The organism is Collinsella sp. HCP3S3_E11, assembly GCF_052067375.1.
Lineage (GTDB): Bacteria > Actinomycetota > Coriobacteriia > Coriobacteriales > Coriobacteriaceae > Collinsella.
Map to the genome: position 1 here is coordinate 1 of NZ_JBQHQI010000012.1, position 50,175 is coordinate 50,175.

A 50,175-nucleotide genomic window follows, 5' to 3' on the forward strand; every position below is an offset into this window, starting at 1 on the left:
CTCGAAGAGCCCGATCGCCGCCTTCCTGGCCTCGATGTCGTGCTTCACCCTCAAGTCGACTCGCATAAAAAGCCTCCCATTTCTCGTGTCCAAGAAATGGGAGGCAGTTCAGTGCGCAGCGGGGGTTCTTTCATGCCCGAGGACGCGTCGGAAAGGAAGGTCGAACTCGGGCCGAATATACAAGACAGCTTACGCGACGGTGTAAACCCAGTTGTGCTTATCCTCGACAGCACCAGACTGAATACCAGTCAGGGTCTCGCGAAGTTTCTTCATAACAGGGCCGATCTCGGTGCAGCCAGCCGGGAAGGTCACGTTCTCGTCGGCACCATAAACCTTGTTGTCAATCTCGCCGACCGGGGAGATAACAGCAGCGGTGCCGCACAGACCGCACTCGACAAAGGTGCCGGCCTTAACCTCGGCCCACTCGACGGGACGCTGATCAACGGTCATGCCCAGGTCCTGAGCGACCTGAACGAGCGAGCGACGGGTGATGGAGGGCAGGATCGAGTCGGTGTGCGACTGAGGAACAACGAGGGTGCCGTCCTCTTTCACGAACAGGACGTTGGCGCCACCGGTCTCCTCGACATAGGTGCGAGACTCGGAGTCAAGATACAGGTTCTCGGCATAGCCCTCGCGATGGGCCTCCATCGTGGGCTTAAGGGACATGGCGTAGTTCAGGCCGGCCTTGATGTTGCCGGTGCCATGCGGGGCTGCACGGTCGTACTCGGAAACGCGCAGCTTAACGGGCTTAAGGCCGCCCTTAAAGTACGGACCGACCGGAGTCACGAGAATGCGGAACGTGTACTCAGGAGCAGGAGCCACGCCAATCACGTCACCAGAGCCAATCATAAACGGACGCACGTACAGGGTCGCACCGGAGCCGAAAGGCGGAACCCAGGCGGCGTTGGCAGAAACGACCTGCTTGACGGCCTCAACGAACTTGTCCTTGGGGAACGGCGGCATCTCGAGGCGCTGGGCAGAGTTATACATGCGCTCAGCGTTCATGTCGGGACGGAAGCAGACGATGCTGCCATCCTCGGCGGTGTAGGCCTTCAGGCCCTCAAAGACCTCCTGGCAGTAATGGAAGATGCCGCCGCACTCGGAGACATGCATGGTGTGATCGGTGGTCAGGCCGCCCTCGTCCCACTCGCCATCCTTCCAATGAGCCTCGTAGCTGTAATCGGTCTTCATGTAGCCAAAGCCGAGGCTACCCCAATCGATATCCTTCTTCTCGACAGTCATATGTCGCTCCTTACATACACAGTTGCATACTCGCGAACCCGCACGCAAGGACCGAGGCCGACCGTGTCGCAACGTCGCACGCCCGGAGCGTAGAGCCGGACGGGACACGCGGGCAACATCGAAGCCGATGGCACGTCGATTCGCATGGACGAGATTGTACTCCCCGCGCGCGTCGGATAAAACGTTTTTCTTTAACTAAGTAAAGTATTTTCATTTGCTTCGGAATTCACCAGGGTAAATAGGCGTCCTCCAAGCCGCGGCGTCCGCTCGCCCCATGCGCCCCGCGACCGCCCTATCGATATACTCTAAGTCGAGACGATGATTGGAGCCCCCTTGGCAACTCAGAACAAACGCGAACACTTGACGGAAGACCTGCTCAAGCGGCTGTTGGCCAGTTCGAGCATCGACGCCTATCTGGACGAAGGCGAAACCGTCGACCAAACGCTTCCCTCGTACTTGCGCTGCCTCATCGACGAGCGCCGCATCAAGCGCTCGGACGTCGCACGCAACTCGGGCCTTAACCCGACCGTTGTGTACGACATCTTTGCCGGCAAAAGCCGCCCCGGCCGCGACCACGCCATCATGTTGGCACTCGGCATCGGCTGCACGCTTCGAGAGACGCAGCGCCTTCTGAGACTCGACAGCGTCGCCGAGCTTTGGTGCAAGGATCGCCGCGACGCCATCGTCATCTGGTGCATCGAACGCGGCATGAGCCGAGCGTGCACCGACGACGAGCTCTACCGCCTGGGTGAAAAAACGCTTCTGGGAACCAACCCACTCAAATAAACGCCCACGTCCGCGCGAGCCCCGCGGCTCTATCGTCTCCATACGCGATTCAGTTGCCAACTGAACAAACAGAACAATTGTTGGCATATTATTTTTGGGGCATTTGCCCAGCTACCATGAAGGGAGGACGGCTTGAACGACAACCAGCTCATGCATGCCATGAGCCTTGACGACACCTATCGCGTCGAGCAGGTGCTCGCACGCGGCGAAGACGGCATTACCGAACTCGTCACGATTGACGGAGCCGGTCCCTTCGTGCGAAAGAAGATTCGACAGGAGCTTGCCCGCCGCAATGTATGGTCGGCACTCACAGAATGCAGCTCGCCCCGCCTTCCCCGCGTCGAGGCGACCTACGAACTACCCGAGCACTTTGTTGTCGTCTACGACTTTGTGCCGGGTCGGTCGCTTTCCAAAGTTATCGAAGCCGATGGGCCGTTGACGCCGGAAGAGACGACATCGCTTGGCATCGAGCTTTGCGAGGCGGCCGAGGAGCTCCACAGACACGGCATCGTCCACCGTGACATTTCCCCCAACAATATCGTGGTTGCCGCGAACGGCGCGCACCTCATCGACCTCGGTATTGCCCGCATGCGCGTCGAAGGGGCAAGCAAGGACACGACTTCCCTCGGAACTTGGGGGTTCGCCTCGCCCGAACAATACGGCTTTGCCCAGACCGATGCGCGAAGTGATGTCTACTCCATCGGACGCGTTCTTGGCTTTGCGCTTACGGGTGTCCGTCCCGATGACGAGGCTTACGAGCAGATTCTTAAGAAGAATCTTGATAATGCACCCGCGACGCTCGTCCATGCCATCACGCGCGCCTGCTCGTTTGAGCCAAGCGCGCGATTTCAGTCTGCAGCAGAGATGGCAGGGGCGCTCGCCGGCTCGTCTCGACCGGGAAACGACAGGGCATCTTCTGGCACAGATGGGCAGGTCGACCATGCCCAAATGGCAGCGGGTACGCATGCGCCTAAGCGCAATCCAGGCAAAAGCAGGACGCGGACCTTTGGCGGCCTGTTGCTAAAACTGGCACTCGTCACCGCGATGCTTGCCGGGCTGATGGCAGTCGGCGCGATTGCCATCTCGACGTTCCACGCCGGCCGAGAAAGCAGCAACGGGCCCACGTCCTCATCGCAAGCCGGCCAGTCTGACGGCGTTTCGACATCCAAAAAAGCAAATACGGCAAGCAATGCCAACCGTTTATCCGCCGAGCTCTCGATCGCGGAATCAGGCTGGTCGGTTGATGGGCACGGGTACGTCCATTTTGGCATCGGCCTTAAAAACTCCGACGGCCCTGCCGCTATCGCATTTCCCACCATTAAGGTCTCCGGATACGATGCGGACGACAACCTGATCTTTACGGATGAGAAAACCTACAGCGCCATCGAGCCCGGCCAGACCGTCTACTTTGGCGATCAGACGGGAAATGGCACCGCTCCCGCGCGCGTTAAGTTCGAGGCAGTCACACCCAGCGGCGTTGCACTTGCCAGCGCCACCGAAGCACCGGTGTACGAAATTTTCGATAGTACCGAATCCGTTGGGACAGACGGCATGCAGTCATTCTTGGCAAAGCTCAAACTCCAAAGCGCCCCGAGCGGCTTTGATAAGACCCAGGTGTTCCTATCGGCCATCCTGCGCGACAAGCAGGGCAACATCGTTGCCGGCTATAACAACTTTTCCGACTGCCCCGCCGTCGGTTCCACGACCCCCGTTTCGGTCGATGTCCACAATCCGCCCCCGCACGCAAGCTGCGATATCTACGCCGCCCAATGGTAGGACCGGGGCGCCGTTCGCCGACAGCATATCCGATTCAGTTGGCAACTGAGGAATCACAGCTCTCGTAGCCACACAATAAAATGACCAGCGCTGCCAAATGATCGCCAAAAGCGGAACAGGGTCTCAAGGCGCCCCAACGCCCTAAGCCCTTTCGATTCTTCCGAGTCGTTTCCCTTCCTAAGCGTGAGTTATATCCGACGAGCTGGCGAACGCAACCATACGATTTTTATGGAAGGCAGATATGACTTTTTGCCCAAAATGCGGAAACGAGTTACGCCCTGGCCTGCATTTTTGTCCTAAATGCGGCTCAGAGATAAACATCGCCAAATGCACTCCAGAAACCCACCGAACCGGTCACGTCGAGCCCGTCTCCGACAATGCCACCTCTGACGAGGCAAGTAATATCCCTCCAGTCCCCCACAATCCTACGAACAATGCCGCCGCAGACGAGCTTTCTGACAGCCTAGCAACGGCCGCAGACGCGCTTGGCGGCCTAGCAGCAAAGGCCGGAGCCATCGCGGCCGGCGCCGTGGGCGAACTCGCTAGCCGCGCAAAAGACGCCCTTGATGACGCAACAGCAGGCGCCGCTGGCAAACAGGAAGTGAACTCTACGGCGAATGATTCTCCGTCCGAATGTCGGGATGCCTCCGAGCTCGACGAGTCCTTTAAGGCACGGCTACCAAAAACAGCTCACAACAAAGGCGTCTCGAAAGTTATTGATTCCATCTCCCGCGAATCCTCAGCCTTGGTATCACAAGCTCGGAAAAAGCTAAGGACAAACCATGCGCCCCGGCACCCTTGGCGAATCCTTGGAATAGCCGGCATCGGCGTAGCAATAGTTGCCATCGTTACAGTCGTAGCGATCGCGCTCGATGCAAATGGCTCAAAGAAAACCAGCGAACCCGTTCAAGACGCCCCAAGCTATCCAGTCCATCTTTCCGTAGATTGCAGCGAGAATCTCCTCTTCTCTCGCTACGACCTTGCCATCTACGTTGATTCAGAAAAAGTCGGGACCCTCGACCACGGAGCCGAAGATTCATGGGACCTCACGCTCGACAAGGGACAGCACACGCTTAGGGTCCAGAAAGCAGACGACTCAAGCATCGACGGAAGGAAAACGTTTAAGGTCGATCAAAACGAAAAAGTCAGCTGCACCGTATATGCAAAACATGACCAGATAGAGATTAGCCTAAAAGTAAAGGCATCAACCGATAGTGGCGACAGCACAAAGGAACCATCACGGACAACCGAAAAGAAGAAAGAGAAAAAGAAAACGGACAGTGAGCCGACCCAAAAGAAGGAGACCGAAGAAGCAGAAACGGAGGATACTGACTCTCCCGAGCAAAATGCCGAAGCCGCACAGCCCGCTTCCGAACAAGATGCCGTCCTAACAACGACCAATTGCCCCGATCTTGCGACGCTGCTCTCCTCCAGCGACATGGACGCGAGCTGGTTTGTGTCCAAGTACGCAGGCAAGACTATTGAGTTTGACGGCAATATCGCCTACCTCGCCCCGCACGCCAACTACACCACGCGCTGGGATGTTTTGATCAACGCCGGCAACTATGACCCCAACCATGCTCAAGGTCCCGAAATGCAGTACGAAAACGTCAATACCTTAGACATGGGATTTGATGACAGTCTCGATGAAATCCGAACCGGCACAAACGTACACATCAAGGCAATAGTTAAGGATTACAACGCATCGACGTGTCTGCTTCACCTGGATCCCGTCTCGATGTCGGCACGTTAAGGAGTTGATAATGGCCTACTGCCCAAACTGCGGGACAAAGCTCGTTAATGGCGATGTCTTTTGCGGAAACTGCGGAAAGCGCATCGAAGCAGCCGCGACACCTTGTGAACCCGTTTTCTCGCAAGCGCCCACCGAGGAGACTGAGTCCCCTACAAAAGAAGCGAAACCAAAATCCGGTATTACGCGCTGCCCCGCTTGCGGCGAGATTGTCGACAAGAATGCGGTCATCTGCCCCTCATGCGGCTTCGGAATCCGCGATGTGGCAGACGGCTCGATTGCGCTGCTTTCGCAGAAGCTCGACCTAATCGAGAGCAAGCGACCTCAAAAACGAAACAGCGATTCCCACACCACGACAGCAACTGACGAGCGCAAAATCAGCCTGATTCGAAGCTGGCCCATCCCCACCAATAAAGATGACCTTATCGAGTTCGCCGCCATGGCAAGCGGCAACTGCATCGCTCCCCCAAACGACTACATGTATCGCACTGCAGAAGACGCACTTGCCGATGCATGGCGTTCCAAATTCGATCAGGCATACGCGAAAGCGGAGCATCTCTTTGGTGATAGCGAGGACTTTGCGCTACTCGAAGAACTCAAAACTGACATTCAAAAGAGGGCCTTCATATCGAGGCTTCGTGCTTGGGGGCCTTTGATCGCGCTCGTATTGTTTAGTGTCGCCGGCATAGCTTTTTGCTGCATCATGTCCGCTTGTTCAGGGGAGTAAATCATGGCTAATCAAAATCGCGCCGGCATGATGGATGAAATCCGCTGTGATGAGAAGGACTATCTCATCTGGAAATGGCGACCCGCAAACAATGTGCGCCGTGAAAACGCAATCCGCTGGGGATCATCTCTCCGTGTGCGCGAGGGTTCTGTTGCCGTTTTCATCTGCCGTCGCAAGGGACAAGACGCGATCCAAGAATTCATCGAGGGACCTTTTGATGAGGCGATCAACACCTCCAACCTGCCCATCATTGCGAGCTTTGTCGCGGCGGCATATGGCGGTGGCACACCGTTTCAGGCAGAGGTTTACTTCATCAATCTTGCCAAGGTTGTGCAATCACGTTTTGCCGTGCGCTACTTCGATGTGTTTGACCAGCGGTTCCCCGATTTTGGAGTACCCGTTGCCGTGCGAGGGACACTTACTTTCCAAATCGCCGATTACCGTGAATTCATCGAGCTCCACCGTCTTGATGAATTCACGCTCGAAGACTTTCAAAGTCAAGTTCGCGATGCGGTCTCGCGCAGAGTTAAATCTCTTGTCGCCAATATGCCTTCAAAACTCGGGATCCCTCTTTTGCAGCTCGCTGGCCGCACCGACGACCTCTCGGAACTTGCCAACAACGACCTTTCTTCACAGCTGCGCAAGGTCTTTGGCATAGAGCTCTCGTCTTTAGACATCGCCGCCATCGACGTGGACGAGGAGAGCGACGGCTACACTCGGCTCATGGCGGTAACACGCGATGTGACCGAGGCCACCGTCCGAGCCCAAACCGAAGCCAACATCAAGAACATCCATGATATGCAGCGTGTTCAAATGGAAAACCTGCAGGAACGTCTGCGTATTGAGCGCGAGGAAGGACAATATCGCGTCCACAAGCAGACTCAGACTGCTAACTTCCCCGCCTATCAGGTGGAAGCGCAAACCACCGTTGGCGTCGCTGGCGCAGAGGCGCTCGGACATATGGGCGAAAATGGAGCTGCGGACATCAGCCTCGGCGGCGGTGGCAACGGCGGCATGGACATGGCTGGGATCGCCGCGGGCATGGCCATAGGCGGTTCCGTCGGTCGAAACATCGCCGGCGCGATGGACAACATGATGGGCAACACTCCGGTGGGAATCTCTGGCTCCCCCGTTCCCCCGCCCATTCCGCGGCAAGATCGTTTCCACGTTGCTGTCAACGGCGCGGCAACCGGACCGTTCGGCCTCATCACACTGAGTTCCATGGTTGCCTCAAAATCGCTTGCTCCCGAATCTCTCGTTTGGCAAGAAGGCATGGCAAACTGGATGCCCGCAAAAACAGTTCCCGCGATTGCGGCGCTCTTCAATAACGGCCCCACCCCACCGCCGATTCCAGTTGATTAAGTCGCTGCGCGACGCTTGCTGCCAAGCGCATCGCGCGCCCACCTCCCCTCAAACGCAAACGGGATCCGTCGACTTCAAGCGACGGATCCCGTTTTGTTTTGGATAATGCAGCGCAACTGTTACCGCGTAGGTTTTAGCGCACGGATACTATGCGGCGTTCTGTTTGCCCAGCTTAGCCTTAACCAGGCCGACTACAGTCGGGATGATCGACACGGCAACGATGCCAATGATCAGCAACTCAAAGTGCTCCTGCACAAAGGGGATGCCGCCAAAGAAGTAGCCCAGCAGTGTAAAGACCGTCGACCAGGTAATGCCGCCCAGCACGTTGTAGATGACAAAGTTGCGCCAGTGCATACCGCCCATGCCGGCAATGAAGGGCACAAAGGTGCGGATAAACGGGAAGAAGCGGCCGAGGAAGATGGCCAGGTGACCCCACTTGTCCAAGAAGTCCTCGGACTTTTTGATACGCTCGGGCGTCATGGCCTTGACCTTGCCCGAAGCGATGATCTTTTTGCCAAAGAAGTGACCGATCATAAAGTTGCACTGGTCTCCCAGGATGGCAGCGGCCCATGCTACGGCCAGCAGGGCCACGATGTTAAAGCCACCGTTATGGGCAAAGAAGCCCGAAGCAAACAGCAGTGAATCGCCGGGAAGGAACGGGAAGAACACCACGCCTGTCTCAACGAAGATAATGAGGAACACGCAGCCGTAGGCCATAAGCGGGCCGGCGGCGATCCAGCTGGCAATCGCGGTGCGCGGGTCTTTGAGTAGCTCGGCGATAAAATTGATGAAACCCATGAAGTAAAACCTCTCAGTTGTGGGCGCGGATACGTCCAAGTTGACCAGTATACGGTTGCGGTGCCCCCTCGTGCGCAACCCCACAAAAGCATGACTCCATTACCAGCAAGTTTGCATAACTGACACCTGTCATGCAAAGCCGCCAAGATTATTCTTCCTAATCCCTAGCGAATCGCTATACTTTATTGAATCGCATTGCCATGGCGCTAAGGGAGGGCGGCCGGTGAGCTTTATCAATACCATTCGCGAGGACATCAAGACCGTCCAGGCACAGGACCCCGCCGCGCAAAACGGTCTGGTCATCTTCCTTTCCTATCCTGGCCTGCACGCCAAGTGGAACCACGTGCCCGAGCACTGGCTGTGGGAGCACGGTCATCGCTCGCTCGCCCGTGTGCTCTCGCAAATCACCCGCCACATCACCGGGGTCGAGATTCATCCCGCTGCACAGATCGGCAAGCATTTCTTTATCGACCACGCCATGGGCGTCGTCATCGGCGAAACCACCATCGTGGGCGACAACTGCGTGCTCTACCAGGGCGTCACGCTCGGCGGTACCGGCAACGAGACCGGCAAGCGCCACCCCACCCTGGGCAACAACGTCACCGTGGGCACGGGCGCCAAGGTGCTCGGCAACATTCGCATCGGCAACAACGTCAAAATCGGCGGCAACTCGGTTGTCGTCAAGGACGTGCCCGACAACTGCACCGTCGTGGGCGTGCCGGGACGCATCATCAAGCGCAACGGCTGCCGCGTGTTCGAGGAGAGCTTCGACGCCAAGCAGCACCGCGAGTACATGCCTGACGATGCCGCCGAGCAGTCCGCCCTCAACCGTCAGGGCATCACCGAGAACGCCCGCCGCGTCAAAGAACTCGAGCAAGAGGTAGCCGAGCTCAAAGCCCTCGTTGCCAAACTTGTGGACGAACGCTAGACGCGGACGGCCAATGACAACATTCATGCCAGCGCAAAGGCGCGCCAGGGAATCTATCCCCGGCGCGCCTTATTTCCGATGCGACAAGGGGGCCGTCCCCATGTCGCATTATGCGAACTGGCTCAGATAGAGGTCGGCGTAGGCGCCTTCGGCAGCCAGCAACTCCTTATGCGTGCCCTGCTCGATAATGTTGCCGTGATCCATGACCAAGATCAGGTCGGCGTCCACGATCGTCGACAGGCGATGCGCGATCACAAAACTCGTGCGCCCGCGCATAAGCGCGTCCATGGCGCGACCGATGGCGAGCTCGGTACGCGTGTCCACGCTCGACGTCGCCTCGTCCAGGATGAGAATCGCCGGGTTGTTGAGCAGCACGCGTGCGATGGTCAGCAGTTGACGCTGCCCTTGGCTAATGCTCTCGGCATCGTTTGCCACCCGCGTGTCATAACCCTGCGGCATGGTGCGCACAAAGAAGTCGACCTGCGCGGCGCGCGCAGCCGCCACGATCTCGTCGCGCGTCGCCTCGGGACAGCCGTAAGCGATGTTTTCGGCAATCGTGCCATCGAATAGCCAGGCGTCCTGCAGCACCATGCCAAATTGCTGGCGCAGCTCGCCGCGGTCCATACAGCTCGTGTCCACGCCGTCGAGCGTAATGCGGCCGCCATCGATCTCATAAAAACGCATGAGCAGGTTGATGAGCGTGGTCTTGCCCGCGCCCGTGGTTCCCACCACGGCGATCTTCTGGCCCGGCTCGGCGGTAAACGACACGTCGCGCATAAGCGGCTTGTCGGGCGAATAACCAAAACGCACGTGCTCAAAGGAGACGCGGCCCTCAATGCGACCCGGCAGCCTGGCAGCCTCACCCGGCAGCGGATCGGCTTCCATCTCGGGCTCATCGAGCAGGTCGAACACGCGCTCCGCACTCGCCAGCGCGCTCTGCAGCGAGTTGAAAGTGAACGACAGCTGCGTCATGGGTTCGGACGCCCCGTAGATAAACTGGAAGAACGCCTGGAACACGCCGACGGTCATTTGGCCGGCGACCAGCATGCTGCAGCCCACCAGCGCGATCACGATCTGCGCCAAACGGCCGATAAAGCGAACCGCAGGGCCGACGGCATTGATCATAAAGTCGGCCTTGGTACTCACGCGCGCTAGCTCCCTCGAGGCCTCGTGCACCTCGGCAGAGCTCTGATGCTCGCGGTTGAATGCGCGAATCACCAAACGGCCCGAATAGCCTTCCTCGACCGCGCTCGTGATTTTGGACACCCACTCCTGACGCTCGCCCGTCACATCATGCGTACGGCGCGAAACCACCTTGGTCACCAGCAGCGATACCGCCGTAAAGCCCAAAAATACCAACGTGAGCTTGACGCTATAGACAAACATCATGATGATGGCACCCGTCACGGTACCGATCGATACCAGCAGCTGCAGCAATCCGCGCTGCATACTCTCGGACATCTTGTCCAAGTCGTTGGTCGCGCGGCTGACCACTTCGCCGGGTCGATGCGCGTCAAAGTAGGCGAGCGGCAGGCGGCTGAGCTTCTGCGCGATGCGGTTGCGCAGACGCAGGTTGAGTCGCTCGGCGACGCTCGACATCAAAAAACTCTGCAGCGCATAGAACGATCCGGCGGCCGTCCAGATCAAAAAGTAGACAAAGATGGTCTTACCGCACTGGTCCCAGGTGATGCTGAAGGTCGTTCCGCTGGCAAACGCCACCTGTATATGGCCCCACAACTCGTCGATAACATGAGCGCTATATGCCGGCGCGGCGGTGTTAAAGATGACGTAGAACACAATGCTCGCGAATACAATATAGAAGCGCCAATGGTCGCCGGCGGCCTCGCTCCACAAGCGGCGCACCGTCGCCCAGGTATCCCGGGGCGTCTCGTCCTCTTCTTCGTCGTCCACGTCGCGCATACGCTCTGCCTCGGCACGGGCGCGCTCGTCCTCGGCACGCTCGTTTTCCTCGTACAGCGCCTGGCGACGAGCCTCGCGCTCGGCCGCGGCCCTGGCGGCGGCATCCAGCTCGGTCGACGCGGCAGACTGCTCGACCGCTTCCTCGGCCGCGTCCACAACGACGGCATCGATAGCGTCGCTGCGCTTCTTGAGCTCCTCGGTCATGCTACTCACCTCCCTTCATCTGCGATTCCGCGATGGCGCGGTACACCTCGCAGGTTTCCATAAGTTCCTCGTGCGCGCCCAGGCCCACGACCTCGCCATCCTTGAGCACGACAATCTGGTCGGCATGCAAAATCGTCGAGATGCGCTGCGCGATGATGAGCACCGCGGCGTCGCGCGTCTCGTCCTGCAGCGCATGGCGCAAGGCCGCATCGGTTTTAAAGTCCAGGGCCGAAAAGCTGTCATCGAAGATATACAGATCGGCATGCTTCATGAGCGCACGGGCGATTGCCAGACGCTGGCGCTGGCCGCCCGAAAAGTTCGTACCGCCCTGGGCAACCGGAGTATCGAGCCCCTGCGGCTGATCGAGCACAAAGGTGCTCTGGGCAACCTGCAGCGCATGAAGCATGTCCGCCTCGGTCGCGTCCTCGTTGCCAAAGCGCAGATTGCTTGCCACGGTGCCCGAGAACAGCCACGCCTTCTGCGGCACATAGGCGATGCGCCCGCGAATCTCATCTTGCGAAAGCTCGCGCAGATCGATGCCGTCCAGGCGAATGGCGCCCTTGGTGGCATCGTGGAAGCGCAGCAGAAGCTTTGCCACCGTCGACTTGCCCGAGCCCGTCGAGCCCACAATCGCGGTCGTCTGACCGCGACGACAGGCAAAGCTCAGGTCGCACAGGGTGTCCTCGTCGGCGTCGTCAAAGCGAAACGACATGTGGTCGAACACGGCAACAGCATCCGCATCGTCCTCGGAGGCAGGCGTCCCGTCACCCAGCGTACGCTCGCCGTCCACGATGCTTGGCTCAATCTCCAACACCTGCTGCGCACGGTTCAGGCACGCGGCAGCACGCGGAAGCGTCAGCACCACCATCTGGGCCATCATCACAAAGAACAGGATCAGAATTGCATACTCCAGCACCGCCGAGATACTCGCGATCTGCATGGCATGGGCGCCCACCCGGTTACCGCCCACCCACAGCACCGCTACCTCGGCGATGTTGATCAAAAAGAAGGTGGAGCTGTCAAGGCCCACAAACAGGTGGTTGACCTTGATGGCGTTGGCCGCGTAATCGCTGAACACCTCGTCCAGGCGCTGTTCCTCACGACGCTCCTTGTTAAACGCACGGATGACGCGCACGCCCACGATGTTCTCGCGCAGCACCACGTTCATGCGGTCGATAAAACCCTGCAGTCGCATAAAAATCGGCGCCGCATTGGCAACCGTAAAGACCGCCGCAACCAGCACGATTGCAACCACGACGCCCAGAAGCATGCCCATGGCCGGATCGATGAGCCAAGCGAAGATGATGCCCGCCACCGCCAGGAACGGCACCGGCAGCACCAGTTGAATCGTCTGAAGGACAGCCTGTTGAATCACGTTGATGTCGTTGAGTGAGCGCGTGATCATCGATCCGGTGCCAAAGCGCTCAAAATCGCTGGCAGACAGCTCGAGTGATTTGTCGTAGACGGCATTGCGGATGTCGCAGGCCACGTTAGCCGCCAGACGCGCCGAAAGATAGCAGCCCAGCACCGTGCCGCCGCTAGCCATGCTCGTCGCGATAAACATGTATAGGCCGTTGCATAAGATGTAGTCGACATCGCCCGTGGTAATACCGGTGTTGACCATGTTCGCTAGCATCGTGGGAACCAACAGCGTACCGACGTTATCCACCAGCAGCGCCAGCAGCGTCACTGCGACAAGCCCTCGATAGGGCTTCAAAAACCTCATTAATAGTCGCACGACTCACCCTCACCTTGATTCTCGGCAGCGATATGCTGCTTAAAGACATCGCACTCATCGCCGAGCGCATGGGAAAATTTTTCGATTAGGCGCATGATTTCGCGCTGTTCCCAGGGCTCGAGCACTTCGAAAGCCTGTTGCTCGGCTTCTTGCGCCGGCAGCGCATATTGCTCGGCAAACCGCATGCCCGCTTCGGTCAAACGCACAACCTTGTTCTTACGGCTGCCTTCGGCAAACTCCAACGTTGCGAAGCCCCGCGCCGTCAAGGTTTTAATTGCCGAGTTGATGGTCTGCTTGCTGTAGAACCATTCGCTTGTCAGACGGCTTACGGCAATACTGCCGCCTGCCGTGCTGGTATCGACGAGCATCCAGTAAGCGCAGTCCGAAAGGCCGCAGGCGCGCGAGAACTCCGAATAGATATGGTCGAGTCTATTGAGCAACCGGTCGAAGTCGACCGGCGTAACCGCACTATTCATCTATCCCACCATTCGATTGTCCGATTTTTGACCAATTTCGTGTCTCTAGATTAGTCCGAGCTTTGACTATCGTCAACAGGTTCTCCGCAAATGCCTGCACTTTTATGACCTATCGGCAGAAAAAGACCGCCGGCGCGGGGGCGGCGCCAGCGGTCACGTGAAATTCGGGTTTCATTGCCTGTTAAGCGGCGACAGCCTCGTAGACCGTAGCGCCCGAGAAGCTATCGTGCAGGCTTTTGCCGCAAATCCAAGGCAGCTCGACGACCTCGCAGAGCGTGTTGACCAGCTCGGAGCAGTCAGTAAAGTGGCCCTTATCGTTGAGGGCCTCGCAATCCTGAACACGCCAATAGCCATCGGTGTGCGTGATGTAGTACTCGTGATCGTCAATCGTCACAAAAGCGCGTGTCTTGGAACGCAGCAGCTTCAGAAATCCTTCGAAATCGGTCTCGACGACATCTCCAGCCTGGAACATGATAGTTACCTCCTGGCCCGGCGCCACCACGGCGCGTTGATAAACGTTGGTACTCCTTTAGTAAAACCTTTATCAGAGGTTATGCGTTCGTCATTTAGGCAAGTGGTAAAAACCGCAGGGCAGACGGGATAAAACGTTTAACCATCCCATTGGCTTGTCACATTTTGAAGGTACTTTTATGCAAACCTACTTACCCAATTGGAATCTATCCTGTTGCCGGGCACTTGACCGTCTATCGTTTGAGCCCGACGGGTATGAACGGGGCATCTGCAACGCCACCGCAAGGAGACACCATGGAGACTATCGAAGCACTCATTCACCGCCGCAGCTGCCGCAAATACAGCGATCGTCCCGTCGAGGCCGAAAAGCTTGCACGTATTATCGAAGCCGGCCAATATGCACCGAGCGGCATGGGCCGCCAGCCGGTGACGTTTGTCGCCGTCACCGACCCCGCGACCGTCGAGCGTCTCTCGCAGCTCAACGCCCAGGTCATGGGCAGCAACAGCGACCCCTTCTATGGCGCCAAGACCGTTGTGGTGGTGCTGGTTGACCGCAGCGTGCCCACACATCTGGAAGACGGCTCGCTCGCCATGGGCAACTTGCTCAACGCCGCCTATGCACTGGGTGTCGATTCGTGCTGGATTCACCGCGCGCATGAGGTCTTTGACTCGCCCGAGGGCCTGGAGCTGCTGGCCAGCTGGGGCCTGCCCGCCGACGGCAGCCTGCGCGGTGTCGGTAACTGCATTCTGGGCTATGCCGAGGACACGCTACCCGAGGCAAAGCCGCGCCGCGACAACGTGGTGTATGTTAGGTAATTTGTTCCGCCGTTCTACCGAACGGCGGACCGCTTGACGCTACGCGGGCCGCATTCACGCCAATCTGACGTTCATTTTCGAGGGCGCGACCAGAAGGTCAGCGCCCTCTCATTTCACGTCACCTTGGCGCAAATGCGGCCCGCTCGCTGTTGGCGACTGACATCGAATGAGCTGCTGCTGGCATTCGACACTTGGGCAGCTAAAAGGCCCCGTCCCAAATTTGCTACCCCACTAGCAACTTATCTTGCCGATGGATTTGTCGTCGTTTCATTCGTTCGAGTCGCTTTGGCGCCATCGCCCTGTTCGCCCTCGTCCTTTTGCGCATCGGCGATGGTGGAGGCCGCCGCAACGATACCGCGCTGGGGCGCGACGCCCGTCTGGGTCTGAACGCCCTCGACAACTTCTGTGCCTGCATGCGCGAGCTCGGGCGACTTAAACATTGCGTCCAGATTGGCCCCGCCGCCGGCGTAACCGAGCGCCGCGAGCGCGATGACAATCACCGCGACAACGACCGCGATCGGAACATAGCGATGCCAGCCTGCGGGATTGAGGCCGCTACGGCGAGCAGCGCCACGGCTAATGTAGCCGAGCGTTCCGTCGTGCTTGAGCTTTGACCCCACCACACGCTTACGGCCCCACAGCGATGATTCGGCCTGCATGGCCAAGCGAGCGCTTGCCGAAGGATAACCATATTTAGTGCGTTTGAACGAGCCGTCGAACCCCGAGGCGCTTTTGCCCCACGTCCGTGAAGTCGTGCGACGGTTGACCGGCGCCGCGGGCTTTCGAACCCGATTTGTTTTTGAAGTCTCCGCCATACTCCCCGCACGCCGTAACACATTCGAAACAATACTGCTTTGGACTGTATCACACGCGCCGCGCGCGGTCACGGGCGCCTCGCTTAACGGTCGTCGTCCTTCAGCAGGCGCCACAGGGTCGTACGGCTTATGCCTAGCACTTCGGCAGCTCGGGTCCTGTTGCCGTGAAGGTGACCTACGACCAGCCGCGCGATATCGCGCTCGGTATCGGCCAGTGGGCGCAAGATATACAGATCGCTATCGAGCGTCGGGGCACCAAAGGTCGCGGTCTTGATAACGTCCTCCTGGGCGAGCACCTCCTCCGCCACCGTCCGCTCGGCTGTACCCGTCCTCACTAATATATAAAGTCGTTCCGAAACCTCACGAAGCTGTAGATAGTTACGGGGCCATCGATAGGCATCGAGTGTCTTTGCCGCCCCGGACGACAAGGCGGGTGTTGCCGTCTCAAACATATCTGCCAGATACTCCAGATAGCGCGCAACCTTTTCCGACGCGCCGCCCTGCTCGGCAATCGCCGGCGCCACACTCACTGCACAGGCCAGACGCTCGGTTACAAAAGCAGCCTGATCGCTTTCGCCGCCGCCTGGCATGTCGTTTGCCGTCAACACCACATGGCAACGAGTTGCGAGCGCCGTGTCGATCATTGCGGACACGAGCTCGCGCAGGCGTTGGGGGCCAACGGCATGCCAGCCGCCCATGCAAAGTGTCAGCCCCGTTTGGAATAGCGGCGATTCGGAACTTTTGAGCAGATGGCGCCAACCGCGATCCGTAAGCTCATCGAGCGCAACGGACACAAAGGGCTGATCGGCATAGGGTCCATCCAGGTACAGGCGTTTTGCAATCTGATCCTGTCCCGCGCCCAGCTCGCCCTCGAGCATAAGGGGCACTCCGCGCGCATAGCTCTCCCGTACGGGGGCAGCGACCGCTGCCGCGTCTTCGACGATGCCGTACGCGCTCGATTCGTAGCGGGCCTCAACTTCGTCGGCGTTGAGCCACTCGATGCCCGCATGCGCCGCGGCGGCGCGCACCTCGCGGACCACGATGACCCAAAGGCCCCCGCCCGCTTTGTCGGTGGGGCGAACGGTCAGGCTCAGGCGCGTACCCGCACGCCCCATAACCAGACGCGCGCCGTCTCCTATGCGGTCGAGGCGCTCAGCGACAAAAGCCGCCACATCCCGCTCAAGCGCCGCGTCATTCATGGTCGAGATCGCGACGTCCCCACGCGCATCGATTGCCAATGCCGAGGCCCCGGCAGCAGCTAGGGCATCGGTCAAGATCTTCAGCTTGGCATCGCTATCCATGATTTGCCCCTGTCTGCGGCGACGTGCAACCGCCGACGGTCGCACGACCGAGTGTTTCAAAATTGAACGATATTGCTCGCCAAACACTATAGGGCAGAAAGCGCCGTCCTGCGAGTATAGGTGTTGCCCCGCATCGCCATCCTGGCGGGGCGATAAGAGCTCTTCGGGATCTATTAACCTGCGGACAAGCCATACCCGCAAGAGCTCCTATCGCTCCACCGCGAGGATGCGGCCACCAGCAACCAGCACGTAAATGGGCTACTTCTCTACCAGATTCCCAGCACGTGCTGCATTCCCAAACCCATGCACGCAATGCCAATCCAGCAGCAAAAGCCCAATGCGATGGGCTTGCCGCCTTTTTTGACCAGCTCGACGATATCGGTATTAAAGCCAATAGCCGCCATGGCCATCACGATAAAGAACTTCGACAGCTCCTTGATGGGCGCCGTAACGGACGCGGGAAGCTGAAACACTGTGGTGACCACACTCGCCAGCACAAAGAACAGCACAAACATGGGAAACGCGCGCTTAAGGGAGAACGTGCTTTTGGCGTCGCCGCCGGCCTTGCGCGCCAGATGCATCTGCCAGCATGCGAGGACCAACGTGATGGGAATAATGGCCAGCGTCCTGGTGAGCTTGACTACCGTAGCGCTCTCGAGCACATTGGCGCCGGGATGCATACTGTCCCAGGCGCTCGCCGCAGCCGTTACAGACGAGGTGTCGTTGATAGCGGTACCGGCAAACAGGCCAAAGCCCTCGTTGGTCAGCCCAAGCATGCCTCCAAGCGTTGGAAACACGAGCGCCGCGATAACGTTAAACAGGAAGATGACCGAAATAGCCTGGGCAATCTCGCGATCGTCGGCATCGATGACGGGCGCGGTCGCGGCGATGGCGGAACCGCCGCAAATCGACGAACCCACACCCACAAGCGTCGCGATCTTGCCCGGCACGTTCATAACGCGGCAGAGCACAAAGGCGATGATGAGCGAGGTCAAGATCGTAGCCACGATAATCGGCAACGACTGGGCGCCTTTGGACAGAATCTGCGAGAGGTTCATGCCAAAGCCAAGCAGGATAACCGCGTACTGCAAGACTTTTTTAGACGTATAGGTGACGCCGGCGGCGAGCTGTTCTCGACGATTCTTGGGAAAGGCGAGCGCCAGAACCATACCAAAGAGGATGGCAAATACCGGCCCACCGACCACCTCAATCTGTTTGCCGAGCAACGACGCAGGGATGGCGATGATCAGGCAGAACAAGACGCCCTTCCAGCGCTCGCGTACGATATTTACCAGTTGCATACGGGATTCCTTCTTTCTATTTCACGTTTGCGACGGCTTATGATACGGCAACATTGAGCACAGCCATACGCAAAAACAGACTAAAATGCCGCAATAGTTCTCGGGCAACAACCGAATTACCCAGCGCGGAGAGCTGATTCGCGGCATAATTAACAACTGACATATGAGTGTGATAGAACAGTTGCGAGGCACTATGGAAGAATCGATGCACGTCGGCGAGCAGGAAACGAGCCTACAGGACCAGTCCTACCACACCATTCGACGCAAAATAGTCTACCTGGACTACAAGCCGGGCGAAAAGTTGGGCGTCAAGCAGCTTTGTGACGACCTAGATATGGGGCGCACCCCTGTGCGCGAGGCACTGGTGCGTCTGGCGCAAGAGGGCCTAGTGCGCACCGTGCCCCAAAGCGGCACCTATGTCTCGCCCATCAACCTCACCCTTGCCGAGAGTGCCTGCTACATTCGCGAACACCTGGAAAAGCAGGTGATTGTGGAGTGCTGCGCCCGTGCCACCTCGGTAGCCATCGAGCAGCTCGACCGAGCCATCGCGCTGCAGGAAAAAGCCATGGCCGAAGAGGACCGCATCGGCTTCTTTTTAAGCGACAACCTCATGCACCGCATGATCTTTAGCATCGCGTGCCGCAGCACCGTGTGGTCGTGGCTCGAGGCGACCAATGCCGACCTGGAGCGCTTCCGCTGGCTGCGCGCCGCTACGCAGGCGCTCGACAATCAGGAGATTGTTAACGAGCACAAGCAAATCCGCCGCGCCATCGCCGGTCGCGATCCTATCGAGGCAAGCTTTTTGGTCAGCAAGCACCTGCATATGATGTTCCGCAACCAGACCGAAGTCCTGGACCAATATCCCGAGTACTTCGAGACCAGCAAGCTCCGCTAACCTGCCAAAAAGGGACAGGTTTATTTTGGCAGGTTTTATCTGGGCAGATGCAACAAGGCCCGGCTCCGCCGCAACGGAGCCGGGCCTTAGTTGTTAGGACGTAGGAACTCGATTACTCTACTGTGACACTCTTGGCCAGGTTGCGGGGCTGGTCAACGTCGCAACCGCGCAGGATGGCAACCTCGCGGGCGAGCAGCTGCAGCGGAACGCTCGCCGTGATGGGGCTGAATACGTCACGGACGGACGGCACGCGAATGACGCAGTCGGCGATCTTGTTGATTTCCTCGTCGCCCTCGGTAGCAACGACGATGACCTTGGCGCCGCGCGCCTTGCACTCCATGAGGTTCGACACCGTCTTGTCGTATGTTGCGCTCTTGGTTGCAACCGCGATAACGGGGAAACCCGGGTCGATCAGCGCGATAGGGCCGTGCTTCATCTCGCCGGCAGCATATGCCTCGGCATGCAGGTAGCTGACCTCCTTGAGCTTGAGCGCGCCCTCGTAGGAAATGGCGGCGCCCATGCCGCGACCCACGAACAATGCAGACTGCGCGTCCTTGCAGACAAGCGCGGCCTCGTGCACGGCCTCGGTCTGCGTATCCAGAATCCACTGGATCTGCTCGGCCGTATCGGAAAGCTCGCGGAACAGCATGCGCGCCTGCTTGGTGGTCAGACGGTACTTAACCTGCGCCAGCAGCAGGGCCAAAAGCGTAAGGCTCACGACCTGACCGATGAAGCTCTTGGTCGAGGCAACTGCAATCTCCTTGTTAGCCTTGGTGTAGATAACGCCGTCGCTCTCGCGCGCCACCGGGCTGCCCAGCACGTTGGTGATGCCAAAGACCTTGGCGCCCTTGATGCGCGCATCGCGAATGGCGGCAAGGGTGTCAGCCGTCTCGCCCGACTGGGACACGGCCACGACAAGCGTCGTCGGCGTGATGATGGGGTTGCGATAGCGGAACTCGCTTGCCGCCTCGACCTCGGTAGGAATACGAGCCCAACCCTCAATAAGGTTCTTGGCGATAAGTCCGGCATGGTAGCTGGTGCCGCAGGCAATCACATACACGCGGTCGATATCGTTGAGCTCCTCGAGCGAAAGGCCCAGCTCGTCGATATCGAGCTCACCGGCGGGGGTCATGCGGCCCACCAGGGTATCACGCACGACGCGAGGCTGCTCATGGATCTCCTTAAGCATAAAGTCGGGATAACCGCCCTTTTCGGCCATATCCAGGTCCCAGTCGATATGGGTAAGCTTGGGCTCAATCACGTTGCCAGCCTCGTCGGTATACTCGACGCCTGCGGGCGTAAGCTTGGCAAACTGACCGTCTTCGAGCACCACGACATCGCGGGTGGCATCGATAAGCGCGATCACGTCGGAGGCAACGTAGGAGCCGGTTTCGCCGACACCGACCACAATCGGGGAGTCCTTGCGGGCCACGGCGATCACGCCGGGCTCATCGGCAGAAACGGCGGCCAAACCATAGGCGCCCACCACGTGGGTGCAGGCCTCGCGCACAGAAGCCATCAGGTCGTGCGTCTCGGCATAGGCCTCTTCGATCAAGTGCGCAAAGACCTCGGTGTCGGTCTCGCTCTTAAAGTGATGGCCGCGGCCCTCCAGCTCCTCACGCAGCTCGGCGAAGTTCTCGATGATGCCGTTGTGGACGATGGCGATGCGACCGTCGCAGCTGGTGTGGGGATGGGCGTTGACAACGGAGGGCTTGCCGTGGGTAGCCCAGCGGGTGTGGCCGATGCCGCAGGTGGCGTCACTGTCGACATTGGTAAGTTCGCTCTCCAGGCCCGCGACCTTGCCCACGCGGCGAATGACGTCGAGGTGAGCCGCCGTGCCCTCGCCCACCTCGAGTGCGACGCCCGAGGAGTCATAGCCGCGATATTCCATACGCTTAAGGCCCGTGACAAGGATGTTCTTTGCAATATCAGAGCCGGTGTAGCCGACAATTCCGCACATAGGATAAATCCCTTCGCTCGCGTGACTGTAAAACGTCCACGCACAAGGGGCGCTGAGACGTATAACGTTCGAGTATTGTACTCACGCAAGCGCAAGCTGATATACCAGAAGTGGTATCTCAACTTAGATACCACCCGATGCACACACGTTCAGCCGGTCCAAACCACCACAAAGGTGCCTGTCCCCTTCGTGGTGGTCGCGTTGGCAATAGCGTTTCCCCAGATAAAACCTGCCAAAATAAACCTGTCCCTAATTGGCAGGTTTTGACACCCTAGGGGCGGGCGATGCTACAATCTGGCTTGTACTTGAAACGCATCAAAGGGGCCGCTATGGCAAAGGTAAAAATCAGCGACGTTGCGCGCGAGGCAGGGGTCTCGCTGGGCACGGTTTCCAACGCGCTCAACCATCCCGAAAAGCTGCGCCCCGAGACCCTCAAAATCATCAACGAGACCATCAATCGCCTTGGCTACCTGCCCAACCAAAGCGCCCGCCAGCTCGCAGGAGGCACCACCAAGTCCTTTGGCCTGGTCCTCCCCCGTCTCGACCACGGCTTCTCGCTCCAAATTGCCAGCGGCGCCCATAACGAGGCCCGCAAGCACGGTTACGACCTGCTCATCGCCAACGCCGATAACGACGATATTCTCGAAGACCATTACCTGCGCTACTTTATGGGCACGCAGATGTCCGGCGTCATGGTTCAGCCCATGGCATCCCCCGATTGGCACCCCGCCATGACCAAGATGCCCGTGCCGATTGTCCATTTGGACATCCACTGTTCCGAGCCTGGTTACTACGTGGCCGCCGACAACGAGGCACAAGGGCGCATTATCGCCGAGCTCGCCATTGCCCGCGGCGCACGCCATATCACCGTTGTGGGCAGAGCGGCATTTATGCAGCTCACCCTGCGCGTGCTTGGCATTCACAAGGCCCTCGCCCTTCATCCCGATATCAAAATTGAGGTCATTGACGCCGGAGAATGGAATACCGCTGCCGACGGTTACGGCATCGGCGCCCAGATTGCCGAGCGCTCTGCTGACGAGCGTCCCGATTTCGTCATCGGCCTAACCGACGTATTGGCCTCGGGTGTTATCTCGGCGTTGATCGACAAAGGCATCTCCGTCCCCAAGCAAGTTCGCGTGGCCGGCTGCGACGGCAACCCGCTTGCATGGAGCGGGTCGGTCCCTCTCACCACCGTAGCACCGCCGGGTTACGAAATTGGCCGCAAGGGCGTGCAGCTGCTCGTGGAGCAAATCGAGAACAAGGCGCCGACAAAAACCAAACGCGTCCGTATCGGCTCCGCCGCACGCACCGTCACCGAGGTCACAGCCGCCGAGGACATCAACCGTCAGGAACTCGTGCGGCCGTTCCTCTTAGAGCGCGCCAGTACCCAGGCGAGCAGCCAAGCCGAAGCCACCGCCATCAACCTGGGCGCGTATCTATAGCACGTCGACCAGTATGCCAAAACGCAGCTTAAGCATAAGAGGCCCGGCCATTGCCGGACCCCTTATGCTTAAGCGTAAATGTGGGCAATTGCCCGTTTCAACGCCGCAGCTGTCTAGCGCACGGCCTTGACCGCCGCCGTAAGGTCGAACAGCGTATCGAGCACGGCCTCGCAGCCATCCACCACATTCTGCGGCAGCGGCACAATGTCGGGGACGGCAAAGACATGGCAGCCGGCCGTGATGCCAGAGACGCAGCCGTTGCGCGAATCCTCGACCACGGCGCATTCCTCGGGGGCAAAGCCCGCGCGCTCGCAAGCAAGCAGATACATCTCGGGGTCGGGCTTGCCGTGCACGACGTCCTCGCCGCAGGTCACCGTCTCAAACTTGTCAAAAAGACCGACCATCTTAAGGTTGCGCTCGGCCGTAACGAGGCGCGACGACGTCGCTAGACCCACGTGATAGCCCGCCGCCAGCAGCTCGCCTATGCACTCGGCGGCGCCGGCCTTAAGCTCCAAATCGGTCTTGACCATCTCGTCGCGAATCTCCTTGTGGCGATGATAGATCGCCTCGGTGGTTTCATGGCTGCCGTAATGCTTATCAAGGATGTCCATGACATCGGGCAGCGTGCGGCCGATAAACTGATGGATCAGCGCATCATCAATCGCGAGCCCCAGCTCGGCGGCGCCTGCCTTCCAGGCCTTAATCCCCAAACGCTCGGTATCGACCAACGTTCCGTCCATGTCAAAAATAACAGCCTTGATCATATCGATCCCCCATCGACTCTCACTGTCGCATTGCCGCAACTCTACCGTATTTGACAATTTGTATATAACGTATATATCATATTGCACTTTCGTTACATAGATAGAAGTCTTATGACAAGCAGCCCAGTAGGATTATAGTTTTCGACCGAGCACTCAACGGTAAGGATCTTTTCATGCTTTCAGACACTACCGCACCTGCAAAGGAGCTTCAGGACAAACTCGCAGCGCTCGAGCAGCTGCTATTGGCATACGGACGCGTCGCCATCGGCTTTTCCGGTGGCGTCGACAGCAGCTTTTTGGCCGCGGTCTGCGCCCGCATCATGCCTGCCAGCACGCTTCTCGTTCACCTCACCACGCCGCTCATCGGCACGCCCGAACAGACCTCGTTTGAGCGATCCGTTGACAGGCAAACCAATGAGGGGCCGCATTTTAAGCTCCCCGTGCTCAATCTTTCGGTCGATCAGCTGCAGCTCCCCCAAGTAGCCTGCAACGACGCCAACCGTTGCTACCACTGCAAGCACGCCGGCTTTACCGCCATCTTCAACCACGCTAAGTCGCTCGGCTTTCCCATCGTCATCGATGGCAGCAATGCAAGCGATCGCGGTGACTACCGTCCCGGCATGCGCGCTGCCAAAGAGCTCGGCGTACGCTCCCCTCTTATGGAGGTCGGCTTTACCAAGGACGAAGAGCGCGAGCTGCTGCGCGCATGGGGCTATCCCGTTTGGAGCCTGCCGGCGGGAGCCTGTCTTGCCACGCGCGTCCCCACGGGCGAGAAACTTACGCGCGAAAAGGTCGATTTAATCCGCGCCTGCGAGGACTACCTGCACGATCTTGGTCTGTCGCAGGTTCGCGCGCGCTTGGTCGGCGGCTGCATGCATATCGAAGCCGTTCCCGCAGATATCACCAAGATTGCCGCTCTCGGCGGTGCTACCGTCAATGCCGAGGGCAAGACCCCGCTGCCCGCCGCCATCGAGTCCGCGCTGCGCGAGCTGGGCTGCGCCCACATCTCCCCCGAGGTCACCCCCTACATCCACGGCAACATGAACCAGTAACCTACCAAAAAGGGACAGGTTTATTTTGGCAGGTTTTATCTTGGGAAACGCGAAGAGTGCCACGCCAAATCACCGTTACGGACAGGGAGGCATTCATGCAGCTCGCCCTGCGCATACTTGGCATCCACAAGGCCCTCGCCCTGTATCCCGATATCAAAATTGAGATCATTGACGCCGGAGAGCGGAATGCCGCAGCCGACGGCCACGGCATCGGCGCCCAGATCGCCGAGCGCGCCGGCACCCAGGCAAGCGGCCACTCCGAAGCCACCGTCATCGATCTCGGCGCATACCTTTAGCGCACGGCCTTGACCGCCGCCGTCAGGTCGAACAGCGTATCGAGCACGGCCTCGCAGCCATCCACCACATTCTGCGGCAGCGGCACAATGTCGGGGACGGCAAAGACATGGCAGCCGGCCGTAATACCCGAGACGCAGCCGTTGCGCGAATCCTCGACCACAGCGCATTCCTCGGGGGCAAAGCCCGCGCGCTCGCAGGCAAGCAGATACATCTCGGGGTCGGGCTTGCCGTGCACGACGTCCTCGCCGCAGGTCACCGTCTCAAACTTGTCAAAGAGGCCGACCGTCTTAAGATTGCGCTCGGCCGCGACGCGGCGTGACGACGTCGCAAGGCCCACGTGATAGCCCGCAGCCAGCAGCTCGTCGAGGCACTCGGCGGCGCCGGCCTTAAGCTCCAGGTCGGTCTTGGCCATCTCGCTGTGTAGCTCAATGTTGCGGGCAAAAATCGCGTCGGCGGTTTCGCCCTTGCCGTAATGCGCCTCAAGGATGTCCTTAACATCGGCATTCGAACGGCCGATAAACTGATGGATTAACGCATCATCAATCGCGATCCCCAGCTCGGCCGCGCCCACCTTCCATGCCCTCATGTCCAAACGCTCGGTATCGATCAGCGTTCCATCCATGTCAAAAATAACAGCCTTGATCATATCGACCCCTTCATCGGCTTGCGTTACCGCAAATCTGCTGCGCGTTATAAGCTTGTATATAACGTATATATCATATTGTACTTTTATTACATAGACAGAAGCTTTATGACGCAGCCTACCAAAAAGGGACAGGTTTATTTTGGCAGGTTTTATCTGGGGAAACGCAAACAGGGCCGCGACACCTCTATGGCGTCGCGGCCCTTTTCCTTGGAAAAGGATCGATTGATTGAACGGGATGACCGTTCTAGTCTTCGAGTCCGCTATTGATGAGCTCCGCAATCTCAACGGGATCGGTGCTCGCGCGCACCTTGTCACGGAAGCCGGCGTCCATCAGCATCACGGCAGCCTTGGAGAGCAGACGCAGGTGCGTGGTTCCAGCCTCGCCGGCGGGCACGTACAGCGCGAGCGCAACATCGACGGGCACCCCATCGAAGCTCGGCCATTCAACGGGCTCGGCCAGTTTAAGCACGGCAACGCCCGGCGTGTGGATCGCGTCGCTTTTGGCATGCGGAACGGCAAAACCGGCGACAAGGCCGGTCTCGGCCTCGTTCTCGCGAGCAATAAAGGCAGCCTCTACGGCAGATGCGTCATCGGCAAAACCGAGCTCGATGGCCTGCTCGGACAAATAATGCAGGGCGTCCTCGCGCGAGGCGGCGGTATACCCGATCGTCACTTGGTTGGCAGATACAAATCCCATGGAAACCTTCCTTACAACACAGACCTGACCGCAGCTTCGATACCGTCGGCGTCCAAACCGTACTCGTGCAGCAAATCGACCGCAGGGCCGGACTCGCCATACATATCGCGCACGCCGACACGTCGCATCGGCACCGGATGCTGTTCCGCGAGTACCGAGGCCACGGCCTCGCCAAGACCGCCGATAATCGAGTGCTCCTCGGCAGTGACCACGCGACCGGTCTTCTTGGCGCTGGCAACTACCAGGCGCTCATCAAGCGGCTTGATCGTGTGCATGTTGATAACCTCGGCATCGATACCATCGACAGCGAGCGCCTCGGCAGCTTCAAGCGCCTCGGCAACCATGAGGCCACAAGCGATGATGGTCACATCGGACCCCTCGCGCACGACCACGCCGCGACCAATCTTGAACTCATAGTCCTCGCGATCGTTGATGACCGGTGTTGCCAGGCGGCCGAAACGCATGTAGACCGGTCCCTCAAACTCATAGGCGGCGCGCACGCAAGCGCGAGCCTCGATGTCATCGGCGGGAACGATCACCGTCATACCCGGGATCGTGCGCATGAGCGCGATGTCCTCGCAGCACTGATGCGTGGCGCCGTCTTCACCGACCGAAATGCCCGCATGCGTGGCGCCGATTTTGACGTTGAGGTGCGGATAGCCGATGGAATTACGCACTTGCTCGTACGCGCGGCCGGCGGCGAACATGGCAAAGGTGCTTGCAAAAGCGACGTGGCCCGTGGTTGCAATGCCGGCGGCAAGCCCCATCAAGTTGCTCTCGGCAATGCCGGCGTCGTAGAAGCGCTCAGGGTGCGCAGCCTTAAACTTACCGGTCTGCGTGGCGGCGGCCAGGTCGGCATCGAGAACCACAAAGTCATCGTGCTCATTGCCCAGCTCGACAAGTGCCTCGCCATAGCTAACGCGCGTGGCGACTTTCTTGACGTCTGCCATTAGAGCTCCTCCCCTGCTGCTGCGAGCTCGGCCATGGCCTGCTCAAACTGTTCATCGTTGGGTGCCTTGCCGTGCCATCCCACCTGGTTTTCCATAAAGGAAACGCCCTTGCCCTTCACCGTCTCGGCGATAATGGCCACAGGCGAGGCACTCACTTTGCGGGCCTCGGCAAAGGCCGCGGCAATCTGCGCCATGTCGTTACCGACGGCGAGCTCAATCACATGCCACTTAAAGGCGCGGAACTTGTCGGCAAGCGGCATAGCCGAGTTAACTTCGTCGATACTGCCGTCAATTTGCAGGCCATTGTGATCGACGATAGCGACGAGGTTATCCAGGTCGTGGTTGCCGGCGAACATGGCCGCCTCCCACACCTGCCCCTCCTCGCACTCGCCGTCGCCCAACAGCGTGTAGACGCGGTAGCTGTCACCCCAGTGCTTTGCAGCGAGTGCCATTCCAACCGCGGCGGAGACACCCTGACCGAGCGATCCGGTAGACATGTCAACGCCCGGCGTGTCATTCATATTGGGATGGCCCTGCAGGCGGCTGCCGATATGACGGAGCGTCTCGAGCTCCTCCTTGGGAAAGAACCCGCGCTCGGCGAGCACGGCATAGAGTGCCGGAGCGCAATGGCCCTTGGAGAGCACAAAGCGGTCGCGGTCGGCGCGGCTCGGATTCGCCGGGTCGACATCCATTTCCTCAAAGTAGAGGTAGGTCATAATGTCGGCGGCGCCAAGCGACCCGCCCGGATGCCCCGACTTGGCGGCGTGGACACCCGTGACAATACCGCGGCGAACCTCATTGGCAATCTTGGCCAGTTCCTGATCGGTCATGGAGTTTCCTCTCTTGAGCACGCCGGCCCGGCATAACAAATGCTGGGCCGGCAGAACCATCGTTACTGTGCCTCGACGACCTTTTTCCAGTCGGCCTCGAACGAGGCAAGGCCCTGGTCGGTCAGCGGGTGATGCAGGCATTTCTTAAGAGCGGCCATGGGGACGGTCGCAATATCGGCACCGAGTAGCGCCGCCTGGGTCACGTGATTGGGCGTGCGGACGGATGCGGTGATGATCTCGACGGTGTCGTCGACGTTCTTACCGGTCCAGTCATAGTTCTTGATGCAGGTCACAACGTTGTCGAGCTGCGAGATACCGTCCTCGGCTATGTCATCGAAGCGTCCCACAAACGGGCTGATGTAGCGGGCGCCGGCGTTGGCGGCCATCAAGGCCTGCGTCGGCGAGAAGACGAGCGTCATGTTGACGCGCACGCCCGCATCGGCCAGCGCGCGGCAGGCGGCGAGGCCGGCCTCGCAGACGGGGAGCTTGACCACAATGTTGGGAGCCAGGGCGGCAAGACGCTTGCCCTCCTCGATCATGCCCTCGGCGGTAGTCGCGGTGGACTCGGCAGACACGGGAAGACCCTCGCAGAGCTCGGCAATCTTGAGCATATGGGGCTCAAAGTCGGCGAGCTTACCGCCGGTCTTGGCGTACAGGGACGGATTGGTGGTGACGCCGGCAAGGCAGCCCCAGCTCTTGGCCTCGGCGATCTCGTCAAGGTTGGCGGTATCGATAAAGAACTTCATGGTACAAACTCCTTCGAATGAATAGCTAGCAATCTAAGGACAACGGCTCAATCACTGGTCGAACCAACGTCAGCGAGCGGGCAGCTGCCGTGGCAAGGTGGTGCGAAAGAGGAGCGAAGCGTACTTTGGTACGCGAGCGACGGCTTGAGCGCCAGATTGCCCGGCAGATGCTCGCGCAGCGTCGACCGGTCCGGCGTTTGTCAAAACGCCGGAACTACCTAGTCCTCGAGAGCCTTCTCGATGCGGCTCGTGACGCCCTTGAGGTTAAGACCGACGACGTACTGCTTAATCGGGCGCTTGATGTGCTCGATCACAAAGCGCTTGCCGTCGATGTCCTGGGCAGCGAGGTTGCGATAGAGCTTCTCGACCTGCTCCTTGACCTCGGGATCGTTGAACGCGTAGTGGCCGGAGACATCCAGAATCTTCAGGCTGAGCTCGTCGTCGGCCAGAATGTCGTCAACCTGCAGGTTGACATCATCGCCGGTCATCCACTTGCGCCAGCGCTCGGTCTTGATAGCCTTGACCAGCAGCGTGTGATACAGGTCGGAGGGATCGTCACACAGGCCGTTGTCGACCAGAATCTGCTCGGTAGCGCAGAGCTTGAGGTAGGCGCGGGTCTCCTCGGTGCCGTACTGAGGGGCGACATTGGAAGCCGTCACGTGAGCCGGAATGTGCTCGAGCAGCGTCGCGTCGTCCAGGTAGTCGGCGTTGTGCTCCTTCAGGCCCACGCCGTAGCGCTTTGCCATGTCGGCGAGCTCGCGGGCGTTCTTAAAGTTGTAATGGCCAACCTGCTCGGTCCAACGGGTGAGCGTACCGGTCTGGCCGACGATAAAGGTGGGCATGGGGCAGCCGCGCTTCTCGAGCTCGGGCTGCAGCTGAGAAATGAACTCCTCGTACTTATCGGTAGAGGTCAAGCCGCCATTGGTCTCCTCGGTACCGACCTCATAGGCGACCTCGGGCAGGTTATGCTCGCGACGGTACTGCTCAAGGTAGTCGATAAGATCGATCGTGCGGCGAAGCACCACGTCGAGCGGAATAACCTTGCCGATCTGATAGGGGTCCTTGGTGGGGTCGACCATCAGCAGGTCAAAGCCTGCCTCCATGTCGGCGACGAAGGACTTGCGGGCGAGCTCCATGGCCTCGTCCTCGGGCAGGTGGGCGTTACGCTCCTCGTCGCGCTGCCACGGACCGCCGTGATCGCGGCACAGGTAGTACGGGCCGGTGTAACCCACCTCGTCGGCAACCTTCTTGATGTCGGCGGCAAAGCGCTTCTGGTCCCAACCGTTGACGTAGCCGGCGCCCATCTCGTCCATATCGACCTGGTTGCGGCTGGCGATAAACATGGGCGGGAAATCCTCGTCCTTGGCAAGCTCGAACACGGCCTGAATCAGGTTGGGGCTCATGGGGCCAATGCCGACCATGGTTGCGTGATCGCCGCTATCCTGCAGCTTGAGCATGCCCTGAACGGCCTGGCGGATGGTGAGGTTGGACATTTTGTTCTCCTTCTCCAGAGGATTTTTGACAAAAGTTCCCTGGGACCCAGATGCGGGCCCTATCAGTACGGATGGATTTTGTTGTGTAGGGGCGGTTGTGCGAAGTCAAATCCATCCCTCCGCACAACCGGAGTCCTTAAAGGTTTACTTGGCCTGCTTATCGAGCGTGGGCTTCATGGCAATCAGGATTGCAGCGGCGACCACGGAGCCAATCACGATGTCCAGGCAGAACAGCGCGACGTTGTTGGTGGCAAGGGCGACAATAAAGCCACCGTGCGGGACGTAGCAGTCGATACCCTGGAAGGCGGCAAGCGCCGCACCCACGGCAGAACCGATGCAGATGCCGGGAAGGGTGTGACCGAGATCCTTGACCGCGAAGGGGATAGCGCCCTCGGTAATACCGATGCAGCCCATAAACAGTGCGGAGATACCCATCTGACGGTCAGCGTCATCGAACTTGTTCTTGGCGATGAGCGCAGCGAGGCCGCAAGCAATCGGGGGAATGGCGACAGCGACGCGGAACATACCGTTGGGGCCGTAGATGCCGGAGGCCATGATGGCCATGGTAAAGGTCGAAGCGGTCTTGTTGACGGGACCACCCATATCGAAAGCGGTCATAACGCCAATGACCAGGCCCAGGACGACGGCGGAGCCGCCCTGCAGGCTACCGAGCACGCTGGTGAGCCAATCCATCACAAAGCCAAGCGGCGTGGCCAGGATGTAGATGTAGGCCATGCCCAGGACGAGCGAGGTCAGAATCGGGATGATCAGGATCGGCATGATGGTCTGGATGGTGTTGTTGACCTTCCAGGTCTTCATCCAGCGGACAAAGTAACCGCAGATGACAGCCATGATCATGGCGCCCAAGAAGCCGGTCGAAACGCTGTTGCCACTCGGGGTGACGACGGCGTTGTTGACCAAGTAGCCCAGGACAAAACCGGGGGCAAGCGCGGGCTTGCCGGCCATCGAGTAAGCGATGTATGCCGCAAGCACCGGAATCATCATAGAGATGCCGGCCATACCGATGGTGTTAAGGCTCACCATCAAGGGGTTGGTGACCTCCATGCCGTTAGCACCGGCAGTACCGGATGCCAACGAGAAGGCGAGGAACACGCCACCGATAACGACAATGGGGATAAAATAGGAAACGCCGGTATTGAATGCATTGAGCAGCGTCTTGCCAGGATCGGCAAAGATAGACTGCTTGGACGCCGGTGTCGGGGCCTGCGGGGCAGCGGAGACGGCCTTCTTCTCTGCCTTGGCCTCGGCCTTGGGCGCGTCAACGGCGCCACCCGTCGCCTTGATAATCTCAACAGCCTGGTCGATGATCTTGACCGGATCGGCGATCACATCGGAAGTACCGACCTTGAGGAACTTGCCCTCGGCCATCTTCTGCTCAAAACGGTCCTCGTTCTCGACACCCACGTCGACGGACTCCAGGACCAGGTCGGCGGAGTCCACGTCTTCCTGCGTGAGCTCATTCTCGATACCCAGGCCACCCTGAGCCTCGACCTTGCACTCGATGCCACGGGCGGCGCATTCATCCTGAATCGCCTTCTGGGCCATATACGTGTGGGCGATACCCACGGTACAGGCGGCAACGCCTACGATCTTCATTGCTTCCCTCTTTTCATAGAGTTGCGTGCGCAAGACACCGTTTGCGGAGGCCTCCGGAGCATCCCCTGCCGTTTGGACTTGCTGTCTTTTCGACAAGACCAATATAGGTGCTCGTTTTTTAATACCAGCTTATTTCGGTAAACGCGCAGGTCAGAGCGTTGGTTATGCAATTTAGTTATGCGTTTAACCAAAAATGAATCCTGCGTTTTTGATCTCTTTTTTAAAAGTCAAGAAGTATTTAGATTTCTCGGTAGACGGCAGGCTTGCATAACCGCCACGAATTTCGGACCCCACGGATACGGTATTGTTGCATACTCATAAAAGGGCGAAAGGACAGGCAGAATCGTGTGCCCGCAACCCGAACGTGAACCACCGCGCCAAACAACGCAATTTGTCGGAAGGAGTCGCTGTGACCAAACAGCGCGTTACGATCGCAGACGTCGCCCGCGAGGCGGGAACTTCAACAGCCAGCGTCTCGTATTACCTCAACGACAAACGAGACAAGCTCAGCGACAAAACGCAGGCAAAGATCGCGCGCGTTATAAAGGAGCTGGGATACGTCCCCAACGCCCAGGCGCAAACACTCACCGGCAAACAGACCCGCGTCATCGCCATCATCATCTTGGATAACACCAACAAATGGGCGGGCCTCGTCCTCAACGGCATGGAGCAGGTCATGCTCCCCGCGGGCTACCAGACGGTTGTTTGCACGAGCAACTTTAACCCCGAGACCGAGCTCATGTATGTCGACAAAATGCTCTCGCTGGGCGTCGATGGCTTTATCATCCAGCCCACGGCAAACTTCAAAGCCGTGCACGACCGCATTAGACGCGCCGGCAAGCCGGTCGTCTTTTTCGATGCGGCCATCTATAGCCCAGGTACCAGCTGGATCAAGACCAACCTTTACGACGGTGTGTACAACGCCACGCAGGTACTCCTCGACGCCGGTTACGAAGATTTCTTTTCCATTGCCGCCAACATGACCGAAATGCGCACCCGCATGGAGCGTTTTCAGGGGTATGTCGAGGCGCTGGCAGCGAACGGACAGCTCTACAAAGCGATTTCCATCGACCACAACAAGCCGTCGGTCAGTGAGCTTACCGAGTACTTTAAATACAAGCTCAACCCCGCCAAGCGAACCCTTATCTTCGTGCAAAATCAGTGGGCACTTCCCCGTGTCTACAAGGCCCTCCAGCCCATGGCCCATCTGCTTCCGCAGCAAATCGGCCTTTTGGGACTCAACTGCGAAGACTGGACCAACCTCACCACGCCGACCGTCTCCACCATCATCGAGCCCGTCGACCAGGAAGGCAGAGAGGCGGCCGAGATGCTCCTCGCGCTACTCGATGGTAGCAGCACGCCCGGTGAGCAGCGTATTCTCGAATGCAAACTCAATTGGCTCGGTTCTACCTCGATCTAGCCATACGTCAAATATGAGGCAAATGAATCCGTAGCGTTTGTCCCAAATCTTAAGTATTTGTTCGATAGAACGGCCCTCGGCGGCTCCTGCTAGACTGGTAGACTCCCAACCGTCCGTCCAGGAGTCACCATGTCGCGCAAGTCCGCCTACAAGCAAGCACTTTCTATCGGCACCGCTGTGGTGCTGGGGTTTGCGCTGTTTACGGGATCGCTCGACGGGGCGCCCAGACTGCTCTCGCCGCAAAGTGATGAACAGGCGGCGGCTCTGGCCGAGAAGCAAGACGAGAGTCCCAGCCGCACCGACGACGAGGCAGACCTGGTTGCCCGACTCGAATCGGGAACGGCAAACTCCACAGACTCCCAAAACAGCCCGAACTCTGGCGACAAGCCACATTCCGCCGCAACCGGCACCGGTGACGACACTTCCACAGACAGCCCCGCCACCCCCATCGACGAGGTCGAAAACCCCAATCTCGACCGCGCCCGCGGCGTATACCTCAGCAGCATTCCTGACTACGCGGGCAACCCCTATGTTGCCCTGCGAGCCGACAGCACGCACCCGTTGGGCACACCATCATTCACGCTCGATGAATACGAGCACGCCGCCGAAGAGGGCTGCTTTAAAAAGTTCTCCAAGCTCGACAGCCTGGGCCGCACCCGCAAAGCGCTCGCTTGCGTGGGCCCCGAATCGCTCGGTCAAGGCGAGCGCGGCGATATCTCGCGTATCCATCCCGCCGGATGGCGCCAGCAGCGCTACGACTTTATTCCTGGCCAGAGCCTCTACAATCGCTGTCACCTCATCGCCTGGTCGCTCTGCGGCGAAAACGCCAACCGCAAGAATCTCCTCACCGGCACGCGTTATCTCAACGAAACGGGTATGCTGCCATTTGAGGAGCAGATTCTCGGCTACATCCGCGAGACGGGCAACCATGTGCTCTACCGTGTCACGCCCATGTACAACGAAGAGGAACTCGTCTGCCGTGGCGTGCGTCTTGAGGCGCAATCGGTCGAGGACCACGGCAAGACCCTGTGCTTCCACGTGTACTGCTACAACCTGCAGCCGCATGTGCAGATCGACTACGCTACCGGCCGCAATCAGGCCTCGGGAGACTAGGGCCGGCCAAGCTGCCCCAAAACTTAAAATGAATCGTTTTCCTCCATCCCCCAGGGATCAAAAAGGGCCGCCTGGATTGCCCAGAGCGGCCCTTGCATCGGCATGTATGTTACAGACAACGCCCAACGCTACTTGGCACGGCCCTCCTCATAGCGCTCGACCAGCTTGGCCTGAACGTCATAAGGCACCTGCTCATAGCCCGCAGGCTTCATGGTAAAGTCGCCCGTGCCGCGCGTGATGGAGCGCAGACGCGTCGAGTAATCCGTCAGCTCGGCGAGAGGCGCCTGAGCGATGACCACGGTGTCTCCGCGCTCATCGGTCTCCATACCCGTCACGCGACCGCGCGAGGCCGAGATGTCGCCCATCACGGCGCCGGCGTAGCTCTCGGGAATAGTCACCGTGATTTCCTCGATGGGCTCCAGCACCACCGGGTCGGCGTCGGCGCATGCCTTGCGCAGGCCGATGCGAGCCGCCGCGCGGAACGCCATCTCGTTGGAGTCGACGCTGTGATACGACCCGTCGTACACAGCCACGCGAATGCCCGTAAGCGGGTAGCCGGCAATGATGCCGTCCTTCATGGTCTCCTGAACGCCCTTGTCCACGGCAGGGATCAGCGAGCGCGGAATGCGGCCGCCTACGACCTCGTCCACAAACTCATAGCCGTCGCTCGTACCGTCGGGCCCAATGAGCGGCTCTACGCGCAGCCAGCAGTCACCATACTGTCCGGCGCCGCCGGTCTGCTTCTTGTGGCGGCCCTGGGCAGTTGCCGTGCGGCGAATGGTCTCGCGATACGGGATGCGAATCGGCACGCTCTTGGCCGCGACCTTGGTACGGTCCTCAAGACGATTGAGCAGGACCGAAACCTGCGCCTCGCCCACCGCCGAAATGATGGTCTGGCCGGTCTCCTCGTCGCGGTCGATGCTCATGGTCGGATCGGCCTTGCATGCCTTCTCGATAAACGTGTAGAGCTTCTCTTCGTCGCCGCGGTTCTCGGCCTCGATGGCGATGCGGTACTGCGAGTTGGGGAACTTAAACGCCGCAGCCTCGACCTTGCCGGTAATCGAGAGCGTATCGCCCGTCTCGGCCGCCAGCTTGGGCGCCACGATGATATCGCCGGCATAGGCGTGACCGACCTCGGTCATGTCGCGGCCGCACATCACATACAGGTGAGCCAGACGATCGCTCTTGCGGGTGCGCGCGTTGATCAGCTCAAGGCCCGGCTCAAGCGTGCCCGTCAGCACCTTGATGAAGCTGATGCGACCCTGCTGAGGATCGGCCAGGGTCTTAAACACAAACGCCACCGGGCGGTCATCGTCGCTCGAGATCTTGAGCGAATCACCGTCGATGAGCGGCATTTCACCATAGTCGGTCGGCGCCGGGAAGTACGTGGCGATGTCGTCCATCAGCGAGTTGACGCCCTGCTCCTTAATGCAATCGCCCGCAAAGACCGGCACAAAGATGCGCTCGGCGATCGCCTTCGACAGCAGGCCTTCAAGCTCCTCCTGCGTCAGCGTCTCCTCGCCTTCCAAGTACTTCATCATCAGTTCGTCGTCAGCCTCGGACACCAGCTCGCACAGATGGTCATGGGCCTCCTCGGCCTGGGCACGATACTCCTCGGGAATCTCCGACTCAACGGCTTCGGCGCCGTTGCAATGGCGCGCCTTCATGCGCACCAGGTCAATGATACCGTCAAAGTCCTCGCCCTCGCCCCAGGGAAGGGTCACGGCGCCCAGGCGCGTGCCAAAGCGCTCCTGCAGCAGGTCCATCGTGGTCGCAAAGCTGGCCTCGGAGCGCGACAGGCGGTTTACGAACACCGCACGCGCCAGACGCAGGTCCTCGGCGGCATACCAGAGCTTAACCGTCGTAGGCTGCGGGCCGGCCTCGGCGTCGACCACAAACAGAGCCGTCTCGCAGACGCTCATCGCGGCAAAGGCGTCGCCGATAAAATCGGGGTAGCACGGGGCATCGAGCACATTGATGCGCGCACCCTTCCAGTCGATCGGCGCAATGGTCGTCGAGATGGAAAACGCACGCTTGACCTCTTCGGGGTCATAGTCGAGCGTGGGCTTGGTGCCGTCGTGGCCGCCCAGGCGGGCGGTCTTGCCGGAAAGGTGGAGCATGGCCTCGGCGAGTGAAGTCTTGCCCACCCCACCTTGGCCTACGAGCACCACGTTCCTTACGTTACCGGTCTTGGGAGCACCCATGATGACCTCCTTGCAGGGCCGCGCGCAATGCGCGACGCCAACGGGGAGAGTTCGCGGTCGATGCCGTCCCGGGAGCAGCATGGTCGGCAGCCGATCCGGCTCACCCTCCAAATGTCCTATGCCACCACCCTACCCTCGCGGGCGACTGTCCATGCACACCTTTCGGCGCACGTATGAATACGGGCGGCGAGAGGAGGGGGCAAACGCCTGAGGCGGTTATTAAGTCCCATCGGCGCAAATAAAAACCGCCGCAGGCCATAAGACCTGCAGCGGTTTCGCCTCAATGTCTACTTGAGCCTAGCCCTCGATACGGCTCAGGAACTCGCGCGTTCGCCGTTCGCGCGGATGGCCGATAACCTGCTCGGCAGGACCCTCCTCGACAATGCGACCGCCGTCCATAAAGACCACGCGATCGGCAACATCGCGCGCAAACTGCATCGCATGGGTCACGATCACCATCGTCATATTCTGCGCGGCAAGGTCTTTAATGACGCGCAGCACCTCGGCCGTTAGCTCGGGATCGAGTGCCGAGGTCGGCTCATCGAAGAACAAGATCTCTGGATCGAGCGCCAAGGCGCGCGCAATACTCACACGTTGCTGCTGACCGCCCGAAAGCTCGCATGGCACCTTGTTCTCGTTGCCCGTAAGCCCCATCTGCGCGATCAACTCACGCGCACGTGCTTCGACCTGCTCGCGCGGGCGCTTGAGCACGCGGATCGGAGCGTCGGTAATGTTTTTCATCACGGTATAGTGCGGGAACAAATTGTAGTTCTGAAACACCAGGCCAAAGCGCGAGCGCGCCTGCTTGGGCACATCGCCTTTCGCATACACCGTGCCCGATCCCGCATCCGTCGCAACGGCTAGATCACCAAACGAAAGCGAGCCGCCGTCAAGCGTCTCGAGCAGCGTGGCGCAGCGCAACAGCGTTGACTTACCGCCGCCCGAAGGTCCGATAATCGCCACGACCTCGCCGCGCTTTACCTCGAGCGAGATATCCTTGAGCACCTCATTGCCACCAAACGCCTTGCGCGCGCTCGTTATATTCATTACCGTTCCGGACACGGGAACCTCCATGTGTTTGAAAAGCACGACGGAACAGGCTAGTCGTGGTAGTAGTCAAGTCGCTTTTCGGCGGCGCCCAGCAGCATCTCGACCACAAAGTTAAAGACCCAGTAGATCAGTGCCGCAATCGCAAACGGCACCATGCTCACTTGAGAGGCAACCAGTGCCTTGGCCGTCGAGAACATCTCCCCCACGCCGATGGCAAACGCCAGCGATGTGTCCTTGACCAGTGTGATGATCTCGTTGCCCATCGCCGGCAAAATGCGCTTGGCGACCTGCGGCATCACAATGTACAAAAACGTCTGCAGGCGTGAGTAACCCAGCACCTCGGCGGCCTCATATTGACCACGCGGGATAGACTGCAAACCCGAGCGATAGATCTCGGCAAAGTAGCCGGCATAGTTGATGATGAATGCCACAACGCACGCTGTCCACTTGGAATCGGGCGTGAGCGAAATACCAAAGACGTAATACGGAGCAAAGTAGATGGCAAACATCTGCAGCATGAGCGGCGTACCGCGCATGACCGAAATGTAGATGCGCGCAATCCAACGCAGCGGCGCGATTTTGCTCATACGCATAAACGCCACGGGAATTCCCAAGGGAATCGAGCCCAACAGCGTGAGCACAAACAACTGCAAACTGACCAAGAAACCCTGGCCAAGCATCTGCATCATGACCTGAATAGACAACCCAAGCTCTCTTTCACAGCAACAGAACAGCAGGTGTTAATTGAAATAGGCACAGTGCCCAAGATTGCGAGCGACAAGCCCGACGAAGCGTACTTTGGTACGCGAGGAGGGTTGGAGCCGCAAGGTTGGGTGCTGTGGCTATTTCAAAACCCAGTTATCGAAGGACAGGCCATAGCTCGCATACTTGTCGCACAGGTCCTTGACTGTACCGTCCTCATAGAGCGCCTTGAGCGACTCGGTCACGGCGTCGGCCGACTTGGTGTCGCCCTTTTTAAAGCCAACGGCGTAGTGCTCGCTGGACAGCGGCTTGTCAAGTTGCGTATAGGCATCGGGCTTGGCGGCAAGCTGATACTGGGCGATCGAAAGGTCGCAAGCCACCGCATCGACCGCGCCGCTCTCGAGCTGCATAAAAGCCGTGTTGTACTCGCCGATGGTATCGAGCGTGGCAAACGTCGCCGCCAGATCCTTCTGGTCACCCTCTAGCACATCCTGTGCGGCAGAATCGGTCTGGGTAATCACGGTCTTGCCGGCAAGGTCGTCCCAACTCTTGATGCCCGCATCCTTCTTGACCACCAGCACCTGCTCATTGAGCATGTACGGCTCGGAGAACGTGTAGTCGTCCTCGCGGCCCTCCATGGTAAAGCCGTTCCAGATGCAGTTGATGGCGCCCGAGTTGAGCAGCGTATCCTTGGCGTCCCAGTCGATGGCCTCGTACTTGACCTCCCAGCCCTGCTTATCGGCAACTGCCTTGGCCAAATCGAGATCAAAGCCGGTGTACTCGCCATCGTCGCCCACAAAGCCATACGGAGGATAGGACTTGTCAAAGCCCACCACGAGCTTCTTAGACTCCACAACGCCCTTGGCGTCCTTTGCCGCGGCAGAGCCGGCAGTGGAACCCTTGTCGGCACCACCGCCGCAGCCGACAAGACCAAGGCCAAGCACCGTGGCGAGCGAGCCGGCTAGACCAACAAACTGACGACGAGACATATCGGTATTCATGGTATTCCCCCTTGATGGCACTTTAGCTAAGTAAAGTGAGTCATGTAACGTTCAGAATCATACACTTTAGCGTGATAGAGCACAAGGCGAGTTTGCCCGCCGCGTGAGGGGTGTGGGGTTAAGTTTCTTGCTCTACAGTCCTGCTCACGACGGAGAGCACATTAAGTGCTCTCCTGTTCGTGCGGAACTCGCGATAAACTTAACCCCCACACCCCTCACGCGGCGGGCAACCGTCGTTGGGCTTATCACTGACACGATTAAACCGCTTGCATATCGTCTGCTGGCTTGGCACGGTACAATACTTGCAGCTTTAATTCATGAATTAGTGGAGTTATTGATGGCAGAATCTCGTGCGGAGCGTAAGGCTCGTCGTGCTTTGATCGAGGCGGCTGAGGGGTCGGAAGAGAAAAAATCTTCTAAGAAATCCAAGTCGTCTCAGGACACGAAGGGTAAGTTGGCCAAGGGCAAGGCTAAGGCCAAGCGCCCCAGCTTTCGTCGGGGCGAGGATAAGGCGCCTCAAGCTCGTTCCAAGCGCTCGCATAATGAGTCGTCCCGGTCCGCTCATAAGGCCGTTGATCCCAAGTCGCCCTGTTCCATCATGAAAGCTTGCGGTGGATGCACGGCGCTCAACAGGCCTTATAAGAAGCAGCTGGCGGCCAAGCAGGCTGCTATGGATGAACTTTTTGCTGCTCTTTGCGAGCGTGAGGGCATAACCGTCGATCCCATTCGCGGTATGGACGTTACTCTGGGCGACCCGGGCAAATATCCTGCGCCGCGTGGTTTTCGCCATAAGGCCGCCACTCCCTTTGCCCCCGGCAAAGGGGGCGCTGTCCGCTGCGGCTTTTTTGAGCGCGGCACGCACAGAATCGTCGCTGTTCCCGAATGCCCCGTCGAGGCACCGGGAGCCCGTCAGATTCTTAACGGCATTGCGCGTGAGGCCGAGCGCCTGCACATTCCCGCCTTTAACGAGGACAAGCATCTGGGCCTGCTTCGCTATGCCGTCGTTCGCTGCGGCTGGCGCACCGACCAGATCATGATCACCCTCGTTACCGCCCAGCGCGACCTGCCGCATGCGCAGGAATTCTTTGAGGCCATCGCCGCACTCGATCCGCGTATCGTCACCGTCGCCCAAAACATCAACGGACGCCCTGGCAACGCCATCCTGGGTGAGGAAACCCACATCGTGTATGGCGCTGAATGCATGCGCGATCAGCTACTCGGCTGCGAGTTCGATATCTCCCCCACCGCGTTCTACCAGACCAACCCGCAGCAGACCGAGCTGCTCTACCAGCTCGCTATCGACGGTATGGATCTGCACCAGGGCGATGTTCTCATGGATGCCTACTGCGGCAGCGGCACCATCGGTCTTTGCGCAGCTAAAGAAGCTCAGAACAAGGGCATCGGTATCATGTTACTTGGCGTGGAGCGCAACCCGGCGGGCATTGCCGACGCACGCCGCAACGCCGAGCTCAACGGTCTTACCCGCAGCGCCTGGTTTATGGCCGACGATGCCACCGACTACATCCTAGATGCCGCCGACAACAACGAGCGCATCGACGTCCTTTCCATCGATCCGCCGCGTGCCGGCTCTACCCCCGAGTTCCTCGAAGCCGCCTGCGCGCTTAGACCTCGCCGCATCACCTATATCAGCTGCAATCCCGTGACCCAAGAGCGTGACCTGCACCAGCTCCTCGACGGTGGTTATCGCCTGCTCAAGATCACGCCCGTCGACATGTTCCCCCATACCGACCACACCGAAACTGTAGCGGTCCTCGAGCGCCGCTAATCCACCGGTACAAGAAGGGGGCGACCCGTCTGGACCGCCCCCTTACTTGGTTTATGAACTCCGCTACATCCTCTTGCGCAGGTCACACACGCCGGCTGCCGCCATCTCGCGCAGTAGCGTCTCGCGATCGCGCGTCACGATCAAATCCAGCGGAAAGTGAATCTCGTCGAGCATCTTGCGCGCTTGGTCGAGCTTACCAATTGCCATACCAATGTGCGCATCGGTCGAGACGCCAATTCCCACGCCCAGCTCGGCGCACCGCTCGGCAATCTTGCGGCACACGTCCCAATGCTCGGCATCCGCGCCATGCTCAAGACTGTGATTGTTGATCTCGATGATCTTATGCTTAGCCTTAGCAGCAAGCAACACCTCGTCGATATCGAACGGCACGCCCGATCGACCCGTATGCCCCAGCATAAACACCTTGGGGTGCTCCAGAGCATTGATATACATCTCGGTCGTCTGGGCCAGCGTCGCGCCTTCAGCGAACTGCGGATTATGCACGCTTGCAACCAAATAATCCAAATTACGCGTAACCCGATCGAACAGCGAATGCTGACGGCTGTACGAATCGCCGGCAATATCGAGCGTGACAGGAGTGTCCTCACCAAACAGGCTTCCGTCCAGCGAAACGATATCGGCCTCGGCGCCACGCAGCACCAACACGCCGCTCCAAATGCGCGGCCATATATCCTGGTTGATAAAGAACTGGTAACTGCGCAGGTCATTGGGGCAAGCCGTAACCATAGAGCTCAGATGGTCGGCAGATCCAAGCACCTGCAGGCCACGCTCTGCCGCCCAGTACACATTCTCCTCAATGGTCGAATATGCATGCGCAGAGAACATCGTATGGGTATGAATGTCACAGGAAAGCAGGTAGGGCATCAGGTCTCCTTATCTGGTATGGCCGTCGCGTATATTCATTGTACGCATAGCCTTCGATAGTCGTAAAACCGCTCCATCCCAAAGACACAACGTCCATGACAACGGGGTCCGGTTTAACACCAAACCCCGTTTCACGTAAAACATTGTAGGCAGAGCGCTCTGCTTTTAACGATACTCGTCCGCCAACTGTTTCCAAGCGGGTAGCGAATTGATAATCGTTTCGTAACTCACGCAATAACCCAAGCGGAACCAACCCGACATGCCAAAGCTATCCGAAGGCACCGCGAGCAACTCGTACTTCTTTGCACGCTCGCAAAAAGCGTTTGCGTCGGGCTCGAGCGCCTTCACCCACAGATAGAAAGCGCCGTCCGGCTCAACGTAGGTGTAGCCGTACTCCGCCAATGCGTCGGTGAGCGCCGTTCGGTTGCGAGCATAGGCTTCGACATCACTCGGCTCATCGATGCAGTCGATAATCACGCGCTGGAAGAGCGCCGGTGCGCACACAAAACCCAGTGTACGGGCGGCACCGGCGACGGCCGGCATAAGGCGAGCAGCCTGCGGATTGGTGTTGGGAACCAAAATCCAACCCACACGCTCACCCGGCAGCGACAGCGACTTGGAATACGAATAGCACACGACGGTGTTCTCGTAGATTGAGGGTACCCAGGGCACCTCGGCACCGTACACGATCTCGCGGTACGGCTCATCCGAGATGAGCATAATCGGATTCTCGGGATCACGCTTGGCATTGACCTCGCGCAGAACATTGGCCAGTCGCGTCAGCGTGTCGCGCGTATATACGGCACCGGTCGGGTTGTTGGGCGAGTCGATAATGACGGCCGCCGTCTTATCAGTAATCGCCTTGAGCACGTTGCCCACGCTCAGCTGGAACGTGTCTTCATCGGCGGGTGCCTCGACACACGTACAGCCGGCCTTCTCAATCCACACGCGATACTCCGGAAAGTACGGGGCGATAACAATGACCTCGTCACCGGGATTGGTAACAGCGTTGAGCGTGCAGGTGAGCGAAGCCGCCGCACCCACGGTCATAAAGACATCTTTACCCTCATAGCTCGTGCCAAAACGACGGTTGAGCGACTCGGCCACAGCGACACGACATTGCGGCAGGCCTGGTGCGGGCGTGTATCCGTGCAGTTGGTCGCTCGGCAGCTCCAAGGCCTTTTTGATGGACTCCGCCACGGCAGCGGGCGCCGGAACACTCGGGTTGCCCAGCGAAAAATCGAATACGTTCTCCGCACCGATCTGTGCCTTGCGTTCAAGTCCATAGCTAAAGATCTCGCGGATGATAGAGCTTTCCGCGCCGCGAGCAAACATGGTTTCGTTGATCATCTGTTCCCCTTTCGCATAGGCGGTATTGTACGCTTTAGTCAAGCAAAGTACCGCAGCAATGTTAATTGGGGACAGGCTTAAATGCGTGAAAACGCTCATTTAAGTCTGTCCCCAATCAACAGATGGCCCCATATCGCTCAAAAAAGCCTCCGCAGGTTTCCCCGCGGAGGCTCTCACGACAAAGATTACTCGTCGGCCTCGGTGTCGCCATCGGCCTTTTTTGTGTCAGCAGCCTCGACATCGTCAGCGCTATCGGATGCGACTTCGGCATCCTCCTGCATGGCCGCCTGCGCAAAAGCTGCGGCATCAGCCGCCAGCTCCTCCTCGCTCATACGAGGCGTGCGCTTTTTGGTCGGCACGCCGCCCGCCTTGGCGTTGCGCTCCTCCTTGGCTGCCAGAATGTCGCCCTCGCGCTCAAGGTAGGCATCCCAGTCGTTGTCGAGCAGGGCGTTCACGGCGTCGCCTTCGACGGTCTCGCGCTCAAGCAGCACCTTCGCCATCAGATCGAGCTGATCGCGACGGGCATCCAAAATCTCAACAGCACGGCGATGGGCCTCACGCATGATGCGCTGAACCTCGATATCGATGCGGCGCGCCGTCTCCTCGGAGTAATCCTGGTGATCGGCATAATCGCGACCAAGGAACACCTGATGCTGCGCCTCGCCAAACACTTGCGTGCCCAGCTCCTCGCTCATGCCCAAACGCGTAACCATCTCGCGCGCCATCTTGGTCGCGCGCTCCAGATCGTTGCTCGCGCCCGATGTAATGTCATCGCACATGAGCTCCTCGGCAACGCGACCGCCCAAGAACACGGCAAGCTCGTCGAGCATCTCGTTCTTGGTCTTGAGGAAGTGATCCTCCTGCGGAAGCTGCAGCGTATAGCCCAGAGCCTGACCGCGGCTGACAATCGAAATCTTGTGAACCGGATCGGAGTGCTCCAGGATGTGACCCACCAGAGCATGACCGCTCTCGTGGTAGGCAATCGTGGTGCGCTCGGCTTCGGTCATCACGCGCCCCTTGCGCTGCGGTCCTGCAATCACGCGCTCCATCGATTCTTCGACCTCGTCCATCGAGATCACGGAGCGATGACGGCGAGCGGCAAGCAGCGCGGACTCGTTGAGCAGGTTTGCCAGGTCGGCACCGGTAAAGCCAACGGTCATCTGGGCGAGCTTCTCAAACTTAACGTCCTCATCCATTGGCTTGTTCTCGGCATGCACGCGCAAGATCTGCTCGCGCCCCTTCACATCCGGGCGGTCGACCGTAACCTGGCGGTCAAAACGACCGGGGCGCAGCAATGCCGGATCCAGAATATCGGGGCGGTTGGTCGCGGCGATCAGGATGACCGATTCGCTTTCCTCAAAACCGTCCATTTCGACCAGCAGCTGGTTGAGCGTCTGCTCGCGCTCGTCGTGACCGCCGCCCAGACCGGCTCCGCGCTGACGTCCCACGGCATCGATCTCGTCAATGAAGATGATCGACGGAGCCTGAGACTTGGCCTCCTTAAAGAGGTCGCGCACGCGGCTGGCGCCGACGCCCACGAACATCTCGACAAAGTCAGAGCCCGAGATGCTAAAGAACGGGACACCGGCCTCTCCGGCAACGGCCTTGGCCAGTAACGTCTTACCGGTACCCGGAGGGCCCACCAGCAAAACGCCGCGCGGGATCTTGGCACCCAGCTTGCGATAACGGTCCGGATCGCTCAAGAAATCGCGAATCTCTTCGAGCTCCTCAACAGCCTCGTCCACGCCGGCAACGTCTTCGAACTTGACCTTGGGACGCGTAGCCTCGTTGGTCTTGGCGTTGGTCTTGCCAAACTGCATGTTCCTATTATTGGCGCCCATCATCTGGCGCATAAAGTAGAACATGATGGCGATCAGGGCAATCGTCGGCAGTACGCTCATCGCCAAGTCGCCCCAAAAATCGGGGTCGTTGGTGTTGACGATGTACTTAGTGTCGGGATGCTCCGCCATGAGCTCGGCAAGCGAATCGGAGCCGACATAGCTCGAGGAAAAGCTCTTGAGCTCACTCGTGTCGCCCTTGTCCTTTTTCGCCTTCCAGTAATGACCCGTCACGCTTCCGTCCTGAACCGTATAGGTCAGATCTTCGACGCGATCCTGCTTGATGGCGCTCACCATCTCGCTCGTCGCGAGCTTAACGGTATTGCTGGAGCTGGCAAAGCCGGAGCCCATATTAAAGAAGGCATAGCCCAGAAGTGCGCAAGCCAAAAGAAAATACAGCCAGCCCGTACGTGTGGGTTTCTTGCCTCCGGGCATCCCCGGAATCTTAGGGTCCCGGGGTGTCTGGGAATTGTAGTCGTTACGGTCGTCGGGCATCTTACGAATAAACCTCCGGTTTCAAAATGCCCAGATACGGAAGGTTACGATAGCGCTCGGCATAGTCGAGGCCGTAGCCCACCACAAAGGCATCGGGGCAATGGGTTCCAACATACTTGGGCGTAATGGCCGAGATGCGGTCCTCAACGTCCTTCCACAGGAAGGCGGCGACCTCCAGAGAAGCGGGCTTGCGGCTCTCAAGGTTCTTCATCAGATACTTGAGCGTCAGGCCCGAGTCCAGAATGTCTTCAACGATCAGCACGTCACGACCGCGGATATCGATATCAAGGTCTTTGATGATACGCACGATGCCCGAGGACTTCACACCGTCGCCATAGCTCGAAACGGCCATGAAATCGATATTGGTCGGCAGCTCGATCTTGCGCATCAGGTCGCCCATAAAGACCACGGCGCCGCGCAAGACCGCAATCAGCACCAGATCCTTACCCGCGTAGTCGCGCGTAATCTCCTCGCCCAGGCGAGAGACGATACCGTCGATATCCTCCTGCGTAAACAGAACCTTCTCGATATCCGGATGTTGAGAAGCCATGACAACCCTTTCTTGTGCTTAATCGCCCACACACCGCCGTATGGACGCGAACTACACATTCTAGCAGCGCACGGGGTATATTTTCCAGCCCGTGCACCATCAGCGCGGGAATACCGTCAACGCCGCACAGAAAAACTGGTGCGAGGGGCTAATCCGCGTCAACCACGCGAAGCAGATAGGCCACACGCGTCGCCGCCGTGCACTTAAAGCGTTCGTCCGCGCGAACTCCGGCGACCCACACCACGACACCCCCCGGTGCCGTCCTTACCACGGGCACCCCGGTGCGCTCGGAAACGGGAATACGAGCCTCGCACAACAAGTCGGATACCTTCTTGCTTCGGCCACTCATGCCTAACGGGCACATCACGTCTCCCGGTGCGGGACCGTCCACCCACAGGCGCGCCAATCGCCCCTCGGCAGGAATCTCGCCGCGCGAGCCCGCCAAGATCCGCTCGCTATCGCTGTTGGCAAAACCCAGGGCAGCCGCGTCCACCAAAGCTGTCACTTCCCCAGCAGCCGCAAACTCACGGGCGCGGCGCACGATATCGCATCCCGGCTCAACGGCTATCGCTTCTGTGACCAGCATACGTCCCCCGCCCAACGACATACGGCCGGGTATGGTAATCCAGTCCGCAACCAAGCCCTCACGAGCCGCCGGCGCCTTAAACGCCAGCATGCCAAACTCGACACGTGCGTCAATCCCCGCCGGAAGCGTAACCGAACCCGCACCCTCGGCAACACAGGAGAGGACTCGCTCCACATGGCGCATCTCTGGGCGAGCGTCCGGATCGATGCGTTTAATCGCCAGTCGCACGATGCGCCGCGCGATTACCACCTCGGCCGCAGCAAGGCGTCTGGCATCAAGCACCAGCGCGCCCGCTGCCTCTTTGCGCAGGCAGCTTCGAAACGCCTGTGCCGACAACTGGGATAGAAACGCATCCTCATCACCCAAGATCTCACAGGCGGCACCAATCGTCTTGCACACGCTCGCATTACGCTGCGCCAGCACTGGCATTACCCGGTGGCGAACGTAGTTTCGCAGATACGAGATATCTTCGTTGGTCTCGTCCTCGCGCCACGGCTGACCATGCACCTGCAGATAGCCCACAAGCTCGCCATGAGTTAGGTCGAGCAAGGGGCGTACCACAATATTCCTTCGGCGGGGAATGCTCGAGAGCCCCGCAGGGCCCGACCCCTTAATGGCGTTCATCAAAAATGTTTCCGCGCGGTCTGAAGAGGTATGGGCAGTGCAGATGCGCGCCGCCGTTCTCGGCGCCCCCATCTTGGCACAAAGCTCGCGAACATACCTTCGCGCCGCGGCATAACGCACCTCGCGCGCAGCCGCCTCGATATTGCCCGACTCCCCATCAAAATAGGCGTGCTCCACGCACAGCGGCAAGCCATACTGTGCGCAGAGCTCGCGCACAAAGGCCTCGTCGCCGTCGGACGCCTTGCCTCGCAGGTGATGGTTTACATGAAGCACATGTAGGCGCTCGCGAGCAATGGGGGCAACGCCGCGTCCATCTTGGATATCCAGCTTTGATGTGCACGCCATAAGAAGCAGTGCCGTCGAGTCCGCACCGCCTGATACCATGAGCACCACAGGAGCAGCCTGCTGCCTCGTCCGGGTCTCATCGACTGCCCCGGGTACGGCATGGTGTCCGTAATGCTGTGATACCGTTGGCATTCGCTTCCTCCTCTATTCGTCAGCACTCATTGTATCCTTTGGAATCTTATGTCTCGCCTGCACCTTCATATCCTCGGCAGCGGCTCTAAAGGCAACTGCGCACTCATCGAGGGCCCGCAGGGGCTCATTATGGTCGATGACGGACTGTCCCGCCGCGAAACACTCAAACGCATGGCTGAGCTCGGCCTTTCGGCAGACGACGTGTCCGCCCTTGTTGTCACCCATGAGCACAGCGACCACATTAAGGGGCTTGAGGTGTGGTGTAAACATTGGAACGGACCGGTCTTTTCCAGCAGGGGCACGCTCGCATCAAAGGAAAGCCTTGCACATCTGTCTGTTGAGGAATTCGACCCAGGTGACGCCCTCTCTATTGCCGGGGTCCACATTCAAACGTATTCGACATCGCACGACGTCGTCAATCCTGTCGGCTACCGTTTTGATGCCCAGGGTGATTCGGTTGGCTTTGCCACCGACACCGGCGAGTTGTCGAAGCATGCCATCGATACGCTCAAGGACTGTCGCATTCTCGCGCTTGAAAGCAACCACGATGTAGCCATGCTGCGTCAAGGAGACTATCCTCGCTTTCTTCAGGAACGCATCCTGTCTGCAAAAGGGCATCTCTCCAACGATCAGGCCGCCGATGCCGCACGCGCGCTGGTAACCGATCGCACCGAGCAGCTTATCGCGATGCACATTAGCCAAGACAACAATCGCCCAAGCCTTACCGTCAAAAGCTACGCAAGCTCACTTGGGGCGACACTCGACAACGAGCTTGGTAGCACCGCCACCCGCATTGAGGGGCCACATAAACTCACAATACGTCCCGCCGGGCAATATCGGCCCATGACCATTCAGTAGGCTGTCTCAAATATTCAGTAGGCTGTCTCAAATAGAAAAGGGGGCCGGGAATCGCTTCCCAGCCCCCTTAGCTCAGGCACCGATGTTAATGGCCGATAACGTTAGTCGATGAAAATCTTCGTAACGTTCTTCTTTTCGACAATCTTAGGAACCGTAACGGTAAGGATGCCGTCAGCATACTTTGCAGAAAGGCCCTCGCTCGAAGCATCCTTCAGGTACACACCGCGCGTCGCACTGTAAGAGCAAAACTCCTTCTGCAGGTAGTTCTTGTCCTTGTTCTCTTCGCTCTCCTCAACATTCACGCTAATGGAAAGACGACCCTCATTGAGCTCAACGTCGATGTCGTCCTTTGCAACGCCGGTCAAATAGGCCTTAACCTCGTAACCGTCGCCCTTGTCCTCAACATCAACGGGAAACGCCTTGGAGGCGATCGAGTTGTTTGCCAGATCGGTCATATCATCAAACAGATCGAACAACGAGCTAGCAGAGGGACGAACACCAAAAACCGAACGATAAGGAACCATGCTTGCCATGACTACCACTCCTTTAAGGGACTGCCGAGCCATCTTCTAGGTGGCAGGGACTTCTTTTGACGCTTTAATATATGCCCATCCATTTCTTATATATACATTTTGATATAAAGTTTTTTGAGTCTCTATCTATAAACATATCTAAGTCTATGTGACTAAGGTCTAATGAGGTCAAGCTTCTTTGAACCGTGCCTTAAATACCAAATGTGCCCTAGCTAAACAAAGCTGGGGCTTACAATGAGCGTATACACAATATTAATGACAACCTAAGGGCATCATGGACGATCAAGCCTCCGACAATTCGTATGATCAGATGCAGAACGATAAATCAACCTATCCGCAGACCATACGCTACCATCGTCCCCATATTTCCCAAGAGCCTATTGACGACACAGAGCCTGAATATGTAACTCGCAATCGTTATCAAACCCTTGAAGAATCTCAATCAGGTCGCAAACATATGGGCGTCGCACCGAGCGAATCGGCGTATCTCAAAGATGCCCCCTTATCCAAAAACAGCGCATGCAACCAGGAGCAGGCCCAAACACCCGCTAAGCAACAACGAAGAGAGCCTCGCCCTAAGCAGACCCTAACGCATTCTGCCCGCTATTTAGAGACGCCGAAGCAAGGAAAATCGATATTTATATCGTCTAACAGACGACGCAAACAGCACCGGCTCCAAATCGCGCTCTTGATCATTGCCATCGCGGCAATCGCGCTGGTCATTCGTTTTATTTTCTTCAAATAGAAAAGACAATTAAGCCGTAGGGGCTTTAGGTTTACAACGCCCAAACGAAAAAGGGGGAGGCCGCGAGGCCTCCCCCTTCTCGATTCTCGATGACGGCTCGGTGCCGTCCACCGGTCAGCGGCGCCCTGGCCTCCCACGGGCTGGCCCCGCAGTACTCT

At 58.8% G+C, this 50,175-nt stretch carries 44 protein-coding genes; 16 read left to right on the top strand and 28 right to left on the bottom strand.

Annotation, left to right across the window (positions count from 1 at the left end; all coding sequences use genetic code 11):
* Positions 1-189: 189 nt before the first annotated feature.
* Entirely contained in the window at positions 190-1,242 is a 1,053-nt protein-coding gene (locus ACTM86_RS07130; protein WP_441016660.1) for a branched-chain amino acid aminotransferase, read from the bottom strand.
* A gap of 333 nt (positions 1,243-1,575) precedes the next feature.
* On the opposite strand from ACTM86_RS07130, the gene ACTM86_RS07135 reads away from it, so the two are divergent.
* The 5 genes from ACTM86_RS07135 (at position 1,576) to ACTM86_RS07155 (ending at position 7,643) form a co-directional block, all read left to right on the top strand.
* Complete coding sequence (locus tag ACTM86_RS07135; RefSeq protein WP_138340479.1) at positions 1,576-2,028, top strand: helix-turn-helix domain-containing protein; 453 nt, start codon at positions 1,576-1,578, stop codon at positions 2,026-2,028.
* 132 nt (positions 2,029-2,160) lie between these two features.
* On the top strand, positions 2,161-3,804 hold the full coding sequence (locus ACTM86_RS07140) for a serine/threonine protein kinase (RefSeq protein ID WP_441016657.1): 1,644 nt from the start codon (positions 2,161-2,163) through the stop codon (positions 3,802-3,804).
* 241 nt (positions 3,805-4,045) lie between these two features.
* On the top strand, positions 4,046-5,557 hold the full coding sequence (locus ACTM86_RS07145; RefSeq protein ID WP_441016654.1) for a DUF4839 domain-containing protein: 1,512 nt from the start codon (positions 4,046-4,048) through the stop codon (positions 5,555-5,557).
* Between the two features lie 10 nt (positions 5,558-5,567).
* Positions 5,568-6,281: a zinc ribbon domain-containing protein gene (locus ACTM86_RS07150; protein ID WP_441016651.1), complete on the top strand. Its 714-nt coding sequence runs from the start codon at positions 5,568-5,570 to the stop codon at positions 6,279-6,281.
* 3 nt (positions 6,282-6,284) lie between these two features.
* Entirely contained in the window at positions 6,285-7,643 is a 1,359-nt protein-coding gene (locus ACTM86_RS07155) for an SPFH domain-containing protein (RefSeq protein ID WP_441016648.1), read from the top strand.
* Between the two features lie 147 nt (positions 7,644-7,790).
* Here the strand turns inward: ACTM86_RS07155 and ACTM86_RS07160 are convergent, their stop codons facing one another.
* Entirely contained in the window at positions 7,791-8,441 is a 651-nt protein-coding gene (locus ACTM86_RS07160) for a VTT domain-containing protein (RefSeq protein ID WP_441016645.1), read from the bottom strand.
* A 223-nt stretch (positions 8,442-8,664) separates the two neighbouring features.
* Here ACTM86_RS07160 and cysE point away from each other — a divergent pair, with 223 nt between their 5' ends.
* Positions 8,665-9,369: a serine O-acetyltransferase gene (cysE, locus tag ACTM86_RS07165; RefSeq protein WP_441016642.1), complete on the top strand. Its 705-nt coding sequence runs from the start codon at positions 8,665-8,667 to the stop codon at positions 9,367-9,369.
* A 108-nt stretch (positions 9,370-9,477) separates the two neighbouring features.
* On the opposite strand, the gene ACTM86_RS07170 is transcribed toward cysE, so the two are convergent.
* The 4 genes from ACTM86_RS07170 to ACTM86_RS07185 form a co-directional block, all read right to left on the bottom strand.
* Positions 9,478-11,493 carry an ABC transporter ATP-binding protein gene (locus tag ACTM86_RS07170; RefSeq protein ID WP_441016639.1) on the bottom strand — a complete coding sequence of 672 codons (2,016 nt, stop codon included), beginning with the start codon at positions 11,491-11,493 and terminating at the stop codon, positions 9,478-9,480.
* A gap of 1 nt (position 11,494) precedes the next feature.
* Positions 11,495-13,219 (bottom strand): ABC transporter ATP-binding protein, encoded by a 1,725-nt coding sequence (locus tag ACTM86_RS07175; RefSeq protein ID WP_441016636.1) that lies wholly within the window; start codon positions 13,217-13,219, stop codon positions 11,495-11,497.
* A complete protein-coding gene (locus tag ACTM86_RS07180; protein ID WP_441016633.1) occupies positions 13,219-13,707 on the bottom strand; it encodes a MarR family winged helix-turn-helix transcriptional regulator in 489 nt (162 codons plus the stop codon). The genes ACTM86_RS07175 and ACTM86_RS07180 overlap by 1 nt, the downstream gene beginning before the upstream one ends.
* 181 nt (positions 13,708-13,888) lie before the next feature.
* Positions 13,889-14,179 (bottom strand): CDP-alcohol phosphatidyltransferase, encoded by a 291-nt coding sequence (locus ACTM86_RS07185; RefSeq protein WP_154517819.1) that lies wholly within the window; start codon positions 14,177-14,179, stop codon positions 13,889-13,891.
* Positions 14,180-14,472: 293 nt separating this feature from the next.
* On the opposite strand from ACTM86_RS07185, the gene ACTM86_RS07190 reads away from it, so the two are divergent.
* Positions 14,473-14,994 carry a nitroreductase family protein gene (locus tag ACTM86_RS07190; RefSeq protein WP_441016630.1) on the top strand — a complete coding sequence of 174 codons (522 nt, stop codon included), beginning with the start codon at positions 14,473-14,475 and terminating at the stop codon, positions 14,992-14,994.
* A 239-nt stretch (positions 14,995-15,233) separates the two neighbouring features.
* Here ACTM86_RS07190 and ACTM86_RS07195 read toward each other — a convergent pair whose 3' ends face one another.
* From ACTM86_RS07195 to ACTM86_RS07205, 3 genes are all read right to left on the bottom strand, one after another.
* Entirely contained in the window at positions 15,234-15,809 is a 576-nt protein-coding gene (locus tag ACTM86_RS07195) for a hypothetical protein (RefSeq protein ID WP_441036929.1), read from the bottom strand.
* Between the two features lie 83 nt (positions 15,810-15,892).
* A complete protein-coding gene (locus ACTM86_RS07200; RefSeq protein ID WP_441016624.1) occupies positions 15,893-17,110 on the bottom strand; it encodes a helix-turn-helix domain-containing protein in 1,218 nt (405 codons plus the stop codon).
* 266 nt (positions 17,111-17,376) lie between these two features.
* Complete coding sequence (locus tag ACTM86_RS07205) at positions 17,377-18,411, bottom strand: YeiH family protein (RefSeq protein WP_441016621.1); 1,035 nt, start codon at positions 18,409-18,411, stop codon at positions 17,377-17,379.
* 193 nt (positions 18,412-18,604) lie between these two features.
* On the opposite strand from ACTM86_RS07205, the gene ACTM86_RS07210 reads away from it, so the two are divergent.
* A complete protein-coding gene (locus ACTM86_RS07210) occupies positions 18,605-19,306 on the top strand; it encodes a GntR family transcriptional regulator (protein WP_441016618.1) in 702 nt (233 codons plus the stop codon).
* A gap of 112 nt (positions 19,307-19,418) precedes the next feature.
* Here ACTM86_RS07210 and glmS read toward each other — a convergent pair whose 3' ends face one another.
* Positions 19,419-21,266: a glutamine--fructose-6-phosphate transaminase (isomerizing) gene (glmS, locus tag ACTM86_RS07215; RefSeq protein ID WP_441016615.1), complete on the bottom strand. Its 1,848-nt coding sequence runs from the start codon at positions 21,264-21,266 to the stop codon at positions 19,419-19,421.
* A gap of 329 nt (positions 21,267-21,595) precedes the next feature.
* On the opposite strand from glmS, the gene ACTM86_RS07220 reads away from it, so the two are divergent.
* Entirely contained in the window at positions 21,596-22,708 is a 1,113-nt protein-coding gene (locus ACTM86_RS07220; RefSeq protein WP_441016612.1) for a LacI family DNA-binding transcriptional regulator, read from the top strand.
* 113 nt (positions 22,709-22,821) lie between these two features.
* Here the strand turns inward: ACTM86_RS07220 and ACTM86_RS07225 are convergent, their stop codons facing one another.
* A complete protein-coding gene (locus tag ACTM86_RS07225) occupies positions 22,822-23,472 on the bottom strand; it encodes an HAD family hydrolase (RefSeq protein ID WP_441016609.1) in 651 nt (216 codons plus the stop codon).
* Between the two features lie 173 nt (positions 23,473-23,645).
* Here ACTM86_RS07225 and ACTM86_RS07230 point away from each other — a divergent pair, with 173 nt between their 5' ends.
* Positions 23,646-24,524, top strand: a complete 879-nt coding sequence (locus ACTM86_RS07230) for a hypothetical protein (protein WP_441016606.1) — start codon at positions 23,646-23,648, stop codon at positions 24,522-24,524.
* A 95-nt stretch (positions 24,525-24,619) separates the two neighbouring features.
* Complete coding sequence (locus ACTM86_RS07235; protein WP_441016603.1) at positions 24,620-24,820, top strand: hypothetical protein; 201 nt, start codon at positions 24,620-24,622, stop codon at positions 24,818-24,820.
* On the opposite strand, the gene ACTM86_RS07240 is transcribed toward ACTM86_RS07235, so the two are convergent.
* From ACTM86_RS07240 to ACTM86_RS07270, 7 genes are all read right to left on the bottom strand, one after another.
* Complete coding sequence (locus tag ACTM86_RS07240; RefSeq protein ID WP_427795280.1) at positions 24,817-25,467, bottom strand: HAD family hydrolase; 651 nt, start codon at positions 25,465-25,467, stop codon at positions 24,817-24,819. The genes ACTM86_RS07235 and ACTM86_RS07240 overlap by 4 nt on opposite strands.
* A gap of 244 nt (positions 25,468-25,711) precedes the next feature.
* The gene (locus ACTM86_RS07245) at positions 25,712-26,164 is read right to left on the bottom strand and encodes a PTS sugar transporter subunit IIA (RefSeq protein ID WP_195503788.1); all 453 of its coding nucleotides are present in this window, start codon (positions 26,162-26,164) and stop codon (positions 25,712-25,714) included.
* A gap of 11 nt (positions 26,165-26,175) precedes the next feature.
* Positions 26,176-27,114, bottom strand: coding sequence for a transketolase family protein (locus ACTM86_RS07250; RefSeq protein ID WP_441016600.1), 939 nt, complete (start codon positions 27,112-27,114; stop codon positions 26,176-26,178).
* The gene (locus ACTM86_RS07255; protein ID WP_441016597.1) at positions 27,114-27,944 is read right to left on the bottom strand and encodes a transketolase; all 831 of its coding nucleotides are present in this window, start codon (positions 27,942-27,944) and stop codon (positions 27,114-27,116) included. Before ACTM86_RS07255 ends, ACTM86_RS07250 begins: the two co-directional genes overlap by 1 nt.
* Positions 27,945-28,006: 62 nt before the next feature.
* Positions 28,007-28,690: a fructose-6-phosphate aldolase gene (gene fsa / locus ACTM86_RS07260; RefSeq protein ID WP_117757862.1), complete on the bottom strand. Its 684-nt coding sequence runs from the start codon at positions 28,688-28,690 to the stop codon at positions 28,007-28,009.
* Positions 28,691-28,908: 218 nt separating this feature from the next.
* Complete coding sequence (locus ACTM86_RS07265; protein ID WP_427719788.1) at positions 28,909-30,183, bottom strand: class II D-tagatose-bisphosphate aldolase non-catalytic subunit; 1,275 nt, start codon at positions 30,181-30,183, stop codon at positions 28,909-28,911.
* A gap of 144 nt (positions 30,184-30,327) precedes the next feature.
* Positions 30,328-31,800 carry a PTS fructose transporter subunit IIC gene (locus tag ACTM86_RS07270; protein WP_441016594.1) on the bottom strand — a complete coding sequence of 491 codons (1,473 nt, stop codon included), beginning with the start codon at positions 31,798-31,800 and terminating at the stop codon, positions 30,328-30,330.
* A gap of 409 nt (positions 31,801-32,209) precedes the next feature.
* On the opposite strand from ACTM86_RS07270, the gene ACTM86_RS07275 reads away from it, so the two are divergent.
* The gene (locus ACTM86_RS07275) at positions 32,210-33,220 is read left to right on the top strand and encodes a LacI family DNA-binding transcriptional regulator (protein WP_441016591.1); all 1,011 of its coding nucleotides are present in this window, start codon (positions 32,210-32,212) and stop codon (positions 33,218-33,220) included.
* Between the two features lie 129 nt (positions 33,221-33,349).
* Entirely contained in the window at positions 33,350-34,333 is a 984-nt protein-coding gene (locus tag ACTM86_RS07280; RefSeq protein ID WP_441016588.1) for a DNA/RNA non-specific endonuclease, read from the top strand.
* A 128-nt stretch (positions 34,334-34,461) separates the two neighbouring features.
* Here the strand turns inward: ACTM86_RS07280 and ACTM86_RS07285 are convergent, their stop codons facing one another.
* The 4 genes from ACTM86_RS07285 to ACTM86_RS07300 all read right to left on the bottom strand — a co-directional run bounded on the left by ACTM86_RS07285 (position 34,462) and on the right by ACTM86_RS07300 (position 39,290).
* Positions 34,462-36,537: an elongation factor G gene (locus tag ACTM86_RS07285; protein WP_154517778.1), complete on the bottom strand. Its 2,076-nt coding sequence runs from the start codon at positions 36,535-36,537 to the stop codon at positions 34,462-34,464.
* Positions 36,538-36,834: 297 nt separating this feature from the next.
* On the bottom strand, positions 36,835-37,599 hold the full coding sequence (locus ACTM86_RS07290; protein WP_427719752.1) for an amino acid ABC transporter ATP-binding protein: 765 nt from the start codon (positions 37,597-37,599) through the stop codon (positions 36,835-36,837).
* Positions 37,600-37,637: 38 nt separating this feature from the next.
* Positions 37,638-38,291, bottom strand: coding sequence for an amino acid ABC transporter permease (locus tag ACTM86_RS07295; RefSeq protein WP_233502679.1), 654 nt, complete (start codon positions 38,289-38,291; stop codon positions 37,638-37,640).
* 138 nt (positions 38,292-38,429) lie between these two features.
* Positions 38,430-39,290 (bottom strand): transporter substrate-binding domain-containing protein, encoded by an 861-nt coding sequence (locus ACTM86_RS07300; protein ID WP_427719754.1) that lies wholly within the window; start codon positions 39,288-39,290, stop codon positions 38,430-38,432.
* Between the two features lie 337 nt (positions 39,291-39,627).
* Between ACTM86_RS07300 and rlmD the strand changes: the two genes are divergently transcribed.
* Positions 39,628-41,076: a 23S rRNA (uracil(1939)-C(5))-methyltransferase RlmD gene (gene rlmD / locus ACTM86_RS07305; protein WP_441016585.1), complete on the top strand. Its 1,449-nt coding sequence runs from the start codon at positions 39,628-39,630 to the stop codon at positions 41,074-41,076.
* 63 nt (positions 41,077-41,139) lie between these two features.
* On the opposite strand, the gene ACTM86_RS07310 is transcribed toward rlmD, so the two are convergent.
* From ACTM86_RS07310 to tilS, 5 genes are all read right to left on the bottom strand, one after another.
* On the bottom strand, positions 41,140-41,961 hold the full coding sequence (locus tag ACTM86_RS07310) for a phosphatase (protein WP_154517764.1): 822 nt from the start codon (positions 41,959-41,961) through the stop codon (positions 41,140-41,142).
* Between the two features lie 165 nt (positions 41,962-42,126).
* Complete coding sequence (locus ACTM86_RS07315) at positions 42,127-43,311, bottom strand: pyridoxal phosphate-dependent aminotransferase (protein ID WP_441016583.1); 1,185 nt, start codon at positions 43,309-43,311, stop codon at positions 42,127-42,129.
* 185 nt (positions 43,312-43,496) lie between these two features.
* Positions 43,497-45,644, bottom strand: a complete 2,148-nt coding sequence (gene ftsH / locus ACTM86_RS07320; protein WP_441016580.1) for an ATP-dependent zinc metalloprotease FtsH — start codon at positions 45,642-45,644, stop codon at positions 43,497-43,499.
* A 1-nt stretch (position 45,645) separates the two neighbouring features.
* Positions 45,646-46,194 (bottom strand): hypoxanthine phosphoribosyltransferase, encoded by a 549-nt coding sequence (gene hpt, locus ACTM86_RS07325; protein ID WP_154517754.1) that lies wholly within the window; start codon positions 46,192-46,194, stop codon positions 45,646-45,648.
* A gap of 148 nt (positions 46,195-46,342) precedes the next feature.
* The gene (tilS, locus tag ACTM86_RS07330; protein WP_441016577.1) at positions 46,343-47,881 is read right to left on the bottom strand and encodes a tRNA lysidine(34) synthetase TilS; all 1,539 of its coding nucleotides are present in this window, start codon (positions 47,879-47,881) and stop codon (positions 46,343-46,345) included.
* Between the two features lie 48 nt (positions 47,882-47,929).
* Between tilS and ACTM86_RS07335 the strand changes: the two genes are divergently transcribed.
* Positions 47,930-48,739: an MBL fold metallo-hydrolase gene (locus ACTM86_RS07335; RefSeq protein WP_441016574.1), complete on the top strand. Its 810-nt coding sequence runs from the start codon at positions 47,930-47,932 to the stop codon at positions 48,737-48,739.
* A gap of 101 nt (positions 48,740-48,840) precedes the next feature.
* Here the strand turns inward: ACTM86_RS07335 and ACTM86_RS07340 are convergent, their stop codons facing one another.
* Positions 48,841-49,272 (bottom strand): Hsp20 family protein, encoded by a 432-nt coding sequence (locus ACTM86_RS07340; RefSeq protein WP_427728790.1) that lies wholly within the window; start codon positions 49,270-49,272, stop codon positions 48,841-48,843.
* Between the two features lie 274 nt (positions 49,273-49,546).
* On the opposite strand from ACTM86_RS07340, the gene ACTM86_RS07345 reads away from it, so the two are divergent.
* Positions 49,547-50,017 (top strand): hypothetical protein, encoded by a 471-nt coding sequence (locus tag ACTM86_RS07345; protein ID WP_441016571.1) that lies wholly within the window; start codon positions 49,547-49,549, stop codon positions 50,015-50,017.
* Positions 50,018-50,175: the final 158 nt, after the last annotated feature.

Bases quoted from the DNA above. Each gene is read 5' to 3' on its own strand.
- ACTM86_RS07285 (WP_154517778.1), bottom strand. From the start codon at position 36,537: ATGGGTGCTCCCAAGACCGGTAACGTAAGGAACGTGGTGCTCGTAGGC.
- ACTM86_RS07145 (WP_441016654.1), top strand. From the start codon at position 4,046: ATGACTTTTTGCCCAAAATGCGGAAACGAGTTACGCCCTGGCCTGCAT.
- ACTM86_RS07150 (WP_441016651.1), top strand. From the start codon at position 5,568: ATGGCCTACTGCCCAAACTGCGGGACAAAGCTCGTTAATGGCGATGTC.
- ACTM86_RS07210 (WP_441016618.1), top strand. From the start codon at position 18,605: ATGGAAGAATCGATGCACGTCGGCGAGCAGGAAACGAGCCTACAGGAC.
- glmS (WP_441016615.1), bottom strand. From the start codon at position 21,266: ATGTGCGGAATTGTCGGCTACACCGGCTCTGATATTGCAAAGAACATC.
- ACTM86_RS07160 (WP_441016645.1), bottom strand. From the start codon at position 8,441: ATGGGTTTCATCAATTTTATCGCCGAGCTACTCAAAGACCCGCGCACC.
- ACTM86_RS07235 (WP_441016603.1), top strand. From the start codon at position 24,620: ATGCAGCTCGCCCTGCGCATACTTGGCATCCACAAGGCCCTCGCCCTG.
- rlmD (WP_441016585.1), top strand. From the start codon at position 39,628: ATGGCAGAATCTCGTGCGGAGCGTAAGGCTCGTCGTGCTTTGATCGAG.
- ACTM86_RS07280 (WP_441016588.1), top strand. From the start codon at position 33,350: ATGTCGCGCAAGTCCGCCTACAAGCAAGCACTTTCTATCGGCACCGCT.
- ACTM86_RS07255 (WP_441016597.1), bottom strand. From the start codon at position 27,944: ATGACCGATCAGGAACTGGCCAAGATTGCCAATGAGGTTCGCCGCGGT.
- ACTM86_RS07310 (WP_154517764.1), bottom strand. From the start codon at position 41,961: ATGCCCTACCTGCTTTCCTGTGACATTCATACCCATACGATGTTCTCT.
- ACTM86_RS07265 (WP_427719788.1), bottom strand. From the start codon at position 30,183: ATGTCCAACCTCACCATCCGCCAGGCCGTTCAGGGCATGCTCAAGCTG.
- tilS (WP_441016577.1), bottom strand. From the start codon at position 47,881: ATGCCAACGGTATCACAGCATTACGGACACCATGCCGTACCCGGGGCA.
- ACTM86_RS07250 (WP_441016600.1), bottom strand. From the start codon at position 27,114: ATGGCAGACGTCAAGAAAGTCGCCACGCGCGTTAGCTATGGCGAGGCA.
- ACTM86_RS07340 (WP_427728790.1), bottom strand. From the start codon at position 49,272: ATGGCAAGCATGGTTCCTTATCGTTCGGTTTTTGGTGTTCGTCCCTCT.
- ACTM86_RS07230 (WP_441016606.1), top strand. From the start codon at position 23,646: ATGCTTTCAGACACTACCGCACCTGCAAAGGAGCTTCAGGACAAACTC.
- ACTM86_RS07345 (WP_441016571.1), top strand. From the start codon at position 49,547: ATGGACGATCAAGCCTCCGACAATTCGTATGATCAGATGCAGAACGAT.
- ACTM86_RS07175 (WP_441016636.1), bottom strand. From the start codon at position 13,219: ATGAGGTTTTTGAAGCCCTATCGAGGGCTTGTCGCAGTGACGCTGCTG.
- ACTM86_RS07225 (WP_441016609.1), bottom strand. From the start codon at position 23,472: ATGATCAAGGCTGTTATTTTTGACATGGACGGAACGTTGGTCGATACC.
- ACTM86_RS07205 (WP_441016621.1), bottom strand. From the start codon at position 18,411: ATGCAACTGGTAAATATCGTACGCGAGCGCTGGAAGGGCGTCTTGTTC.
- ACTM86_RS07315 (WP_441016583.1), bottom strand. From the start codon at position 43,311: ATGATCAACGAAACCATGTTTGCTCGCGGCGCGGAAAGCTCTATCATC.
- ACTM86_RS07195 (WP_441036929.1), bottom strand. From the start codon at position 15,809: ATGGCGGAGACTTCAAAAACAAATCGGGTTCGAAAGCCCGCGGCGCCG.
- ACTM86_RS07170 (WP_441016639.1), bottom strand. From the start codon at position 11,493: ATGACCGAGGAGCTCAAGAAGCGCAGCGACGCTATCGATGCCGTCGTT.
- ACTM86_RS07240 (WP_427795280.1), bottom strand. From the start codon at position 25,467: ATGATCAAGGCTGTTATTTTTGACATGGATGGAACGCTGATCGATACC.
- fsa (WP_117757862.1), bottom strand. From the start codon at position 28,690: ATGAAGTTCTTTATCGATACCGCCAACCTTGACGAGATCGCCGAGGCC.
- hpt (WP_154517754.1), bottom strand. From the start codon at position 46,194: ATGGCTTCTCAACATCCGGATATCGAGAAGGTTCTGTTTACGCAGGAG.
- ACTM86_RS07245 (WP_195503788.1), bottom strand. From the start codon at position 26,164: ATGGGATTTGTATCTGCCAACCAAGTGACGATCGGGTATACCGCCGCC.
- ACTM86_RS07155 (WP_441016648.1), top strand. From the start codon at position 6,285: ATGGCTAATCAAAATCGCGCCGGCATGATGGATGAAATCCGCTGTGAT.
- ACTM86_RS07190 (WP_441016630.1), top strand. From the start codon at position 14,473: ATGGAGACTATCGAAGCACTCATTCACCGCCGCAGCTGCCGCAAATAC.
- ACTM86_RS07220 (WP_441016612.1), top strand. From the start codon at position 21,596: ATGGCAAAGGTAAAAATCAGCGACGTTGCGCGCGAGGCAGGGGTCTCG.
- ACTM86_RS07335 (WP_441016574.1), top strand. From the start codon at position 47,930: ATGTCTCGCCTGCACCTTCATATCCTCGGCAGCGGCTCTAAAGGCAAC.
- ACTM86_RS07200 (WP_441016624.1), bottom strand. From the start codon at position 17,110: ATGGATAGCGATGCCAAGCTGAAGATCTTGACCGATGCCCTAGCTGCT.
- ACTM86_RS07180 (WP_441016633.1), bottom strand. From the start codon at position 13,707: ATGAATAGTGCGGTTACGCCGGTCGACTTCGACCGGTTGCTCAATAGA.
- ftsH (WP_441016580.1), bottom strand. From the start codon at position 45,644: ATGCCCGACGACCGTAACGACTACAATTCCCAGACACCCCGGGACCCT.
- ACTM86_RS07300 (WP_427719754.1), bottom strand. From the start codon at position 39,290: ATGAATACCGATATGTCTCGTCGTCAGTTTGTTGGTCTAGCCGGCTCG.
- ACTM86_RS07130 (WP_441016660.1), bottom strand. From the start codon at position 1,242: ATGACTGTCGAGAAGAAGGATATCGATTGGGGTAGCCTCGGCTTTGGC.
- ACTM86_RS07270 (WP_441016594.1), bottom strand. From the start codon at position 31,800: ATGAAGATCGTAGGCGTTGCCGCCTGTACCGTGGGTATCGCCCACACG.
- ACTM86_RS07185 (WP_154517819.1), bottom strand. From the start codon at position 14,179: ATGTTCCAGGCTGGAGATGTCGTCGAGACCGATTTCGAAGGATTTCTG.